General features: G+C 44.8%; 40 protein-coding genes and 1 pseudogene. 26 read left to right on the forward strand and 15 right to left on the reverse strand.

Annotated elements, in window-relative coordinates; translation table 11 throughout:
• A partial coding sequence (locus tag P8O70_08430) for a carbohydrate kinase family protein (GenBank protein MDG2196903.1) occupies window positions 1-619 on the forward strand: 619 nt, incomplete at its 5' end.
• 195 nt (window positions 620-814) lie between these two features.
• Here the strand turns inward: P8O70_08430 and P8O70_08435 are convergent.
• Window positions 815-1,606 (reverse strand): SDR family oxidoreductase, encoded by a 792-nt coding sequence (locus P8O70_08435; GenBank protein MDG2196904.1) that lies wholly within the window; start codon window positions 1,604-1,606, stop codon window positions 815-817.
• Window positions 1,607-1,869: 263 nt separating this feature from the next.
• Here P8O70_08435 and P8O70_08440 point away from each other — a divergent pair.
• The 4 genes and pseudogenes from P8O70_08440 (at window position 1,870) to P8O70_08455 (ending at window position 5,083) form a co-directional block, all read left to right on the forward strand.
• Window positions 1,870-2,269 (forward strand): annotated as a pseudogene (locus P8O70_08440) (carboxymuconolactone decarboxylase family protein).
• Between the two features lie 69 nt (window positions 2,270-2,338).
• Window positions 2,339-3,088: a hypothetical protein gene (locus P8O70_08445; protein MDG2196905.1), complete on the forward strand. Its 750-nt coding sequence runs from the start codon at window positions 2,339-2,341 to the stop codon at window positions 3,086-3,088.
• 158 nt (window positions 3,089-3,246) lie between these two features.
• Entirely contained in the window at window positions 3,247-4,611 is a 1,365-nt protein-coding gene (locus tag P8O70_08450) for an MFS transporter (protein ID MDG2196906.1), read from the forward strand.
• Between the two features lie 157 nt (window positions 4,612-4,768).
• The gene (locus P8O70_08455; GenBank protein MDG2196907.1) at window positions 4,769-5,083 is read left to right on the forward strand and encodes a GFA family protein; all 315 of its coding nucleotides are present in this window, start codon (window positions 4,769-4,771) and stop codon (window positions 5,081-5,083) included.
• Between the two features lie 57 nt (window positions 5,084-5,140).
• Here P8O70_08455 and P8O70_08460 read toward each other — a convergent pair whose 3' ends face one another.
• Complete coding sequence (locus P8O70_08460) at window positions 5,141-5,827, reverse strand: hypothetical protein (GenBank protein MDG2196908.1); 687 nt, start codon at window positions 5,825-5,827, stop codon at window positions 5,141-5,143.
• A gap of 173 nt (window positions 5,828-6,000) precedes the next feature.
• Window positions 6,001-6,729 (reverse strand): hypothetical protein, encoded by a 729-nt coding sequence (locus tag P8O70_08465; GenBank protein MDG2196909.1) that lies wholly within the window; start codon window positions 6,727-6,729, stop codon window positions 6,001-6,003.
• Between the two features lie 259 nt (window positions 6,730-6,988).
• Here P8O70_08465 and P8O70_08470 point away from each other — a divergent pair, with 259 nt between their 5' ends.
• A complete protein-coding gene (locus P8O70_08470) occupies window positions 6,989-7,927 on the forward strand; it encodes a nucleoside hydrolase (GenBank protein ID MDG2196910.1) in 939 nt (312 codons plus the stop codon).
• Window positions 7,928-7,938: 11 nt separating this feature from the next.
• Here P8O70_08470 and P8O70_08475 read toward each other — a convergent pair whose 3' ends face one another.
• Window positions 7,939-8,580: a DUF1028 domain-containing protein gene (locus P8O70_08475; GenBank protein ID MDG2196911.1), complete on the reverse strand. Its 642-nt coding sequence runs from the start codon at window positions 8,578-8,580 to the stop codon at window positions 7,939-7,941.
• Window positions 8,581-8,731: 151 nt separating this feature from the next.
• Here P8O70_08475 and P8O70_08480 point away from each other — a divergent pair, with 151 nt between their 5' ends.
• The 9 genes from P8O70_08480 to P8O70_08520 all read left to right on the forward strand — a co-directional run bounded on the left by P8O70_08480 (window position 8,732) and on the right by P8O70_08520 (window position 19,616).
• Complete coding sequence (locus P8O70_08480; protein ID MDG2196912.1) at window positions 8,732-10,273, forward strand: ABC transporter substrate-binding protein; 1,542 nt, start codon at window positions 8,732-8,734, stop codon at window positions 10,271-10,273.
• Between the two features lie 67 nt (window positions 10,274-10,340).
• On the forward strand, window positions 10,341-11,297 hold the full coding sequence (locus tag P8O70_08485; protein ID MDG2196913.1) for an ABC transporter permease: 957 nt from the start codon (window positions 10,341-10,343) through the stop codon (window positions 11,295-11,297).
• Window positions 11,290-13,215: a dipeptide/oligopeptide/nickel ABC transporter permease/ATP-binding protein gene (locus tag P8O70_08490; GenBank protein MDG2196914.1), complete on the forward strand. Its 1,926-nt coding sequence runs from the start codon at window positions 11,290-11,292 to the stop codon at window positions 13,213-13,215. Before P8O70_08485 ends, P8O70_08490 begins: the two co-directional genes overlap by 8 nt.
• On the forward strand, window positions 13,208-14,179 hold the full coding sequence (locus tag P8O70_08495; protein MDG2196915.1) for an ATP-binding cassette domain-containing protein: 972 nt from the start codon (window positions 13,208-13,210) through the stop codon (window positions 14,177-14,179). Before P8O70_08490 ends, P8O70_08495 begins: the two co-directional genes overlap by 8 nt.
• Complete coding sequence (locus tag P8O70_08500) at window positions 14,149-15,222, forward strand: osmoprotectant NAGGN system M42 family peptidase (GenBank protein MDG2196916.1); 1,074 nt, start codon at window positions 14,149-14,151, stop codon at window positions 15,220-15,222. Before P8O70_08495 ends, P8O70_08500 begins: the two co-directional genes overlap by 31 nt.
• Before the next feature lie 6 nt (window positions 15,223-15,228).
• Window positions 15,229-16,458: a M20 family metallo-hydrolase gene (locus tag P8O70_08505; protein ID MDG2196917.1), complete on the forward strand. Its 1,230-nt coding sequence runs from the start codon at window positions 15,229-15,231 to the stop codon at window positions 16,456-16,458.
• Window positions 16,455-17,195, forward strand: coding sequence for an FCD domain-containing protein (locus tag P8O70_08510; protein MDG2196918.1), 741 nt, complete (start codon window positions 16,455-16,457; stop codon window positions 17,193-17,195). Before P8O70_08505 ends, P8O70_08510 begins: the two co-directional genes overlap by 4 nt.
• Window positions 17,196-17,381: 186 nt before the next feature.
• Complete coding sequence (locus tag P8O70_08515) at window positions 17,382-18,584, forward strand: YjgN family protein (protein ID MDG2196919.1); 1,203 nt, start codon at window positions 17,382-17,384, stop codon at window positions 18,582-18,584.
• Between the two features lie 96 nt (window positions 18,585-18,680).
• A complete protein-coding gene (locus tag P8O70_08520) occupies window positions 18,681-19,616 on the forward strand; it encodes a M48 family metallopeptidase (GenBank protein MDG2196920.1) in 936 nt (311 codons plus the stop codon).
• A gap of 44 nt (window positions 19,617-19,660) precedes the next feature.
• On the opposite strand, the gene P8O70_08525 is transcribed toward P8O70_08520, so the two are convergent.
• From P8O70_08525 to P8O70_08565, 9 genes are all read right to left on the reverse strand, one after another.
• Window positions 19,661-20,479 carry a phytanoyl-CoA dioxygenase family protein gene (locus tag P8O70_08525; protein ID MDG2196921.1) on the reverse strand — a complete coding sequence of 273 codons (819 nt, stop codon included), beginning with the start codon at window positions 20,477-20,479 and terminating at the stop codon, window positions 19,661-19,663.
• A 151-nt stretch (window positions 20,480-20,630) separates the two neighbouring features.
• Window positions 20,631-22,526 (reverse strand): 3D-(3,5/4)-trihydroxycyclohexane-1,2-dione acylhydrolase (decyclizing), encoded by a 1,896-nt coding sequence (gene iolD / locus P8O70_08530; GenBank protein MDG2196922.1) that lies wholly within the window; start codon window positions 22,524-22,526, stop codon window positions 20,631-20,633.
• A gap of 103 nt (window positions 22,527-22,629) precedes the next feature.
• Window positions 22,630-24,426: a trehalase family glycosidase gene (locus P8O70_08535; protein ID MDG2196923.1), complete on the reverse strand. Its 1,797-nt coding sequence runs from the start codon at window positions 24,424-24,426 to the stop codon at window positions 22,630-22,632.
• Entirely contained in the window at window positions 24,423-25,040 is a 618-nt protein-coding gene (locus P8O70_08540; protein MDG2196924.1) for a cysteine hydrolase, read from the reverse strand. Before P8O70_08540 ends, P8O70_08535 begins: the two co-directional genes overlap by 4 nt.
• Window positions 25,033-26,088 carry an ABC transporter ATP-binding protein gene (locus P8O70_08545; protein ID MDG2196925.1) on the reverse strand — a complete coding sequence of 352 codons (1,056 nt, stop codon included), beginning with the start codon at window positions 26,086-26,088 and terminating at the stop codon, window positions 25,033-25,035. The genes P8O70_08540 and P8O70_08545 overlap by 8 nt, the downstream gene beginning before the upstream one ends.
• Complete coding sequence (locus tag P8O70_08550; GenBank protein MDG2196926.1) at window positions 26,088-26,867, reverse strand: ABC transporter permease; 780 nt, start codon at window positions 26,865-26,867, stop codon at window positions 26,088-26,090. The genes P8O70_08545 and P8O70_08550 overlap by 1 nt, the downstream gene beginning before the upstream one ends.
• On the reverse strand, window positions 26,864-27,706 hold the full coding sequence (locus P8O70_08555; GenBank protein MDG2196927.1) for an ABC transporter permease: 843 nt from the start codon (window positions 27,704-27,706) through the stop codon (window positions 26,864-26,866). Before P8O70_08555 ends, P8O70_08550 begins: the two co-directional genes overlap by 4 nt.
• A gap of 46 nt (window positions 27,707-27,752) precedes the next feature.
• Window positions 27,753-28,820: an extracellular solute-binding protein gene (locus tag P8O70_08560; protein MDG2196928.1), complete on the reverse strand. Its 1,068-nt coding sequence runs from the start codon at window positions 28,818-28,820 to the stop codon at window positions 27,753-27,755.
• Between the two features lie 393 nt (window positions 28,821-29,213).
• On the reverse strand, window positions 29,214-29,624 hold the full coding sequence (locus P8O70_08565; protein ID MDG2196929.1) for a PilZ domain-containing protein: 411 nt from the start codon (window positions 29,622-29,624) through the stop codon (window positions 29,214-29,216).
• Window positions 29,625-30,000: 376 nt separating this feature from the next.
• On the opposite strand from P8O70_08565, the gene P8O70_08570 reads away from it, so the two are divergent.
• Together P8O70_08570 and P8O70_08575 are read left to right on the forward strand one after the other, a co-directional pair.
• Window positions 30,001-32,073 (forward strand): molybdopterin-dependent oxidoreductase, encoded by a 2,073-nt coding sequence (locus P8O70_08570; GenBank protein MDG2196930.1) that lies wholly within the window; start codon window positions 30,001-30,003, stop codon window positions 32,071-32,073.
• Between the two features lie 101 nt (window positions 32,074-32,174).
• A complete protein-coding gene (locus P8O70_08575) occupies window positions 32,175-33,374 on the forward strand; it encodes an aldose 1-epimerase family protein (GenBank protein MDG2196931.1) in 1,200 nt (399 codons plus the stop codon).
• Between the two features lie 13 nt (window positions 33,375-33,387).
• Here the strand turns inward: P8O70_08575 and P8O70_08580 are convergent, their stop codons facing one another.
• Window positions 33,388-34,227 carry a DMT family transporter gene (locus P8O70_08580; GenBank protein ID MDG2196932.1) on the reverse strand — a complete coding sequence of 280 codons (840 nt, stop codon included), beginning with the start codon at window positions 34,225-34,227 and terminating at the stop codon, window positions 33,388-33,390.
• 238 nt (window positions 34,228-34,465) lie between these two features.
• Between P8O70_08580 and P8O70_08585 the strand changes: the two genes are divergently transcribed.
• Window positions 34,466-35,662: an AGE family epimerase/isomerase gene (locus P8O70_08585; GenBank protein MDG2196933.1), complete on the forward strand. Its 1,197-nt coding sequence runs from the start codon at window positions 34,466-34,468 to the stop codon at window positions 35,660-35,662.
• Between the two features lie 58 nt (window positions 35,663-35,720).
• Window positions 35,721-35,873 (forward strand): hypothetical protein, encoded by a 153-nt coding sequence (locus P8O70_08590; GenBank protein MDG2196934.1) that lies wholly within the window; start codon window positions 35,721-35,723, stop codon window positions 35,871-35,873.
• Window positions 35,874-35,934: 61 nt separating this feature from the next.
• Here the strand turns inward: P8O70_08590 and P8O70_08595 are convergent, their stop codons facing one another.
• Window positions 35,935-37,329 (reverse strand): amidase family protein, encoded by a 1,395-nt coding sequence (locus P8O70_08595; GenBank protein MDG2196935.1) that lies wholly within the window; start codon window positions 37,327-37,329, stop codon window positions 35,935-35,937.
• A 202-nt stretch (window positions 37,330-37,531) separates the two neighbouring features.
• On the opposite strand from P8O70_08595, the gene P8O70_08600 reads away from it, so the two are divergent.
• The 7 genes from P8O70_08600 to P8O70_08630 all read left to right on the forward strand — a co-directional run.
• Window positions 37,532-38,401 (forward strand): amidohydrolase family protein, encoded by an 870-nt coding sequence (locus tag P8O70_08600; GenBank protein ID MDG2196936.1) that lies wholly within the window; start codon window positions 37,532-37,534, stop codon window positions 38,399-38,401.
• Between the two features lie 181 nt (window positions 38,402-38,582).
• Window positions 38,583-39,905 carry an extracellular solute-binding protein gene (locus tag P8O70_08605; protein ID MDG2196937.1) on the forward strand — a complete coding sequence of 441 codons (1,323 nt, stop codon included), beginning with the start codon at window positions 38,583-38,585 and terminating at the stop codon, window positions 39,903-39,905.
• A gap of 93 nt (window positions 39,906-39,998) precedes the next feature.
• The gene (locus tag P8O70_08610) at window positions 39,999-40,919 is read left to right on the forward strand and encodes a sugar ABC transporter permease (protein MDG2196938.1); all 921 of its coding nucleotides are present in this window, start codon (window positions 39,999-40,001) and stop codon (window positions 40,917-40,919) included.
• 228 nt (window positions 40,920-41,147) lie between these two features.
• Entirely contained in the window at window positions 41,148-41,753 is a 606-nt protein-coding gene (locus tag P8O70_08615; protein ID MDG2196939.1) for a carbohydrate ABC transporter permease, read from the forward strand.
• 11 nt (window positions 41,754-41,764) lie between these two features.
• Window positions 41,765-42,847: an ABC transporter ATP-binding protein gene (locus P8O70_08620; protein MDG2196940.1), complete on the forward strand. Its 1,083-nt coding sequence runs from the start codon at window positions 41,765-41,767 to the stop codon at window positions 42,845-42,847.
• Window positions 42,848-43,903 carry a Gfo/Idh/MocA family oxidoreductase gene (locus tag P8O70_08625; GenBank protein MDG2196941.1) on the forward strand — a complete coding sequence of 352 codons (1,056 nt, stop codon included), beginning with the start codon at window positions 42,848-42,850 and terminating at the stop codon, window positions 43,901-43,903. It begins immediately after the preceding gene.
• On the forward strand, window positions 43,904-44,069 hold a 166-nt coding region (locus P8O70_08630; protein ID MDG2196942.1), incomplete at its 3' end, for an SDR family NAD(P)-dependent oxidoreductase.

Raw genomic sequence — 44,069 nt, forward strand, 5'->3', positions numbered from 1 at the left:
AAAAGGCCTTAGATCTCCTCATTGCATTATACAAGTAGAATCTGATGGACAGAGAACTATAATAAGTGAGAAGATTAATTTCAACTACTCAAAGATCATTCATTTTATTTCTCAAAATTCAAAGAAGACTAGCTTCATTTATCTGGATGGATATCGTTTTTTGGATTGTGATCTATTATTAGAAATTTCAAAAGAAACTGGAATCCCAGTCATCATTGATCTAGATGGATATGAAGGTCTTAATATTGATATGAAGAAACTAAGTTATTTCGATACAATTATATTTAATAAATCTCTCCTCAAACAATTAACAGGTAGTGCTAGTTTAGAAGAGAATGGAAACTATTTTAGAACCCTCTATTCAAGTAAGATTATCTGTACTTGTGGTGAGGATGGTGTTGAAACGTTGGTTAATGGCCACTTTACAAGAATTTCAGCACCAAATGTTGAGGTAGTTGACACGACAGGGGCTGGTGACACATTTGCTGGCGCTTACTTACACAGTCTGGAAAGTAATACACCTTTTCTTGAGAACGTTGAACATGCAGCTAGAATTGCAAGTAAATCAACAGCCTTTAATGGTTCACTTGGTCTACTAGTGGCGAATCAAAAAATGTAATCAAAATCATAAGTGCTTTCTAGCCATCCAAGAAAAAGTAGTACTAGGACTAACTTCTAAACCCCTTCCAAGGATCATAAGCATACGAATAATTTGATGCTGCTCCAAAACAAGGAGCATGCATCATATCCTTAGTTATTATAATATTAAGAATCTCTTCAGAGTCACAGGCTTAGTATTTCTCCACGTCAATTTTTACCAAACGGTTTTGATTGATCCCCCATCAACTGCGATGCTACTTCCTGTAACATAGGATGCAGCATCTGAGAGTAAAAAAGCTCCCATCTTACCGAAGTCTTCGATTGTGCCATATCTTTGAAGAGGGATGGTTGATTGGCTCTGGGCCTTACGTTCTTCCACAGAAATTCCAGCTGCTTTCGCCTGATTCTCATCGATGGAGCGCACACGATCGGTATCAATTCGTCCAGGCATGAGGTTGTTTACTCGAATATTTTTGGGAGCTAGCTGTAGCGATAAGCTCTTTACGAGGCTTGTTACCCCGGAGCGCATGACATTTGAAAGAATTAGAACATCAATTGGTTCCTTCACTGAAGATGAGGTCACTGTAAGAATGGAACCACCTCCACGAGATTCCATCGATGGTATAACCTCACGAATCATTCTAACTGCGCTCATCAGGTTCATATCAAAGGCCGCTTGCCAGTTCTCGTCTGTAAAATCCATAAATTTGCCCGGAGGAGGCCCTCCTGCGTTGACCACCAGCAGATCTACTCCTCCGAAGTGATCAGTTGTTCTTTTGGTCCAATCTTCGATACTTTGTTTGTTGGATGAATCCATAATTGAACTCAATACACCTGCCTGGGTTTCTTCTCGCAACTTACTAGCTGCTGTTTCAATTCCGTCTTTTGATCGACTGCCAATTGACAATTTTGCACCTTCACGAGCCAATTCCTGAGCAATTCCAAATCCGAGGCCTTTGCTTGATGCGGCAACCATCGCGACCTTGCCTTTTAAATTTAACTGCATTTTCTCTCCAGAATCTTTTGATTTAAGGTTAGTTATTTAAGTGACATTCAACAGACTGGAAGCTTTCCTAAGATGCAAGATGTTCAACCAAAAATTTATGATGAAAGTTATCAGCTTTTTAGCAAACATCGACTTTGATTTCCTTCCTGAGGACATCCTGATCTTCAACTAAGAATTATCATTGGGCGTTCATCTAGGTAGTAGATTGATCACTTAGTTCTAAGTTGATTAATGCTCAATTTTCATAATTTTAGGTAAAGAAAATGGCACATGTTGGTTTAATTCAATACGAACAGGCTTCTGAAGAAGTCAGAAAGGTCTTTGATGATATCAAGAATTTATGAAAAATTCCTGATGTGAATAATTTCTGGAAATGCCTAGCCAATCACCCACCAACACTCAAACGGACTTGGGAAAGCTTGAAAGATGTAATGGCTCCCGGGGCTCTGGCTTCACTGACCAAGGAAATGATCTATGTCGCAGTGAGTGCCAGCAATGGATGTGAGTACTGCATTCATTCACACACTGCAACAGCAAGAAAACAGGGAATGACGGATGAAATGTTTGGAGAGTTGATGGCGAGTGGGTATGGCCAATGAAACTAACCGCTTGGTTCACGGATATCAGGTGCCTCTGGATCCGCAATTTTGTATAGAAAATTAGGGCCAACTTTTTCATGGCAAATGAAAATATCGTCTCAGAAATTGAGAAGCAACAATCTGGAGGTAATCAATGAAAACTAAAGAAATGAAAAAAGGTGGATACGAATATATCCCTGGAGTCATTCAGTATTCTGGTGGCGTAACGGCTTTGCCAGGCTTCCGGATTGTCCGAGTAAGATTTATGCAGCCCGTTCCGATGGAGATTGGATTTCAGAGGATTGCAAATCATCTTCAACAAGCTGGCAGACCAAAAACCGCATTTTGCGCCTGTGAGCTGCGATCACCTGGACAGTTTACCCAGGCTGGTTTTGAAGAATTTAATCTCAACTATGCGAATACCCTCAGGGATTGGCAGATTATGCAAGGGAATGAGAATCCTGTCGCTCGTTCCAATGTCTGTCCAGCTGTCAATGCTCCGAATTCACCCTCCTTTCACGCTTTTTGTTTCACAGTGGAAGTAAACGCCAATGAACAGTCATTTGTCATCGCTGGCTCTGGAGAAGCACCCGAGGGCAAAGGAAACTATGCGGATGTTGCTGTCAGTTATGGGGACACCAGCGAGAGTGGAATCCGCTCAAAAGCAGAATTTGTTCTCGGAGAGATGGAACGCAGAATGTCTTTCTTTCAGAGTGATTGGGCCTCTACAACCGCTGTCCAGCTATATACCGTTTATGATGCCTATCATGTCATTGTCAAAGAGATGAGTGAGCGGAAAGTTCTTGAGCACGGTATCACCTGGCACAATTGCCGACCCCCTGTGATTGGCTTGGATTTTGAGATGGATTGTCGTCGGATTTTTGAAGAAAACGTTCTTCCATAAAATGAGATGTGAGTTCTCATTGAAAAGCAGTTGTTCACTCAACAAAGAAACTGATTGGAAGCATTGTTACTACCTCTCCAGATCCTTCAAAAAGGGTGATAGTTGCTAAAATGGAGTGGGAAACCTTATTACTTGGTTGAGTTGAACATACGAGTTGAATGAATTTATTTAAAAATGGGGGATTGAGTAGGTTTTTCAAGCCGAGTTTCCCTTTTGAACCAAAGAAATTCCCATTCTTTTATGGCTGGTGGATCCTAGTAGTTGCAACCTTCGGAATGCTTGCAAGTATACCGGGTCAAACAATTGGAGTTGGAGTATTCACAGAGCATTTGCTCGATGTGTCGAATTTGAGTCGCCTCGATCTGAGTATCGCTTACATGTTCGGTACTGCTGGGAGTAGCTTACTGATTCCATACGGAGGAAAATTATTGGATCATTGGGGATCAAGGATCATGATCATCTTTGCAGGATTGGGGTTGGCATTTGCTCTCTTTCTGCTGGAAAATACGGAGGGCCTGCTGGCTGTTCTGAATCAATTATCGTGGCTTTCTCCTTTCTTTGTCAGTTTTGCCATTCTTTCGTTGATCTTCTTGCTCTTGCGTCAGTTTGGACAGGGCTTGATGACCATGGTCAGTCGTTTTGCCTTGTCAAAGTGGTTTGACCGTAGACGTGGGTTAGTGACGGGAATCAACGGTGTCTTTGTCTCCTTTGGTTTCTCTTCAGCACCCCTTCTTTTGAACATGCTAATTCTAGAGCAAGGTTACCTTGGAAGTATGGTGATTTTAGCAATCATCTGTGGCTTAGGTACCGCTTTCCTCGGCTGGTTGTTTTTCAGAGATCAGCCTGAGGACTGTGGAATGGAAATGGACGGATGGTCCACTGATAAATTAGAGGATATTCATTCCAATCTTGGTTCACCCCAAAATACTACTGCGAAAGACCTCCCACTTGAAGAAGTTCGTAGGAGTTTTACCTTTTGGATCTTTACTCTGGGGATGGCGTCTTCCTCACTAATCATCACAGGATTCACCTTTCACATTGCTTCTATTGGAGAAATCGCGGGTCTGGACCGATCTGCCATCTATTCGATCTTCCTGCCGATTTCAATCATCAGTGTGATCACGAATTTTACTTCTGGTTGGTTGAGTGATCGTATTCCATTGAAATATCTGCTGATGGTACTTGTGTTGTCGCTCGGCCTAGGGAGTTTCGGAATGTTGTATTTACACGAAACAATTGGAAGAGTTTTGGTAATGATTGGCTATGGCATTCAGGGTGGAGTATGGGGGTGCCTTTCTGTGGTCACTTGGCCAAGATTTTATGGACGGAAACACCTCGGTGCCATTTCAGGGCTCTTTATGGGAGTCATCATTTTTGCTAGTGCCATCGGTCCAGCTTTTTATGGAATTTCTCAACAGGTCACAGGAAGTTACAATACTTCAGCTTGGGTTGCTGTGCTGATGAACCTGCTCATTTTTGTTGGAGCATTCAGAGCAAAGCGCATGTTGACAATATCTAAGTGAGCAATTGTGAAGGCTTTTTTTTGGGGATCTAGGACCAGATTAACAAGGAATGTAAAAGGAAGTTGCGCATGAAAATCAAAGGCAAGTGCCATTGTGGCAAAATATCAATCACTGCAGAGGTAGACCCAAATACAGCTACTGCCTGTCACTGCACTGATTGTCAGATGTTTGGGGAGGACCTTTTCGAACTGTTGTGGTAGCCAAGGGGGAAAGTACCAAAATTGATGGAAATCCTAAGGAATACATGAAGATTGCCGAAAGCTGGAATCCACGGATTCAGGCATTCTGTGGAGAATGTGGAACCAGCCTCTATGCAACTGACCCAAAAAAGACTATGTTCAATCTGCGAACCGGATTTCTGAAGCAGCGTGAAGAGCTGATTCCCAAAAAACACATCTTTGGAGATTCTTCAGCCAAGTGGCTAATGGACCTTGAGCAACACCAATGGTTTCCCAAGACGCGTCAAAAATGAACCATCCGAAGAGATTCGACTCTCTTCAGCATTTTCATAATTTGGGTTGTCTGTCTATCAATTCGAATATGAAATTTGCAGTGCTTTGGCTACCTTTTCCTGCATTGAAGGGAGCCATTGGCTCCCCTCTTCGCTCGTGATGGCCAACCAGAATAAGAAGGCGCATGCCGCAATTACAAATAATCCAATGCCAAATCCACCTTTTTCTTTTTCACTCTCACGGTGAATGGGTTCGTTCAGTCCTTGCTGAATCACTTCCATTTCTTGAGGTGTGACATGATCTGCAGGGGATGGTGTTGGAATGTCGGCATTGACCCTACTTGGTGCACTGTTGTGGAGGAGTAATCCCTCCACTTCCTTTCTAAGTGTCTGAATATCTGAGGAGAGGTTACCAATCATTTGCTCGGTACGCTGAGAGATCTGCTTCTCCAACTCCAGAGTCTTCAACAATTCCGACTTTTCCAAGGTCAGCCCTTCTATCTGCTTTTTCAAAGATAATAACTCTTCTTGCAAAGCGATGATTTGTTGAGTTGACTCTTGATCTGCTTTGCCTTTTCGGATTTTTGGAGTGGAAGTAGAATCTTCTTGGAAGGAAATTGCTTGCTGGATTTTTTGGAATTGTTCTTCGTCCAGAAGTCTTCGTCGACCATCTTGATGAGGATTGATCTCCAGTTCCTTCATCAGACGATACAGCTTGGACTTTCCAATCTGTAGATCTTGAGTGAGTTGGGTCAGTGTAATCATCTTTAACTCCAATGTTTGATGCATACCTGCAGTATTTTATTCACTATCCATTAGTGATGGTACTGACGTGACGCTATGATAATTGTTTCATCTTTTTTTCCCATTAATTTTTTCTTATGGGAAAAGAATTAGTGTTTCCTCCTTTGATGATGATTTCAAAAGGCTAGATTTAACTACCAATTTTTTCGAATGCTACTAACGATTGAGTTCAGCCGAGAGTCGCTGATCCCAAGTCCCTGCTCTGCAAGATGACTAGACAATTCATGCTTCACATTTGAAGGCAGCCGAGAGGGCATTCCCCAAGGGAAAGTTTTTCTCAGCAAATTCTCAATAATGGCTTGTGCACCATTCGTTCGTTGGGACTCCTGTTGTTCATTTAAAGGAAATCCGTTTAATTTTTCTCCCATATACAATTGACCGCTGGCCAACTCATCAGCATTTAACTCCGACATCGAGGCCGACATTAAATTATTAGAAATATTTTTTTTGTATTTTTCAATTTCTTGTCGGAGTTTGAGATTTTCACTCTGAAAGTTCATCATGAGATCTTGCCACTGACTGACTTGTTCGATTAACTCAATATTTTGGGCCCTCTCTGCTTCTACCTGAGACTTTAGGAAGTCAATCTGATCACGTAATTCACTAATCAATAAATCCGGTTTTCCAGGATCAATTGCCAATTGCAAGTCTTGAAGATTTTCCTCTTTCTCAAGTTTAGTCTCACTGGAAGAAATTACTTGGGTTTGTTTTTTTAATAAACCTTTTAAATGTTGATAGTCTTCTTTTTGAATCAGGTGCTCATTGCCATTGGAAATCAGCTTGATTCGATAATCCCTGACGATTCTCTCAAATTCATCGCTAGAAATTCCTAATTTTTTTGCGGCTTCAATCGCGGTTTTCATTGGTTTTTCAGAGTAATTTTGCTGCGGAAACCGTCAGTGCAATGAGCTTGAGCTAAAGTTAGAATGTTTGTAGACAGGAGAAGATTTTTACAGTTGATTTTTAAAAAATTTAGACTTGCAGTTTATTTGCCGATGGAGAGCGGGTTTACTTTTCTGAAGAAGAATACTTTCAAAAATTAAATGCTGATAGCATGTCAATTTTGGATTACTTAACTCTCAGTCAGTTCTATTCAAGAACGATTCTTCACAAAGGAATTTAATGAAACGTAAAATCATCATTGATACGGATCCTGGACAGGATGATGCGCTCGCTATCTTATTGGCGTTGGCAAGCCCCGAAGAATTAGATGTTTTGGGAATTGTGACGGTTGCTGGAAACGTCCCCCTGCCATTAACAACACGTAACGCCAGGGCACTTGTTGAGCTTGCGAATCAGCCAGAGGTTCCTGTTTTTGCTGGTTGTCCACGTCCCCTCATGCGGAATTTAGTCACAGCAGAGCATGTTCATGGTAAGACGGGGTTGGATGGATGGGACATGCCGGAACCCAATGTCGCATTGCAGAGGGAACACGGAGTTGACTGGCTGATTGAAACGCTAAGACAAGCTGAGGATGATTCCATCACCCTTTGTACATTGGCTCCGCTGACCAACGTGGGAATGGCTTTCGCCAAAGCGCCAGATATTCTACCAAAAATCAGAGAAATTATCATGATGGGAGGAGGTTATTTTGTGGGCGGTAATGTAACCCCTGCAGCAGAATTCAATGTCTATGTTGACCCACATGCTGCTCAAACTGTCTTTTCCTGTGGTCGTCCAATGACCGTCATGCCATTGGATGTCACCCACCAAGCATTGATGCCCAAAACCTGGATTCAGAGTCTAAGAGAACTCGGAACTCCGGTTGGGGATGCTACTTCAGGGATGCTGAGTTTTTTTGAAAGATATGATGTAAAAAAATATGGCTCAACAGGAGGGCCACTTCATGATCCGACAGTAATTGCCTATCTACTGAAGCCGGAATTGTTCGAGGGGAAATTTGTTAATTTAACCGTGGAGACGCAATCAGATCTGACAATGGGAATGACGGTTCTTGACTGGTGGGGAGTAACGAAACGCAAACCAAATGCTACTGTAATGAACAAAATTGATGCAGAGGCCTTCTTTGATTTGCTGCTGGAGAGACTTTCAAAATTGTAGGAAGAGTTTTTTTATTTGCTTGGAATCTCTCTTATAAATTCCTGGTAATATGATTCCTTAAACTCTTTAAATAATCGGGTCAACTCCATCAATGGGTCCGGGTGATCATCAACCCTGAGATTACACCAAGGAAAAGGTTGCTCTCGAGCGCTCAACAAGGCTGCTGATTGTCTGCCACGCTTATCACCGCCAGCTTCTTCTCCAGCAAAGAGAGCCTGCAGTAGTCTGGATTCCAATGATCGCTCGGTAGACAATTTCAACGATTCTACGCATGCGGCCAAAACAAAGGAGCCAGCAAGGTAATTCCCAGCGACACTGAAGTTCTCTCCCCTCACATGTCCTGCCCAGGGCTGGGCATCTGCTCCTGTCCAAGCCCATGAATTCCCATGACAATCAACTCCATGTACCTGTCTTTTTTGTGGTGTAGCATCTTGATCTAGGGCTTGTTCAAGTGCATCTTTCACAAGTTGTCCTTTGGCCAATGCTTCTAAACCCTGCAATCCAAGATGAGGATTTGTTGTAGATTGGGTAGCAATCGCTCCGATTCCTGCTGCCAGGTGAGGAACTAAAGCTCCCACAGCAAAGTGCTTGGTAGCAACTGCGATTCCGAAATGATTTTTCACCGGATCTCGAAGAACAATGGAATAAGTCATTTTGGGTCCTTTTTTCAATTTTTGAGAATTTATCATGATAAATTATTGACAGCATCAAATTTATCATTATAAATTCGTTGCTTTGCCATCTTCAGGCAACTTTTTCTTACTCTCTTTGGAGAAGAACATGCTGAAGAAACAGTTACGAGTGATGGTGCTGCTCAGTTTCCTTTTGCTAAGCTTTGGATTGACCATCCAGGCTGCTACACCAAAAGATGTGTTGGTGGTGGCTCAGATTGCGGAGCCGAAGTCAATGGATCCTGCAACAGTGACAGCGGTCAATGATTTCCGAATCCTGATGAATGTTTATGATGGTTTGGTCCGTTACCGAAGCGGAACACTTGAGGTCGAACCCGGCCTGGCTGAGTCCTGGACAATCAGTGATGATGGAAAAGCCTACACATTCTCACTGCGCCAAGGAATTAAATTTCATGATGGCAGCCCCTTCAACGCAGAAGCTGTCAAGTTCAACTTTGATCGTATGCTGGTCAAAGATCACCCCTACGCTGAGACCGGGCCTTTCCCCCTATCTTTCTTCTTCTCAGCGATCAAGGAAACAACTGTTGTAGATGAACACACGGTTCGTTTCCGTATGGACGATCCTTATGCTCCATTACTTTCGAATCTGGCCTACCCCACTGGGCTGATCATTTCCCCGGAAGCTGTCAAAAAACACGGGAAGGATGTAGGGCGGAATCCAGCTGGAACTGGGCCTTACCAATTTAGAGAATGGAAGAGTAATCAACACGTCATTTTGGATCAAAACGGTGGCTACTGGGATGGGCAGGCCGGATTGAGGTCTGTGGTGTTCAGGCCAATCACGGATGCAAACACCCGGGTGGCAGAGATGCTCTCAGGTGGTATTGATATGATGGTCGAGGTTCCACCTGATAACGTAGCGACTTTCTCTTCAAACAGCAGCTATGCTTTGCATGAGCAGGCTGGACCACATCTTTGGTTTCTGATTCTGAATTTGAAAGAGGGACCTCTACAAGACAAGCGAGTTCGACAAGCTTTGAACTATGCCATCAACAAGCAGGCACTAGTTGAGAATGTTCTTCAAAATACTGCCACGGTGGCAAGCGGCCCAACTCCTGCTGCGTTCTCCTGGGCTTATAATGATGCGCTGCAACCCTATCCTTACGACCCGGCTAAAGCACGCGAGTTGGTGAAAGCTGCTGGTGCAGAGGGTGCAACATTGACCTTCTACGTAACTGAGGGAGGCTCTGGAATGTTGGATCCTGTACCAATGGGAACTGCTATTCAGGCGGATCTCAAGGCGATTGGTTTGAACGTTAAAATTGAAACCTACGAGTGGAATACTTTCCTGGGCAAGGTCAATCCAGGTTTGGAAGGCAAGGCGGACATGGCTGAGATGGCCTGGATGACCAATGATCCAGACACCCTTCCGTTCTTAGCATTGCGCACTTCTGCTTGGCCTGATCAAGGTGGATTTAACTCAGGTTACTATTCCAATCCTCAGGTAGACGAACTTCTCGAGCAGGCCCGTGTCAGCACTAGCCAAACGGTTCGCGCCGCGCTCTACAAGGAGATGCAGCGTATCGTACACGATGATGCCCCATGGGTCTTCGTAGCGAACTGGAAGCAAAACGCTGTGACTGGGAGCAATGTGCAAAACTTCCGATTGGAGCCATCCTTCCTCTTGCTTCTGCACAAAGTTAGCAAGAATTAAAAGAATTTGGGGGTTGCTTCTCTTGCGGTGCGACCCCCACTTCTCTTTTCGAAGCTAATTCTCATTGATGTTGCGTTATACAATTCACCGACTGCTGTTGACCATCCCAGTACTAGTTGGGATTTCAGTGGTCGTTTTTCTGATCATGGCCCTAATTCCCGGAGATCCTGCAACAGCAATTCTCGGTGCATTTGCCACTCTAGAAAATGCTACGAAACTCAGAGCTGAATTGGGGTTGGATCGGCCATTGATTGAGCAATACTTCACTTGGGCTGGCAATCTTTTATCGGGTGATTTTGGGCGAAGCTATGCTCTGAATCGTCCAGTCTTAGATGAATTATTGGAACGTATGTGGCCTACCATCCTTTTGGCTGGGTCGGCGATGTGTGTCTGCGTTATACTTGGACTAATCTCTGGATTACTAGCTGCGGTCAAACAATATACATGGGTTGATCAGGGACTGACCCTTTTTACATTGATTGGGATTTCTGCACCCTCCTTCTGGTTAGGCCTAATGGCAGTTTCCCTGTTCACCGTTCAGTTGGGTTGGTTGCCTGCAAGCGGAATGTACACGCCCTATGGAGATGAGAGTCTGGGCGATTTACTGGTCCACCTGTTAATGCCCGCGATAACTCTTGGATTGGTTGCGTCGAGCGTAATTGCAAGATTGACCCGCACAAGCATGTTGGAACAGCTTCGTCAGGACTACGTTCGCACCGCGCGGGCAAAAGGAGAGCGAGAAACCGCAGTAGTGATTAAACATGCTTTTCGGAATGCGCTCGTTGGCTTGATTCCAGTTCTCGGTCTGCAAGCTGGATTCGTTTTAGGTGGCGCTGTCTACATAGAAACTGTCTTCCAGTGGCCAGGCATTGGCAGGATGCTGGTCAATGCAATCTCCACACGTGACATCCTCCTTGTTCAAGGGGGAGTAATGATGGTGGCTACAATCTACGTATTCTTCAACTTATTGGCTGATCTGATTCAGCATGCTTTGGATCCGCGAATCCAGCAGAGCCATGGTTGAAAAAACCACTCCAGCACAAGAATTCTGGCAGAGACTGAATCGTAATCGATTGAGTACAGTAGGGCTACTGATGCTAGGACTCATCTTTTTGCTTTGTCTAATTTCTCCCTGGCTCCCCCTGCCTGATCCAGATGTTACTGATCTCGCAAATCGTCTCAAAACTCCTTTAACTCCAAATCACTGGCTTGGAACAGATCAGCTAGGAAGAGATCTTCTTTCAAGGCTGCTTTGGGGAACTCGAGTGAGCCTGGTGGTTGGGTTTGTGGCGACGCTTGCTGCAGCATTGGTTGGCAGTTTGATTGGTCTGGTCTCCGGGTATTTTCAAGGCTGGATTGATAGCGGACTTATGAGAGGGGTGGATACTTTGATGGCATTCCCGTACATGTTGCTGGCGCTGGCGATTGTGGCTGCCTTTGGCCCTGGACTCCTGAATGCCCTTTTTGCCATTGCGATAGTAAATGTACCCTTCTTCGCAAGAACGGTTCGAGGAGCAACGATCTCGTTAGTACAACGTGAATTTGTTCTGTCAGCAAGACTTGGAGGGGCAAGCCACTTTGGTGTACTGGGGCGTGAACTGCTGCCCAACATTCTACCTGTGATTATAGTCACAATTTCAACTACGGCTGGATGGATGATTCTGGAAACTGCAGGATTGAGTTTCTTAGGCTTGGGTGCTCAGCCTCCGACTGCTGATCTTGGGTCCATGCTGGGTGAAGGAAGAAAACTTCTCTTTACAGCACCCCATGTTTCTACACTTCCTGGGCTAGTAATCCTGATCTTAGTTATCTCCCTAAACCTGCTTGGAGATGGGGTCAGGGATGTACTGGATCCGCGCTTGCGGGGAGGAGCTTTACGCAGTCCACAACCAAGGACAGATGTCCTGAGTACTGAGCCGATCTCAACTCAGGTTAGATCTACGGGGAAAATGTTTGTGCATAACCTAACAACAGAATTATTTCAGGAAGGACAAGCCCAGCCCCTGGTGAGAAATGTCAATTTTGAATTAAGGCCTGGAGAGTGTTTGGGGCTTGTTGGTGAGTCAGGTAGTGGGAAGTCTGTGACCGCATTATCTCTTGCTGCCCTGGCTGCGTCCCCTCCTCTACGAATTACTTCAGGAACTGTAGAGTTGGATGGAGAGGATATTCTGCGCCTTCCTCTTAGACTACTTCAGGATATCAGAGGCAAACGAGTCTCCTATATCTTTCAGGATCCTCTCGCAACTCTAAATCCAGTGTTGACGATTGGTGAACAACTGATTCAGGTGATACGCAGACATCAGTCACTTTCTTCAAAAGCAAGTTATGCGGAAGCTTTGTGCCTGTTGTCCAAAGTAAGAATTCCTTCTCCTGAGACTAGGATGAAGGCTTATCCTCATCAGCTTTCTGGAGGAATGCGTCAACGAGTTTGCATTGCAATTGCCTTGGCTAATCATCCCGAAGTTTTGATTGCAGATGAGCCAACTACAGCTTTGGATGTAACGATTCAGGCTGAAGTCCTGTCATTACTTAATGATTTGAGACAGACCACTCTTGAAGATAGCCAAACAGTACAAAGAACAGGTTTATCAGTCCTTTTCATTACTCATGATCTGGGGGTTGTCTCGACAATATGTGAAAAAGTTGCAGTGATGTACGCTGGTCAAATCGTTGAGTTTGGGGAAACAAAATCAATTTTAGAATCTCCTGAGCATCCATATACACAAGCCTTGCTAGCATGTACACCACGACTTGGGGCTAAGCATAAGGTGCTGGGGGGCATACCAGGAACACCTCCCCCTCCGGGTGCGTACCCTTCAGGATGTGGTTTTATTACCAGATGTAATTCAGCGAAATCTATCTGCCAAGAGCCTGTCAATTTGATTCAACTACCCTCAGGCAGGCAAGTACGTTGTGTTCTCAAGCAGGATGCAAATGCCTGAGCATCTTTTGCAATTTGATCGCGTTACGAAAGAGTTTGACCTACGTAAGAACTGGTTTGGCAAAACGTCGAAGAGATTTCGGGCGGTTAATGAGGTGACGTGGCAGGTCGAGCCAGGAACAGCTCTGGGAATCGTGGGAGAGTCAGGTTGTGGTAAGTCAACAATGGCACGCATGGCAGTTGGACTTGAGTTGCCCACTTCTGGAGAGATCCGCTTCGCAGGAAAAACGTTGGGCAAGTGGTTGAAGGAAGAAGCCATGATGCTACGACGATCTGTGCAGATGGTTTTTCAGGATCCTTCAGCGTCCCTGAATCCAAGGCAACGCATCCGAGAAATTCTGGAACTGCAACTTAAACGGTTGACAGATTTCAGGGCAGAGCAGCGAATGCAGCGAATGGAAGAGGTTTTGGAACAGGTACAACTTCTCTTGGCAACGCTTGAACGATATCCTCATGAATTTTCTGGGGGACAGGCCCAAAGAATCAGCATTGCTCGTGCGCTGATTTCAAAGCCAAAACTCTTGTTGCTTGATGAACCAGTTTCTGCGTTGGATGTTTCTGTCCAAGCACAAATTCTCTTGTTGCTGGAAGAGATGCGAAAGGAGTTGGGGGTTACCTACGTTTTCATCAGTCATGATCTGGCCGTCGTCGAACAGCTTTGTCCAAGTGTATTGGTCATGTACGCCGGTTCGATTGTTGAAAGTGGCCCAACCAACCAGCTTTTTCAGCAACGTAGACACCCCTACACGGATTTGCTGATCAGAAGTGTTCCCATGCCTGGAAAATCTCTGGAATTGAAAAGCGAGGAGATGGCGGATTTGAAAAATCCTCAAGGCTGTGCTTTCCGTAATCGCTGCCCAAAAGCTAATCACCAATGTTCACAGGATCCAATATTGAAAGAAGTTTCGGGCTCCATTGGAGGACATGAGTGTGCTTGCCACTATCCATTAAGTGTTGTGGCTTGAAGAATTCAAATACTTTCCTCGTTGAGACCCTGAGAAGTCTGACCAGTATCCCAAGCCCTAGCGGACGAACAGAGCAAATTGCTGGCTGGACGCTGAAACTACTTCAATCATGGGGCTTTTCACCCGAACAAACACGTCGTGGAACAATCAAGCTTAAGCTACCGGGTAAAGACACTAGTCAAGCACGAGCTTTAACAGCTCACCTGGATACACTTGGAGCGATGGTGCAGCATCTCAAAGACAATGGCCGATGTGCACTGGCGCCTGTTGGAACTTGGTCCAGCCACTTCGCAGAGGGCGCCAGAGTGACCCTCCACACCGATGAACATGAATATCGAGGGACGATCTTACCACTCTTGGCTTCAGGCCATGCCTTTAATGAAAAAGTGGATCAGCAACCTGTCAACTGGGAACAAGTAGAGCTACGAATCGATGAGTACTGCAATAGTTTTCAGGAATTGGAAAATCTAGGTGTTCAACCAGGTGATTTTGTCTCTATTGATACAGGCACCGAGGTTTTAGAAAATGGGTACATCTTCTCAAGGCATTTGGATGACAAAGCCGGAGTGGCGGCTCTACTGAACGCTCTAAGACTGATTCACGAGGAGGGTCATCAACTTCCTTGTACATCGTATCTGATTTTGACAGTGCGCGAAGAAATTGGAGATGGAGGATCCGCTGTTCTTTCTCCGGACGTCTGGGAACTGGTAACAATTGACAATGGAGTTCAGGCTGGCACTCAGCATTCCAGAGAGTTTGGAGTAACCTTAGCGATGGGGGACAAGACGGGGCCATTTGATCGAAGACTTGTCTTACATCTCGACCGACTTTGCAAAGAGAACCAACTGTCTCATCAGCGAGATTTATTCAAACACTATCGTTCTGACCTAGCAGCAGTAGTAGAAGCAGGTTTTGACGTTCGAACTGTTCTGATTGTGATCGGATTGGATGGAAGTCATGGTCATGAACGGACTCATCTTGATGCAATTCGTACTGCTTCTGAACTCGCTAATCTTTATTTACGTTCCCCACTTCTGGACTAGAATAGAATGCTCAAAATCAATGGAGCCCGACTCTGGGATAGCTTGATGGAAATGGCAAAAATTGGGGTGACTCCAGAGGGAGGAGTCACCAGGGTGGCGGTCAGTGAAGAGGATCGGCTTGGTCGGGATTTGCTCAGAAAGTGGGCAACTCCACTTGTCGAAGATTTCCACTTTGATGAAGTAGGTAACATGTTTTTCGTTCGTCATGGGCTGCAACCAGAATCTCCAATGATCCTGACAGGGAGCCATCTAGACACACAAATACATGGCGGTCGATTTGACGGTGCTTTTGGTGTGATGGCTGGCTTGGAAGTCCTAAGAACTCTATCTGAAGAGGATATCCGATTGCCATATGGAATTGGCTTAGTAGCCTGGACAAATGAGGAGGAAGCTCGTTACTGCCCCGCCATGGGCTCAGCAGTTTTTGTTGGCAAGCAAGACCTGCAATCAGCATTGGATTGTGTTGGACTCAACGGGAAGGTCTTTGGTGAGGAACTGAAGAAAATTGGTTATCTTGGCAGAGCACTAGAATTAAATATTTCAGCTTACTTGGAGGCCCATATTGAGCAAGGGCCAGTACTTGAGAATGAAAAGATCCAAATTGGCGTAGTCTCTAGCGCACAGGGTCAAATCGCTATGAATGCTGAAATTATTGGAGAGGCTGGCCACTCGGGAACTGTTCCTATGAGATTACGCAAAGACGCCTTGGTTTGTGCGATTGCTGTGATCAATTCCTGTCGAAATCTTGTCGTCGAGGAGGGGAATGGGGTCTTTACTGTTGGAGCCTTCAAACTTGAGCCGAATTCAAGGACCACAATTCCAGATAAAATTTCTTTTGGGATTGATTTGCGTCACCCAGACGCAGATTCACTCAAAAATTTGCAGAATTTAATAAAGAATAAAATTAAAGAGAAGGTGGCAGAACATTGCTGTCAGGAAAGAATTGAAGATCTTTTTCACAAAGAACCGGTTGTCTTTACCGATTCATGTGTCGAAAGTGTTCAATCTGCGAGTGATCAACTGGGATATAGCTCTCTTGCGATGCCATCAGGTGCGTTCCATGATGCATGTCTACTGGCTAGCCAGGTCCCCACTGGAATGATTTTTGTGCCAAGTCAAAAAGGAGTAAGCCATAATCCCACGGAGTATTCCTCTCCTGAACAGCTAGAAAAAGGCGCGAATGTGTTGCTTCACGCTTTGCTGAATTTGGCTGAAAAGGGAGTTCCTTTGTCATGACAGCAGAGGTGCCAAAGAGTATCCGTAAGAGATCCGATTTGGTTGCTGACCAAATCAAGGAGGCTATCATTAGTAAAAAGTTACCTCCTGGTGAAAGGCTCTCTGATGAAAAAGATTTTCTGAAGACTTATCGAGTCAGCAAGGGGACAATGCGGGAAGCCCTGAAATCACTGGAGGTGCAAGGACTCGTCAACATCAAAACTGGTCCAGGGGGCGGAGCCTCTGTTGCGAGAGTCAGTGCTGAAAAAACGAATGAGCTATTGTGGAATTACTTTTTTTCAAGAAACGTGTCCCTAGAAAATATCTATGCTGTCCGCAAACTCGTAGAACCTGAACTAGCAGCAAGTGTAGCAGAGCATCTGGATGAAGAAGACCTGCAACTGCTCGAGCAATCGGTTGGCCACTGTTCTCTCCAGGGATTTGAAGGTAATGATCGAGCACAGCGTATTCAGGAATTAGATTTCCATTTGGTGATGGCAGATTCCTGTCCAAATCCTGTGTTGGCTTTTTTTACAAAATTCATTCTCAGTCTACTGGCACGCATCATTATTCATGAGGAACTAACCCCCGATCCACACACCAGCGCTCAACACAGCCAACAAGGCCTTGACTACCATCAAGCTTTGCTACTGGCTTTTAGAGAACGTAACCCTCAGAAAGCTCGACAAGTGATGATCGAGCATATGGATTCAGCAGAATCCTTCATGTTGAATATCAGCCGTCCAAAGACTTCCTAGCCTATCCACTCTCACCACTAAAATTTACTTCTTCAGCTATTTCAGCTGAATTATCCCTGCTGATACTAATTTTAATTCCTTCAAAATCTAAGATCTTCGATTGAAAACCAGCAATATTGCCATACAACTGCTACCCTTGATGGACCAGTTGATAGGATAAAATATCTTAATCCCTCTGGAGAGATAATGGCTGAGGAAACTGGAAAGTTTAATCAAGAAACTACTGAAAATGATCCAACAAAATCTGAGATAGCAGAAGGCTCTGACCCACTAACTCAAAGATTGAACTCTAATGATGATGTGGGTGTTTCTTCTGAAGTTTTGGAAGACCCAACAACACTGAAAATTTGGGATGCTTCCCCTATTCCATTCGAGTTCACAGGGAAAGCCAAAGAATTTTTTGGCATCTGGCTCTCAAATCTTTTGCTGAGTATTCTCACGCTTGGGATCTACTCAGCCTGGGCTAAAGTTCGTAGACGTAGATTTTTCTTGGGTCATACCCTTATTGGAGGTCATCGCTTTGATTATCACGCTGATCCAAAAGTAATTTTAAAAGGTAGAGCTGTCGTGGTATCGGTGCTGGTTGTGTTGAGTCTTGTTTCCAAATTGAGCCCCGTTTTGAGTGGAACTTCTTTAGTTTTACTGATGCTTGCTCTTCCCTGGTTGGCTAACCGAAGCCTTCGATTCAACGCTAGGATGACGAGCTTTCGTAATGTTCGCTTTGATTTCAGCGGGGCTTACGGAAAATCTCTGTTGGCTTTCGTGCTCCTCCCACTGCTTGGTTTACTCAGCCTCGGTCTCCTGCAGCCTTTTGCAACAAGGTATTCTGGACGTTACCTAGCTGTGAATTACTCCTACGGGGAAGCAAAACTAGAGTCAGATCCTCAGTTGAAGAGGTTGTACAAAGGATTCTTTCAGGCTTTTTCGATAATTTTGCTGCCCGTTGTTGTCCTGTTGGGCATCATGGCCCAGCTCGATTGGGAACTTGAACGCCTGATATTGATCCCAGATGATGGGGCAACAGGTTGGTTGATTGACTTGAGCCCATTTGCTTTGATCATCACTTTCTATCTGGCATTTTTTCATTATCGAGCTGTTGTTCGTAACTCAATCCTAGGAAGTCTTTTAATATCCAGTATCCATCAACTTAAATCTGAAATTTCAGGATTTCGTTTAGCCTGGATTGTCTTGAGCAATACGTTTCTTACTTTGATTTCACTCGGTTTACTTCAGCCTTGGGGGGCTGTTCGCCGATGGCGCTATGAAACTGAGAGTTTACAGCTGATTCCTGGGGGATCACTGGATGAGTTCATTGGGAAAATCCAGCCTGCCGAAGGTGTAATTGGATCAGAATATACAGATCTTCAAGACATTGATGTAGGCGTATAAAGTCGTTAGCCAATGGAAATATCAGGAAAGCTCTACTTGTCAGGTCAGTCCAAATCCATATCAGCCGTTTTACTGTGGTGTAATGGAGGCTTCCAGTTGAGGTCAAATTCTACGGAGATCAACCTGGAAGCGCGCAGAGATGAAATGGTTATTCAAGCTCCTGTGGGAAGTCTCCCCTATAAGATCCTCTTTGCTAACGGACACCTCTTTGAAGCACAGAACAACCAAGAAGCGAAGGAGTTTTTGGAGTTTTGCAAGAAGCCGAATGCTGAAAGCTGGCTCAGCTATCTAGAACAAAGAAAGACAGTCATTTTTGTCGGAATCATGATTCTGGCTGGCTTGGTGATTATGGTTCCAAGAAACGGCTTACCCTGGATAGGTGATCAGGTAGCGAATTGGATTCCCCACAGCTGGTTGATGATGGCAGGTGATGAGACCCTAGAAATTCTTGACGAAAGCTTCTTTTCTCCCTCTGAACTGGCGCTTCAGGATCAGGATAAACTCACAAAAGAATTTAACCGCATGGCTAGCCTGGTTCTGAAAGATCAAACTGCGAAACTAATTTTTCGCCATAGTGAAGAGATTGGTCCAAATGCTTTTGCTCTACCAGGTGGTGTGGTAGTTTTGACGGATGAGCTAGTGGAAATCGCAGAGGATCAGGAGGGAGTAATCGGCGTATTGGCTCATGAATTAGGTCATGTTCAATTGAAACATCCAGCGCGAAGATTGGTTCGCTCGTTGATGGCTTTAGCCGTGGTTAGTTTGATTTTTGACGATGCAGCAACCTTTGCTGAGGAATTAGCAGCAATCTCAGGATCTCTAATCAGTCTTGCCTATACCCGTGAGTTTGAGGAAGAGGCAGACCGAGCCGGTAAAGAAATCTTGATCAGAGCCGATTTGTCCCCAATCCCGCTCGCCAATCTCCTGCAAAAGTTAAGTGATGGCTGCAAAGAAAATTGCAGCCAATTACCCGAGTGGCTCACAACACATCCATCAGTGCCCTCCAGGATTGAATTTCTGTTGAGTGAGTAACTCCAAAAAAATCATTAACTGGGCCACTGTAAGAGGACTTTGATCTAATGAAATGGGGGATGAGGAGGGGTGGAAGGCCAGGGATACTTCATCCCCAGAAGTTGTTGCATCTCAGGTGTAGTGCTTTTCAGATAATTCTCATCTAAATCCGTCATCAAGTCTTCAATTGGTGTGACAAACTTTGGCAAGAACTCCACTAGAATTCCAATACGCCCTGCTTCACTCTGATTAGGCATGGCACAATGCCAAGCAGCTCCAAAGAACAAAACTACGTCTCCGGGTTTCCCTGTTAAACGGATGCATTTTCCAAAAAAATCATCACTCTTTTCTGGATAACGCAAATCTTTCTGAGAACCTGGCGCCAGAGCAGTTGCGCCATTTTCTTCGGTAAATTCATCAATCAAGATGATTGCCTGCGCGTTCAGTGGAAAAGAGGAGTTGGTGCGGGTCGGGAAGGTTTCGTTACGATAAAAATCCCAGTATGGGTAATCGATATGTGGCTCCTGTCCTCGGTAGCCAGGCATGATTCTGGATGCACACATGCTTCCCATCACAAATTCCTTGCCTAGAAAATCCTGTATAGACTGAAAAATCATCGGTTCTTCTACCAAACTTGCGATCTCAGGATCCAACTCAACAAGCCGAGTAAACCAGACTCTACGTTGGAGCAGAGGATCCTGATCATTCTGGTTGAAGTGGGAACCGGTATCAATCGCTTCATCAGTTTCTACTTCAAGCGTTTGGGCGATTCGCTTTATGCGTTCCTGAGAGAAAACATCTTTCAGCATGATCGCCCCAGCACCATCCATTAATTCTTCCACAACGATCGATGTTTTGAATTCATCCCGAGTAATGGTCTTCATAACTTTCTATTACCAGTATTTAGAAAGGCAAAAAAGAATGTTCATATTGGGTTCTATCACAGCGATTTGCTACAGTTCTGAATTGTAGAGCAATCACTCAACAAAACATGATCCCAAATTGATTTTTTGCAAGGGTGTGGTGTTCCTGAAATCAATAATAGAATCGTTGTTTGATTCGGCCTGCTTCCCTTGCTTCTACAAGCGCCTTGGTCTTAGGATCGTTCGTCACTTCGGCTCCAACGACCTCCCACCATACTTCCGGACCAGGGGGTGAGCGATACTTTTCCGTTGGCACCACAATTAAGCAAGAATTCTTCTGATGTTTTGCTGCTTGGAGTGCTGAGCGTATTTCCTGCTCAGTGTTGGCAACCCAGGTTTTTAACCCCACACTCTCAGCATTCTTTGCATAATCGACTTCGATAAACTGACCTTCATCCAAAAGCCCACTCGCTTGATCACGAATCTTGAACTCATTACCAAGTGAATGGCCAACGAGGGCTTTTTGATGCCCATGGATCGATTGATAACCATAATTCACGTTTAATAGGATCGTGATTTTTGTCCTTTCTTGCATAGCAGTGACCAGTTCCATGGGATGCATTTGGTAATTGCCGTCTCCCATCAGCACATACACTTCTTTTTCAGCACCAGCCAATCTGACCCCAATCGCTGCTGGAATATCATAACCCATGCAGGAATTTCCAAACTCTAAGTGCAACACCTTGCCGCCTTTCACATCAAAGAGTTTCGTTAGATCTGCTGGAATTGTCCCAGCTGCAGCCACGAGCACATCACCCTTATCCATTTCATCATTGAGGATTCCAATAAGGTGCCCTTGGCTTATCATCTCTTCAGCATGTTGAATGAAAACCTCTGTGCGTTTGATGTTTTCCCAAGAATTTTTTTCGAACCTGACTTTATTTACCCAGTCTTTTTGAGGCTGAATTCCAACTTCAATTCCAGCTTCGAGCAAGGCACTTAGTGCTAATTTGGCGTCTGCCACAATAGGGAGTGCTCCAAGCTTATACGCATCACGGTCATTGACATTGACACTGATGAACTTCACATCTGGATTCTGGAAGGCAGAATTTGAGCCCGTAACAAAATCATGCAGTCTAGTACCTACACAGAGAACAACATCAGCTTCTTCTGCAATACGTCCAGCACCCGGGGTTCCAAGGTGTCCAGTACCTCCCAAAAGTAGTTCAGAATCAGATTGTATCGCCCCACGTCCCGCATGTGTTTCACCAACTGGAATTCCAAATTTTTCCGCCAATGAAGCCAATTCATTCCATGCCTCTGAATAGTGAATACCACCACCAGCGATGATGTAGGGTTTTTTGGCGCACTTGAGCAATTCAGTAGCTTCCACGATTCGCGCAGGATTCGGAAAGCTTCGTTCAATTCGCCAAATCCGTTTCTCAAAGAAGCGAGTTGGATAGTCGTAGGCATAGCCTTGGATATCTTGTGGTAATGAGATCGTTACCGCACCGGTCTCAGCGGGATTGGTCATGATGCGCATGGCTTCTGGAAGCGAGATTAGGATTTGCTCAGGGCGAGTGATTCGATCAAAAAAACGGCTGACGACTCTAAATGTGTCTGTAACAGACATGTCCTCGGAGCTGAGATGATCAATATCCTGAAGAACAGTCCCACCATAACGAGAAGCGTAGTAGTCTGAGGGAAGCAAAAGTACTGGGATACGACAGATGGTAGCTGTCGCCGCTCCAGTGATCATGTTGGTTGCTCCGGGACCAATTGAGGTGGTACAAGCCATCGTGGCTTTGCGTCTCTTCGCTCTTGTAAAGCCGGTCGACGCATGAACCATAGACTGCTCATTACACGGTTTGTGATAGGGCAATTCCTGACCATACTCAACGAGTGCCTGGCTCAGCCCGGAAACATTGCCGTGTCCAAAGATTCCCCAGATTCCCTGAATAAAACGCTGCTCCACCCCATCATATTCTGAGTATTGTGCCTGCAAGTATTTCACAATGGCTTGTGAAAGAGTCAGCCGTTCTTTCCGTTCAGAGGGGTAAAAGTTCATGCTTCATTCTCCTGATTGAAATAACCTAAATCTAATGTCTAAATTACTACGAAAGAGTTTATTTCCCATGTGGTGCCTGAAAGTAAAGTTTTGACCTACAAAGTCAATTTTCTAGCGCCTTCATCATAGCCAGCAAGGCTCCCCAAGAGTAAAAGCCATCCGTATCAGGCTGATCAAGTACCTCGCCAGTTTCAGCGTTAAAATTTTCTCCACAAAGTCGCTGCTCCCAATTCATTTTGAAGAGCCTCCAACTTTGTTCTGCTAACTGTGCAGCCTCATTGAAAAAACCTTTACGCTTAAGTCCTTGCCAGACCCAAAAGTTGAGAGGAGCCCATATTCTACCACGCCAGTAGACGTTGTCCGAATACGCTGGATCGTCCCTTGTCACGGAGGGCAGACCGAACTCCCCACCAAATTTTGAAGGATTATTTAAATAGCCATGAACTATCCTTTGGGCCTGATCCATGGAACCAATACCTACGGCCATTGGAAAGAAAGAGGTGGGTGCGAGGGTGCTAACAAAGTCGCCGTTGATCATGCGGTTTGCGAAAACTCCTCGGCTTTCATCCCAGAGCCACTCTGCGATTCTTTGCTTGTGAGTAACTGTGCGCTCCCTCAATTGCTCAGCAACATCTAATTCACCAAGTTCGTTAAAGATTCCTTCCAGCAATTCACCATCCAGTGCGGCCATAGAATTGACACCAACGTCTGCAGCTAACAACAGTCCGCTCACTTCATCAAAGGGGACAGGATCGTGGAGAGGCGAGTTGTCCATCGTGGATTCATCCTTTGCAGCGAGCTTGGTCCCTTTATACAAACCATCACCTGCCTCCAGGCTTGTACCAAAGCAGAGCAAGCCGGTGTCTCCCAGTTGTCTTTTGGACCACCACCAGTCCAAGTTCCGCAGAAGACCCGTAGCATACCTCTCGAGGATGTCTTTGCGCCCTGTTTTTTCATAGAGTGACCAGACCACGAAGGCAGCAATTGGGGGTTGGGTACGATCCAGCCAAGCGTCGTTCCCTGTAACTAGGCAGGGAAAGTTTCCGGCCTCTGTCTGATGAGCGAAGACGGCATCCACATTTTCTAAAGAGCGTTCAACATCAAAAAATCCCCACATCCAAGCATTGTAAAGAATGTCATTGAGCCAGACACCAAATCCGCCAAATTTCTTCTTGTTCCAAAACCGGCTCAAAGCCGTATAGGGTCTCTGGTTGACTGCATCCCAAACATGATTCCAGGCAATGACATCATGTACCGCCTCCCAGGCTTGCTCCCTCGGTTCAGTTTCAGGCTTTGGAAATTCCTGAGGTACTAGCTTCATTGGATCATTTCCAATAGACCCACGTATGGTCATGGTGGGAGTTTCTTCGAGATTGAAGCGTAAGGCTAGGAAGGAACCACTCTCGGCCCTAGATGCCAGGTAGAAATAGCCGAATTCTTCATATTCCTGGTTGAGCCCCCCGAGATCAGGATGCTGTGTCACTAACAAAGGTTTTTTTTCAGAAGTTAATGAAAAGCTCCGATCAGTTGCTGCTCCAGATATCTGACCTGTTTGCCGATCATAAACAAAATTCAAATCCCTAGTCCCAGTCAGGCATAGATTTACCCAAAATCGCAAACCCCACTCACCATATTGAAGTACCTGCCACTGGATTATGCAATCACCATCTCGTAATTCGTAATGCCACTGCAGGATAGTTCCGGCAACTTCCGTGGTGAACTGAATCAATTCATCTCCAATAGGACGGCGACTAAAAGTAACCTCAGGCCCTGGATTCAAAAGAGAAATTCGTTCTTTTGAGGCAGCATAAAGAACAGGAGTGATTTGCAGACCAGTGGCGAGGTTGATCAATTCTGCAGGGCGTTCTGAGTTCCAGGTCCACCATCGATTGGGGGTCATAATTCACCTCGGGCTGAGAGAATTTCAGCAACTGTTGCGATTTCAATTTGCTGGGAATAGCGGGGAAAGAGGAATTCGAAGCAGGCGTTGTGTGAATTGAGATCCGAACTGGTTACTGCGTCTTTTGCGATGATGGTGCGAAAACCAAGATCTACAGCCGTCAAAACTGTCGTGAGGACACAAACATCTTTTTCGATTCCACTAAAAACCAATGCAGAGGGCTTGGCACTTTCAATATTTGATCTGAATGAAACCGAAGCAAAGGCATCGTAAGTTGTCTTATCGAAGGTGTTTTCAGAATTGGCAAATTTCTGAAGAGTTGGGTGCAGTGCAAGCAATTCCTCTCCAGCTTCTTCTTTGGTCACCTGATGCCAAAATTCATAGTAAGTCTGCCATCGGCCACTGGCTTCCATTGCTGTACTTGGGGTAATGAACCTAGTAAAAAAGGTTGGGAGATTTCGAGCATGAACTAGTTGATCAATCATAGGTAGGAGATCCCGCCCGGCTTCAGCAAACCAGGGGCCTGGTTCCAGGAAAATCCGCTGCATGTCTATGCAGATGTGTAACGCTTGATCATCCAGTAATCCGAAGACCAGCGGGTGAGTTTCAGGCATCTGGAAAAACTAAGGTGTCTTCTGGTCGAAATCTGAGATGAACTTGGGTATTTGGTGAAATGAGCTCCCCCGAAAGATTTTGCACAAAGACTCTGACAACTTGATCTCCACATTGGACTAGGTAGTTCAGACTCGTCCCATTAAAGATATGCTCGTTGACTTGACCAGCTATATGATTGCTGCTGGAAGGGGGTATATCTTGTTCTTTATGGATTGAAATTTTTTCAGGACGGATGGAGCAGATTACTTGAGGGGAAGCGGGTTTGCTACGAGTTTGAACAGTCCCACCAACATTTAAATTTACTCTTGAACCATCAGCTTGCCCCTTCAATAAGTTGGCTTCGCCCAGGAAACGAGCTACAAAGACGCTCTGGGGATTTTCATAGATGTCTACTGGGCTGCCATGCTGCACAAGCTGACCTTCGTTAAGAATTCCAATTTGATCAGACATGGTTAATGCTTCTTCTTGATCGTGGGTAACAAAAATCGTGGTGATTCTTACATCACGCTGAATGCGTTTCAACTCAATCTCCATTTCCAACCGCAGATTCCGGTCTAGTGCGCTCAAGGGTTCGTCAAGCAGCAGCACACGAGGTTTTGTTACGATTGCCCGAGCCAGTGCAACTCGTTGCCGCTGCCCTCCGGATAGTTGATCGGGTCTACGGTTATCAAATCCCGACAGCCGCACCAGTTCCAGCGCCTCACCAACAAGAAGTCTCATTTCTGATGTAGAAATCCCTCGTACCCGCAGTCCAAATCCCACATTAGCCTGAACATCCATGTTTGGAAAAAGCGCATAATTCTGGAAGACCATGCCAATGTCTCGCCTTTCCACAGGGATGTGATCCACAACCTTCCCATCGATCTGAATTGAGCCTCGATCAGGACTCTCAAAGCCTGCAATCATCCGTAACAACGTGGTTTTGCCACTTCCAGAGGGGCCCAATAGCGCAAAGAATTTTCCATCCTCAAAATCATATGAGACTCTATCCAGCGCAACCGTAATACCGAAATTTTTGCTAAGGTTCTGAACATTTACACTGGCCATCAGTCCCGCCCCCCAAAGCGATACAATCGAGAGACCCCAACAAGCAATAGCATCGAAAGGAGTATGACGAGTGTGGAAATGGCATTGATCTCTGGCGTAAAACCTTTGCGAATTGCAGTGTAAATTTCCACGGGCAGTGTCGTGACTCCAGGTGCGGCCAGAAAGTAAGAAATGACGAATTGATCCAATGAAACAGCGAATGCAAACAAGGCTGCTGCAATGATTCCCGGCATCAACCAGGGCACTGTAACCCAAAGGGTAGTTTGCCAGTAACTGGCACCAAGAGATCTAGCGGCATCCTCGAGAGTGGAGTCAAAAGATTTCAACCTCGCCGAAACGACAATGACGACATAGGGCAACGAAAGAGCCACATGTCCCAGTACCATCGCATGAAGTCCACGTCCTATCCCCACCCAGAAGAAAAAGACGAGCATCGCCGTCCCGATGATTAACCAGGGAATTGTGATCGGTGGGAAAATCAGGATTTGCAGCAAACGCTTCCCTCTAAAATCATACCTATAGAAAGCAAGGGCAACCGCAGTCCCCATCAAGGTCGATAGGCACGTACTCAGAAAAGCGACCGCTAAGCTGTTTACAGTCGCTGAATGAAGTTTACTGTTATTTGCTAGCGCTTCGTACCATCTAATACTCCATTCAATCGGAAGTCGATACAGCTGGGATTCGTTGAATGATAAGGCAACCATCACCAAAATTGGGACATACAAAAAGAGCACAATGCAAATCAGGTATGTCCTACCGATCCATTTGAGAAAGTTCATTTGAAGTGACGCACTAGAGGCGAGAAACCCAAAAGGATCAGCAGCACGAGTCCCATCATGATGAAGGACAAGGCTGCGCCGAGGGGCCAATTGAAAACTGCAGTGAACTGATCCTCGATAATAGTTCCAATGAAGGTCCCGTTTCGCCCACCCAGTAGTCGAGGTTCCATGAATGAACCGATCACAGGAATGAAAATCAAAACCGAACCTGCAACGATACCTGGCAACGCTAGAGGAACGATCAGCCGAAAGAATATGGTCAATTTCCCTGCACCCAGTGATCGAGCTGCTTCCAGCAGCTGGTTGTCGATGGCATCAATCGAAATGTAGCAGGTGAGAATCATGTAAGGCAGGTAGGAATGAACCAGACCCAGAAGAATTGCTGGATAGGTAAACATCAGACCAAGTGGGCCTGTCCCAGGCAAGAACCAATTGATGGAGTACTCCAAAATTCCGTTCCCTCGAAGAACCATCGTCCATGAGAAGATGCGGACCAGGGCGTTTGACCAGAAAGGTAAGATGATTAGCAGGAAAAGTGCTTCTTTGGTCCGTCCTCGAATGGATTTAGCAAGAGCCAAAGCGCAGGGGAAACCGAGCAGCAGGCAAAAGGCGGTGACCTCCGCTCCAAGTTTGAAAGAGCGGAGCATCAATTCGCTGTAGAAAGCTTTCTCAAAAAATGTTCCGTAGTTTTCTAGTGTCCACGATACTTCTCGATTGCCGATTGGCACATCACTGAGAAAGCTGTAGTAAAGCATCGCCGAGAGTGGTAACAGAATGGTCAGCGTCAGCCAGAGGTAGGCCGGGCTGATTAGACTGAGAACTGCTTCTCGTTGCTTCATCAGTTCAGTAGGAATTCAACTTAATTCTAGCTTTGAAAACAGGAATTTAATTTTGAAAATAAGCTTTTGTTTCCTGCCAAAGTTCTACAATTTCTTCCCGCAGGGCGTCTTCCATTGGGCCCATGAACTGAACCTTGGCAACTTTCTTTGAATCACTAAAGGCTGTTCGGTTGAAGGCTTCTGCTGGAAGCATCGAAACCGCTTTGGCATTGGCTGAAGTTGGCGCTCCCACTTCTGTATCCCACCTTACGTAAAAGTCGGGATCAATCATGAAGTTGATGAAGGCCTTTGCCTCATTACGGTTCGGGGCATTCGTTGGAATGGATAGTCCGTCCAACCAACCAATCGCTCCCTCTTTGGGGAGAACAAATTCGACAGGAAGGCCGAAGGTGTTCTTGGAACGTGAGGCAGAGCCTGACCAGTAAGTGGCCAAGTCGAATTCATTGGCAGAGAAGAACTGATTCCACTCATCTTCTGAGGACCAAAAGGTCCGAATTTGAGGTTTCAACGCCCGTAGCTTTTCGCGGATGGCATTCAGATCACTCGGATTGTTGATGTCTTGACCCAAAGCGACAGCTGCCAGTTGCACAGCTTCCACCGCATCGTCCCGCCAGCCTACTCTTCCAGCGTTTTTTGGATCCCACAGGACTTCTATTGAATCCGGTGTCTGCTGAAAATCACCAGTATCTATTGCAAAAGAAGTTACCCCCCAAACCCAGGCAACTCCATAGTTCATACCATCAGCGACAAGCTTTGGGTCGTTGCGCATGCCTGGCGAAAGATCATCTACATTTGCCATTCCTGTTGCATCAATCGCTTCAATCAAACCTTCTTTGGCGGCTTGCCCCGTGTAGGCACTATTGATCAAAACCACATCATACACTCCGGGGTTGGTTCTGAGCTTCGTCAGCATTTCCTGTTCGGAGTTGAAGTAATCATGAACTACATCAATGCCAGTGCGCTCCTTAAACATTTCGAGGGCCCAGGCTTCATCAGTCCCATATCCCTGCCAGTTGAGGACGCGAATCTCTGCTGCACCTATCACTGAACTACCAAGGATCAGAACAATCAAACATTGGAAGGCGATCAATTTCAAAAGAACACGAAAACTCATTGGTTTTTCTCGCAGGAGTTGATCGAAAAATTCTGTTTTAGAGCCATACGGCCAACTAATTTCCAGAGAATACTCTCAATTACTGGGAGGCTCAATTGAAATCAATTGGAAAATAAACTTGTGGGATTTTTCGAAGAAAATTGGGAGGTCGTTTTTCTGATCGAAGTGAACAGCTATTCAGATCAGCAGATTCGGTTTCTTTGATGTCTGCAGAATAGGGAACTTGTTGGAATCGAAGTTTGATTTGTGAATGCTTTGAGGATTCTTAATACCGAAGAATAATCGAGTTGGACAAGTTGCTGAGATGATTTGATGCTGACTCAACAACTTGCCAGGACGTAGGAAAAATTAGGCAGGGAATCTGAGAAAGTCTCCAAAATTGGGGCAGAAAGTTCAGGCTACCCAACGCATGGCTGGTCTGTAGCGCTCAGTATTCTGCTGAATCTCTCGAATAATTTTAGGGATCCCGTGGGATTCCATGGGACCGCTCAGAAATTGAATCCCGTATTGTTTGATGCCCCCTAACTGCCATTGAGAGCAGAAGGCGATCTTCCCAGAAATCATTCCACACTTCATCAGACCTTTGGATTTGCGGTTATTCTGAATAAGTTTGGGGATGTAGAGTTCAAGATGAACAATCTTATCTAGTGGCAACGACCCCTCACTGGAAATGCGGCAACCCCCTCGGGAGAGATCATGAACCCGCACAAGCTCTGAGAACTCAAAACTGGTAACCTGTGCGGGTACCGCTACATCAAATCGTTTGGTTTTTCTGTTTTCCTTAATGTTTTGCAAAATTGCCATTAGTTTGCTCCAGAGTCAGTGAAAGTGTTAAGAAACATAATGTTTCATTGTATACAAATTAGTCACTATTATGCAACATTAAAATTTAAGAATTAGATTTGATTTAAATGATAATTCTTTATAAACAATTAATTTTTTTATAAAATTAAGTCTTAAAATTTATAATCATTTTTGAATTTGTAATAAATATTAATTTTTATGAAATGATACCAATCAACTCAATTGGATCAGCTAGAATACTAAAAATACATTCAAGAATTCATCACAGATTCTTCCAATCCATCTTTCATTTTGGAAAGGCTTGATCGGCTTTCGGGTGGTGTGTAGATTTGTCATTTTTCAGGCTCAATTGTTTTTAGATTTTGCTAAGGAATTCATGAGTTTTTCTGAATCAAAGTGGTTGAACAGTACTTGTCCTCATGATTGCCCGAGTACCTGTGCTCTAGAGGTCGAGAGCGATGAACAGAACCAGATCAAGCGGCTTCGAGGTCGGAAAAAGCATCCTTACACAGATGGAGTGATCTGTGGCAAGGTAGCCAATTATGCAAAGCGACATCATCATCCAGATCGGTTGACCCATCCCTTGAAGAGAGTTGGCCCCAAGGGAAGAGGGATTGGTGCGTTTGAGAAGATTTCTTGGGCAGAAGCGCTGGATCTGACGGTTACAGCACTCAAGGAAAGTGGTGAAGCAAATGGGCTGGAAAGTGTCTGGCCATATTTTTACGCCGGCACGATGGGTTGGGCTCAACGAGATGGAATTGAGCGACTTCGGTATGTGATGGGTTATTCCAGGCAACACTCAACGATCTGTGTGGGGCTGTCTGATGCAGGTTGGCTGGTGGGAGCTGGGGAGAAGCGTGGTGTTGATGCAAGGGAGATCAGTGAAACAGATCTGCTGGTTGTCTGGGGTGGAAATCCAGTCAATACCCAGATCAATGTCATCCATCGATTCCAGCAAGCCTGCAGACAACGTGGGACCAAGCTGGTGGTGATTGATCCTTACACGACAGATACTGCAAAGCGAGCAGATTTGCACCTTCGTTTGCAACCTGGAACGGACGGAGCATTGGCTTGTGCGGTCATGCACATCTTGTTTCGTGATGGTCTCGCGGATTGGGTCTATCTGAAAAAATACTCAGATGATCCTCAAGGATTGGCAGAGCATTTACAAATGCGAACTCCAGCATGGGCCGCTTCCATCACAGGATTATCTGTCGACGAGATTGAACAGTTTGCGGAGCTTTATGGGAGTAATCCCAGAAGTTTTTTACGCTTGGGCTACGGATTTACACGCTCCAGAAATGGTGCCCCCAACATGCATGCGGTCAGCTGTTTGCCAATAGTTACGGGTGCCTGGCAATATCCTGGTGGGGGGGCTCTTTACAGCAATTCAGGTATATGCCCCTTCGATGTATCCGAGATCAAAGGCTTGGATCGACTAGATCTGTCCAAAAGGGTTTTGGATCAGTCTCGAATTGGGCCAATCCTATGTGGTCATCCTCAAGATTTACAAGGAGGGCCTCCGATCAAGGCCCTCTTTATTCAAAATACAAATCCGATGGTTGTAGCACCAGAAACTGACTTGGTTCGACAAGGTTTTTCCAGAGATGATCTGTTCATTTGTGTTCATGAACAATTCATGACAGAAACTGCTGAAATGGCGGATGTGGTGCTGCCTGCAACGACCTTTTTAGAACACGATGATTGCTATTCAGCAGGAGGCCACACGTTTTTCCAGATCGCCAAGGCTGTGGTTCCACCTCTCGGAGAATGTCGATCTAACCACTGGGTGATTCAGGAACTTGCGATACGGCTTGAAGCCGAGCACCAGGGATTTCTGAAGAGTGAATGGGAATTGATTACGGACATGCTGAAGAAATCCGGATACCAAGAAAAGATTCCACTCAAAGAAAAAAGTTTTGAAATTGATTTAGATCTTGGTTTTGAAAAAATGCACTTTTTGGATGGCTTTGGTCACGAAGATCGGAAGTTCCATTTTAGAGCAGATTGGACGTATTGGGGTCAGGCAAACCAAGAGATGCCCATGTTCCCAGATCATTGGGAAGTGCGAGATCGCCTATCCAATGAAAAGCCGTATCGAATGATCACGCCTCCTGCAAGGTGGTTTCTGAACTCTACCTTTAACGAGATGTCGCTTTCTCAGGATCGCTTGCTGTCCCCAAAAGCCTGGATGCATCCGAGTGATCTGAAACAGGAGGGTTTAGAAAACGCTGAGCAAATTAAATTAGGCAATGAGCGAGGTGAGATCGAAATCTCCTTGGAAGCCAATGAGGAGGTGCAGCCAGGCCTGGTCGTGATTGAAGGACTGTGGGCAAACCGAGCTTTTCCAGCTGTCAAAGGTGTCAACACGCTAACTTCGGCTGATGCGGCCTTGCCAAATGGAGGGGCCGTTTTTCATGATACGACCGTCTGGGTGAGAGCTTCTTGATTATATGTATTCTCTTTCATTAAGGGTGTTCTAAACTAGAGAAGATTTGAGATCCTTTTTGGAAAAATTCCTCTTTTAGTAACAATTATTTGAGTTTTTTCATGTCTTCAACATTTCACCAAGTAATTACCGATGTGGATCAGCATCTTTGGATTGATTCACTAGAATTGAATGAACAGAACTTATCCACAAACTCCTCATCAAATTGGGGAATTAAGAAGTCCACCTTGCAGGGAAGCCTTCAGCAGGGGATTGATTTGATCGAGGTAGATAATGGGATTTTTTCTTTTGCTATTGTCCCAACTCGTGGGATGGGGCTTTGGAGAGGTTCCTATTCGGGTAAGACTTTGGGTTGGGACTCGCCTGTAAAGGACCTAGTGCATCCAGCCTTTATCGAATTGAACGATCGTGGTGGCCTAGGGTGGTTGAAAGGTTTCAATGAGTGGATTGTACGCTGTGGCCTGAGTAGTAATGGCGCTCCAGGAAATGATGTGATTGTCGATAACAATGGAAACAAAGCGGAGGTGTTTCTTCCACTCCATGGAAAGATTGCCAATATTCCAGCGCGATTTGTTGAGGTTCAAGTGGAAGTCGGCACACCAACGATTCTGAGGATTCGAGGGATTGTTGAGGAAACCATGCTTTTTGGTCCAGCACTTCGACTAACAACTGAAATTTCAACAGAGCTCGGTTCAAACAAGCTGACCATTGTTGATGAAGTGACCAACTTGAATACGACACCTGAAGAAATCGAAATGCTGTATCACTGCAATTATGGACCTCCTTTTTTAGAGGAAGGTTCCAAGTTGGTTGCACCAGTAAAGAGAGCAGCTCCAAGAGATCAGCGAGCTCGGGAGGATCTAAAAACGTTATCAGACTTTCGAGGCCCTACGAACGGTTATGTAGAGCAAGTATATTTTTATGAACTGTTGGGAGATTCTTCCGGCAAATCTAAGGTAATGTTGCGTAACAAGGCAGGAGATCTTGGGACTTCGATGAGTTTTTCTTTAGAACAAATGCCCTGTTTTTCACTTTGGAAGAATACAGCATCCATGAAGAATGGATATGTGACAGGGCTGGAACCAGGATCAAATTTCCCAAACCCGAAGTGTTTCGAACGTGAAAATGGTCGAGTGGTCCTCCTAGATCCGCTGATGAGCAGAAAATTTGGGCTTTCTTTGGAGGTTCATGTGGGTGGTGAAGCCGTGAATGAAGTTGAGAAGGAGATCAATAAGCTGCAAGGTTCAACATCTACAGAGATTTTAGAGTTTGCTCCAAAAAATCTTTCGGCAGCTACCTAAGATCTGCTTTATTCTAGATTTTGAGGAGGACAATCCCAAGTGTTACCAGCACCGCCGCCAGGACTTTTAGAAGGTCTTTGCTTTCCTTGAGGATCAGGATTCCAAGCACTGAAGCCATCACCACACTTGTTTCTCGAAGTGCTGCAACAAGCATGATGGGAGCCGATTCCATGGCCCAAAGCACAGATCCATAGGCATAGGCTGCTAGCAAACCAGCCCCGACACCACTCCATCCGAGCTCGATCAAGCGGGGGATTGTTTCGCTCTTGTAATGATAAAAGGCGTAGGCTTGCACCATCAACATTTCCAGAAAGAAAAGCCAGCAGATATAACCAAGTACATTCCCAGAGTTTCTTACCCCAACTCCGTCGATCAAACTGTAAATACCAATGAGAACTCCGGTGCCAAGCGCATAAAAAATTGTTGAAGGCTGTTGTTTAAAATAACTGAAGGAACGCAGACTGAGACTCAAGATTCCTCCAGCAATCAAAAAGAAAGCAAATAACTGGAGCCCAGAGACGGGTTCATTCAAGAATATCAAGGAAGCTAAAAAGACCACAATTGGTCCTGTGCCTCTCAAGATGGGATAAGCTTGACCAAGTTCTACGTTTCGATACGAAAAGGTCAAAAAAACATAGTAACCGCCATGAACGACAGTAGACATCAGGAGCATGGCCCAAGCGGCTTCCGCAACAGGACCAATAAACGGAATGAACACCAACCCCAGCAAGCCCGTGACCGTGTGCATCGACATCATCATAATGAGTCTACTCTCAGTTTGCTTTAGGAGCAAATTCCAGAGGGCATGAGAAAGTGCAGCCCCCAGTACAAGGGTGATGACGATGCCATTCATATAGTGGCTACGCTGAGGCTAGAGATCGAGAGGTTCATTTGGTTTCGCAGCCATTGATCAGGAAGCTCTGTAAAAAATTCTCAACTCGATACAGAGTTCCCAAGTCGTAGTCAATCTTCATTTTTTGAGAGGCTTACCATATTCGTGAACAATCGATCTCATATTCAAGTGAGGTCTTTTGCTCAACCTTACTATCCATAATTGAATTTTCCCTCTTAACATGATTGAGATGAATCCAATGACGTCAGCTTCCTTTTCCTACCCTGACTTTGAAAATGCAGAATTTCTAAAGGATCATGTACAGAAGGTGCTGAATTTTTACAGGGGACGAGCCCTCGATCCAAGTGGTGGATTCTTTCACGGATTTGAAGATGATGGGGCACTTTTTGATAAAGATTTCAGACATCTAGTGAGTTCTTGTCGTTTCATTTTTAACTTTGCAGGTGCATACTGCCGAGAGGAAAATCCTGAGGACTTTGCGCTGGCGGAACATGGGCTCCAATTCCTGACTTCCGCCCATCAGATGCCAGATGGTTTTTATGCTTGGGAATTAACAGCTGGTCAGGTCAGTGATGGGAGAGCAATGGCCTACGGGCATGCTTTTGTTCTATTTGCTGCTGCTCATGCGCTGCAGACTGGGCTTGCCTCCGCTCAGTCTGTCCTTGATGACGTGTGGTCTCTGCTGGAACAACATTTTTGGGAGCCAACTCATGGAGCCTACCTTGATGAATTGAGTTGGTCACAGAGAGAGCCCGATGGCTATCGTGGACAGAATGCCAATATGCACATGTGTGAGGCTTGTCTAGCCGCTTGGAAAGCAACGAGTGATGAAAAATTCTTGGACAGAGCTGAGCAACTAGCTCAGAAATTTGCTCTAGAATTGGCAGATTTGAATGATGGGCTCGTCTGGGAACACTACACACAAGATTGGCTTCCGGATATGGAGTATCACAAGGATCAGCCAGATGACCTCTTCAAGCCTTGGGGATTTCAACCTGGTCACCAGGTTGAGTGGGCCCGTCTCCTGTTGAGTCTTTTGGAAATTCGTCCACAATCCTGGTATCTAGATCGTGCTGAGACGCTTTATAGAAATGGAATGAAAGATGGAAGAGATGCAGATTATGGGGGGATTTTTTATGGATTTGGACCAGATGGAGAGACTTGTGCGTCTACTAAATATTTTTGGGTTCAGGCGGAGTTCATTGCAACAGCTTGGCGTCTTTTTTGGTTGACAGAAAAGCCTATCTATCGAGATGATTATTTGGAATTCTGGCGTTACGCCTGGGATCATTTTGTGGATCACCAACATGGCGCCTGGTTTAGGATTCTCTCTCGAGAGAGCCAAAAAATCGATAGGCTCAAGTCTCCCCCTGGCAAAACAGACTATCATGTCCTGACCGTGTGCTGGGATATTCTGGATCACCAGCCGGAATGATCCCTCCAACCTTTGTTATCTTGGGCCTACATCAACTTTCAAAAAGGAAGGTTATCCTATGGAAAGAAAGACCTACGGTTATCAATTCCAAATGGTTCAGTTGATTGTTCGAAAAACGCAAAAGGTGGAGGCTGCAAAAGAGGAAAAGCAATCCATGAACGAACTACAGACTGAGAAGGGTTCCTTCATGATTCAACGGAACCCTGCTTAACTGAGCTCAGAAATATTTTTCAGACTGGCATGCTTTTCTTCATCGAGTACTCCTAGGCCAATTACGGTTCTGCAATTTCAATCTTGGGGCTGCGGGCCTCAATCTCTTTGGCAGCAGAAATAAGAATATCCTCTCGGAAGCGTGCCCCCACCAGTTGAGCGCCCATTGGTATCTTTCCATCAGGACTATCATTGTATCCCGTGAAGATGGAGAGACCCGGAATGCCCATCAAAGGAAGCCCTACCTGGGTGAGTTGAGCCTTAATCACTCTTGGAAAATCCTCCAGATCCAGCAAATCTGGAAAGGGAGGTTCGCTCGAAGTAGGGCAGATCAAGACAGGATATTTCTCCAAGAAGAGTTGCCAATCCCGAAGAAATCCCAACCGCGCCTGTAAAGCATCCAATACATCATTTATCGTTGGCACAGGCGAAAGTTTGGTCATCTCCCCAAAGACGTGGATGGCATCTGGATCTCCCTCTTTGTCTAGAATGCCTGTCCCTACACGATGTGTTTCAGCAAGCCAGAGAATAGCCTGCAATCTAGCCGGTTCCTGAAACGGTGGGCTCTCTACTTCCGTTACCTCCCAACCCGCATCTTTGAGCCTTTCAGCAGCTTGCCGAACTGCTTTTTCAACGGACTCCTCTGTTTGCATGCCATCTGGATTCACACAGAGCGCAGCCCTCCGAGGAAAATCACCCATCTGATACGGGAGAGGAACATGCCAGGGGTCTCTTAGATCTGCACCAGCCATCACTTTGGTGGCTAACTCCAGATCAGCGATCGTCCTGGTAAGTGGTCCTGAAACTGCCATTAACTGAGCACCAATATGCCGGTCTTTACCAGAAGGATTCCAGGCAGGAAAGCGTCCCTGAGTTGGGCGAAGCCCTTGGAGTCCACAGGCATAGGCTGGATATCTGACTGAACCCCCGATGTCTGTGCCGTGCCCGATCGCGCCAATACCTGACGCTGTTGCTGAAGCAGCACCGCCTGAGGAACCACCTGGAGTAATCCTGGAGTTATGAGGATTGATTGTATGGCCATGCAATTGGTTCCGAGTGAACCAGCGGAGGGAGAATGCTGGCGTGTTCGTGCGACCAATGATGATCGCTCCTGCTTTGCGAAAGTTGGTTACGACTGGGCTGTCCTGGTTTGCAATCAGATTCTCCTGTAACTTCAGACCATTAGTATTTGCGTATCCTGCTTGATCAATGTTGACTTTAACTGTAACAGTCACACCAGCCAATTCGCCTGGATCTTCACCCCGATCAATTGCTTGGTCTACCAACTCAGCAGAGCGTAGGGCGTCCTCAGGTGTTTCAATGACAACCGCATTTAGCTTCCCATTGACTGCTTGCAAACGATCAAACGCAGATTGGGCAACTTCAACAGCAGACACTTGGCGTGATTTTACTAATCCCACGATTTCAGCTGCACTCCTTTTCCATAATCCTTCCATCATTATCTCCTGAAATGTTTGCCAAAAATTCTTTGGAGGGATCTTCTTCACGGTCACGAATTTTTCTGATTTCAGTGCCCACCCTCTAAAAGTCCTGAAAAAAAATCAATTTTTCATTGACAGGTTCATGATTCATTAAGATAAAAAGGGCCAAACTTCCATTGTTTTGATCAATCATTATTCGCTAATTCTTGAGGAAAACATGAGCGTCATTGATGCACACTTACACGTATTTCAAAAATATTCAGAAGAGTATCCTAGACCAATTCATGCTGGATTAGCAGAAGCAGATCGGGAAGTGCTTGCTGAAGATTTAATCAAGGAAATGGATAAGGCAGGAGTTGACAAAGCGATCCTGGTTCCTCTCGGCCCTGAGGATCACTACGTAGCCGAAGTTCAACGGGAACATCCAGGTAAATTCGCGGCTGTTGGGATTTTTGATGTGACTGCAAATGACCAGGAAGAAAATCTGGACTCCCGCATTGCTCAGAGCAGGATCCAGGGGATTCGGGTGGGGTTTGTTGATCAAAGAGAGAATCCTGGAGAGGACCCAAGGACTTTTGAGATGTTTCCACTCTTTAAGGCAATGGCTGAACGTAAATTGAAAGTTTGGTTTTATGCCGAACCACCGCAAGTAAGATTGTTTGATAAAGTCTTAAAAGAACTTCCAGAACTGGTTACGGTTTTCAATCATTGTGGATTTATGGTTTCTTTGGCAAATTTAGCGATTGATGAGCACAATCGGCCACATTTTTCAGTAGATTTACCCCCTGAAACCCTTGATCTTTTGGAGATGGTGGCAGTTAACCCAAATACTTACGTACACTTTTCTGGACAATATGCCTTTACGCATGACCCCTACCCTCACAATGACATGAAACCGATCGCTCAAAGACTTCTAAAAATCTTTGGTCCAAGCCGCATGCTTTGGGCCTCAGATTTTCCATGGATCAGTGAGAAACCCGGTTACAAAGAACAACTGGCTTTAGTGGACTACTTACTTCCAAAATTGAACACTAAAGATCGCACAATGATATGTGGAGGGAATGCCGATAAATTATTTGTTTTTTAATTCGGAACTGAATAAAAACATTACAAATTTCAATAAATAGAAAAATTTATTATTTATATTCAAATAAATATAGATACAAAATATCAGTTCGAAAAAAACGGATTTAACTTGACTAGCTGAAGTTCATTTATAAAATCCGCTTTTTTTAACCTCACTAGTAAGGATAGTTATGGTGTTGAAAATGTTCAAAAAAGTTCGATTCACTAGTTACCAAAAATTCAGTGTCCTCACAACTTCTGTTTTAGCTTTTGGTACAATTGCACAAGCAGCTCCTATTGAATTGACAATGCAGCACATGGAGCAGCCACCAAGTCGTGTAGAAGCAATGCAGGTGGTTGTTGATAAGTTCAATGAGAAATATCCTGAATATCGGATGAAACAGAATGTGGTAGGTTGGGGAGAAGCCTTCACAAGGGTTCCAGCTCAGATTGAAGCAGGGGTGTCTGTTGATTTGCAACAGGCCATTCCAGGTTTTTTCGTTTATGTCAGAGAGATGGGTGCTAAGGGAGTAAAGCCAGCGACAAGCGTCTATGAGCAGGTAGCGAAAGAGGTGAAATTTATTGATGCATACGTGGATCAATACCGTGCTGAAGGTGAAATTTGGGCTATCCCAGCTTTTGGAATGCTAGAACTTCTGATGTATAACAAAAAGCATTTTGAAGAGGCAGGAATTCCACATCCTCCCAAAACTACCGAAGATGTTTTGGCAGCAGCCAAAAAGTTGACTGATCCTGATAACGATAGATACGGATTTGCTCTTCCAGCTAGTGATACATTAGCTGGAACTCAATCAATTTATACCTGGATGGGGGCATTTGGTGGCAAGAAGATTTTTGATGATTCATGCAATCCTATTGTGAATAATCCTCAAAACAAGCGCGCTTATTCTTTTTTGAAAGAACTGGCTTCTTACAGTCCTCCAGACATTGGTTCTTATGCTTGGGCTGAGGTGGAAGGCTCATTGGTGTCAGGTCGGGCTTCCATGATCACTTTTAAGAATGCTTTCATGAATTCCTGGATCAATGATTCAGGTCTAGGACCAAATGACCTTGGGGCGGCTCCTATCCCTGTTCCAAAGGATGGAAGTGGAGAAAGATTCTCCCTAGCCTATTCAAATGCATTCATGGTAATGACTGATGATCCAAAAAAACAAGAAGGTCTGGCAAAGTTCATGTCCTTTTGGTTGAGTCCTGAAATCTACGGCGAGTGGCTGGGAACATCTGAGCCGGGCTTGTTTCTTCCTGTGACAGATGATTCTAAAACCAATGAGATCATGTTCTCTGCCCCGGTCTTAAGCCAATTCAAAGACCAGCACCAAACTTCGCTGGATGAAGCCCCTTACACAGGAATGTATGGATTCATGCAGAACAATTACTGCCCTCAGGTTGGACAGTTTGAAGGCCAGAATTTCACAGCTAAAGCTATGGAAAAAATGGTAGTGGAGGATATCTCTCCAGATGAAGCGGTTGGATATCTCGAAGAGTTGATGCTCAACGTTAAGTGATCATCAAGCGGCAGGCCATATCTGAAATATGGCCTGTCAAGCCCTCCAATATTTCCAAAGCCTATTACTTTGGAACTTCCTTCAATCTTTCTCATGACTAAGCAGGATTTTCGCAGCCGTGACGCTAGACTTGGGTTCCTCCTTGTTTTACCTGCTGTAGTTCTTGTCATTCTTGTTGTGATTTTGCCAATCATATCTGGGATTCAAATCAGTTTTACCTCTCAAAGAGTAGTTGGAAGTGAATACGAATTTATTTGGCTAAAAAATTATTTTGAACTTTTTGAGGACAAACAATTTATCGCTTCTCTTGGCAAAAGCGCGATCTGGGTGTTGGCAAATGGTTTTTTCCAAACTTTAGCAGCATTGTTAATCGCATTATTGATCAATCAACCATTCAGGGGGCAAAATTTTGTTCGGACTTGGATCATCCTTCCATGGGCTGTACCTGCAGCGGTGACAGCAATTCTTTGGCGCTGGATGTTTGATGCCTCTTCAGGAATTTTGAACACAACGATGAAGGGAATGGATTTGGTGCAAAAACCCGTGCTTTTTCTGGCTAATCCCGACATTGCTGGAATGAGTCTGACCTTTGTCAATTCTTGGAGATACATACCATTCTTGACGATTATTTTCCTTGCTTCCTTAGCAAGTGTCCCTGAGGAAGAGTACGAAGCAGCCAAAGTTGATGGAGCATCTCCCTGGTTACAATTCAAATCGATTACCTTCCCTAATCTTTTGCCAACACTGACCGTTCTGGGTTTGGTTGGAACCCTTTGGGCTTCAAATGTGTTTGATATTATTTGGATGATGACACGTGGTGGACCAGGGGACGCAACGACGACGGTTCCTGTCTTGATGTATGATATGGCATTTTATGGCTATAACATTTCAAAGGCTACAGCGGGAGCGATCATCTTCTTATTTATCCTTATTATTTTCACCTTTGTTTTCATCTTTGCCAATCGGAAACAGTTCGTTGTTGCGAGTGAAACTTTCCAAGATTTATCAAAATAGATCATGAAGTTAAATTTTTCGATTTTTTCGCTTCTACGACTCTTCGTGATCATAATGATCTTGTTTATATTGCTGGCGCCTTTCTTATGGATTTTATTGGCTTCATTCCGTCCAAACATGGAGCTTGTTCGGAATCAGTCTTTAATACCCAATTCATTGACAATTGAAAACTATGTTTCCTTGTTTTCGAAATCTGGATATTGGCAATGGATTATCAACAGTCTCATTGTGGCTATTTATACAGTTTTGATATCAATTCCTTTAATTGTTGCAGGTGCCTATAGTGTTTATCGAACCTATTTCTGGGGTCGAAATGCTTTAAGTCTCTTTCTGTTGAGTGTGTACATCTTTCCGACAGCGCTATTAGTCGTTCCAATCTTTCGGATCTTCAATGACTTGAAACTGGTTGACAGCCACTTGGGCTGTGCACTTATGAATACCGCTTTTGCCGTACCTTTTGGTATTTGGTTGTTGCAGGCATTTCTCAAAAGTTTACCCCCAGAATTAGAAGAAGCAGCGGCAGTAGATGGTATAGGTCGAATGCGAACATTAATTCAGATAATCATTCCACAGGTTGCTCCTGGCATTATCGCGATTGCAATGTTTGCATTCATTGTTTCCTGGACAGAATACTTGTTTGCGATGACGCTTTTGCTCAGTAATGATTTGCACACGCTTCCAATTGGGTTAACTGGAATAGTTTTTGGTCAGTATAGAGTCAATTGGGGATTTGCTGCAGCTGGAGCCGTAGGTTCAGCTATTCCGGTCTTTTTGTTGTTTTTAATTGTTGGGCGATGGTTTATCCGCGGGATCTCTGCGGGAGCAATCAAGTAAACTGGTGAACTATGGCTTCAGTTGCTCTGAAAAATCTTTATAAAAATTTCGGTCAAACAACCGTAGTTAGAGATGTAAATGTAGAGATTGATGATGGAGAATTTCTAGTTTTCGTAGGGCCCTCTGGTTGTGGAAAAACAACGACACTTCGCATGGTTGTAGGATTAGAATCTCTAAGCCAAGGCGAGATACATATTGGAAACTGCCTTGTTAATGATCTACCTCCAGGTGATCGGGATGTTGCCATGGTTTTTCAAAATTATGCTCTCTATTCCCACATGACCGTGAGCAGAAATTTAGGATTTGCATTGAAGGCTAGAGGAATAGCTGACCAAGAAATTGCTAAAAGGGTTCAGCGAGTTGCTAAAATGCTGGATTTGGAGGGATTGCTTGAACGAAAACCAAAGCAGTTATCCGGGGGACAACGCCAGCGAGTTGCCTTAGGGAGAGCAGTCGTGCGGAATCCCCAAGTTTTTTTAATGGATGAACCGTTATCCAATCTCGATGCTTTATTGCGACTAAAGACTAGAAAAGAATTGATCGAGCTTACAACAGAATTAAATAGTACTGTAATCTATGTCACTCATGATCAGGTTGAGGCTATGACCATGGGGCATCGATTAGCTGTGATGAACAAAGGAGAAGTTGTTCAATTGGACCCACCAGAAAAGGTTTTTAATGAACCATCCAACCGTTTTGTTGCAGAATTTATTGGAAGCCCCCCGATGAATTTTCTGGATGTTAAGGTGGTAGAAGAAAACTTCCAAAAAATCTTGAAAAGTGATGCCTTTGATCTAGTTTTACCGAAGTACTGGGATTCAATCTCCGAGTCCGAAGCCATCTTGGGTTTTCGTCCTCACGACGCACAACTGGTTTCGGAGGGAGGAGTTGCTGGTAGGGTAACGGTGGTTGAAACGTTAGGAGCTGAGAAATTAGTCTATCTCAAGATCGGTAAAAATAGTTTATCAATTCTGGTTCCTGCTTCTGAAAAAATACGCTCTGGGGATCATTTACGGTTTGATCTCAATAAAAATGCGCTTCATTTATTTAATCGTGTAGATGAGAAGAGAATTATGCTTTTCAAGCAAAGCTAAATGCTTTCACCCTCAAAAAGAATTTCTTTCGCATTGATTGGCTTTGGTCGTTTCGGCAAGCACCATGCGAACATCCTGAAGCACCATCCCAATGTGATAGTAGACTCGATTTGTGAAATCGATCCGGTCGCTGTCCAGCAAGCCAGTAAGGAATTCCCAGATGCAAAGATCTACACAGAACCCTTCAACATGTTTCAGGAGATTGATGTTGATGCCGTAACGGTAGTTTCTCCTGAAGACACACATGCTGAAATTGTTCAGGCAGCTTTAGAAAGTGGATCGCATGTCTTTTGTGAGAAACCATTGGCAACTAAACTCTCTGAGGCCAGGAAATTGGCAAAGATATCTCTGGAGAGAGAACTAAAGCTGAGAGTGGGCTACATCCTCAGATATGAACCTCGACACCGAGTGCTTAAACAACAAATAGAAGCTGGAAAGTTAGGAGAAATTGGGAAAATTAGGGCAAAAAGAGATATTTCCCGTTCATGGTTTGAAGCCTATGGATATCGAGTTCACTCTGCTTACGAGACTTTGATACATGATGTGGATCTAGTTCTTTGGTTCAGTCAGCAGCGATGCAAATCAGTCAGTGCCTGGGGTGGTTATCTATTAGGCTACAATGTACCAGAAACTCTGGTTATGGTGCTTGAGATGGAATCAGGAACCATTTGTATTCTTGAGTCTTCATGGTTAGTACCCAGCGGTGCTCCAGCCAATATTATTGGGTGGGATGATGCAAGCGATGTAGGAAAAGGCGTTGTCGAAGCTTCCTTGGAGGTGATTGGTACAAAAGGGTCCAGTTATTTGAAGACCTATGAGCCATCCTTGACAATCAATGATGATACTGGGAGCTATTGTCCAGATTTAGCTTTTTGGCCCCAAATTGAGGGTCGAACGGTTGGGGCATTACGTGAAGAAATTTGGGATTTCATTGAGGAATTACTTGGTGAAAATCATGCGAAGGTGGATTCTTTGGAAGATGCCGTTTACGTTCAGGAAATTTGTGAGGCAGCTATTGAATCAGAAAAATCTGGGAAGAAAATCTTTATCAGTTAAATGTCTAAAATTTTTCAACAAGTCGCGCTAGTCACAGGGGCTGCCAGAGGGATAGGTGAAGCAACTGTTGAGAGGTTTATCAAAGAGGGAATAAACGTAGTTGCAACCGATATTTTGCCGGAAATTAAACATTTAAATCAAACCAATGTCATTTCCCTTATGCATG

Source organism: SAR324 cluster bacterium (assembly GCA_029245725.1).
In the GTDB taxonomy this organism is placed as follows: Bacteria; SAR324; SAR324; order SAR324; family NAC60-12; genus JCVI-SCAAA005.

Excerpts from the sequence above, each read along its gene's own strand:
- P8O70_08610 (MDG2196938.1), top strand. The coding sequence starts at position 39,999 with ATGACTAAGCAGGATTTTCGCAGCCGTGACGCTAGACTTGGGTTCCTC.
- P8O70_08555 (MDG2196927.1), bottom strand. The coding sequence starts at position 27,706 with ATGAAGCAACGAGAAGCAGTTCTCAGTCTAATCAGCCCGGCCTACCTC.
- P8O70_08510 (MDG2196918.1), top strand. The coding sequence starts at position 16,455 with ATGACAGCAGAGGTGCCAAAGAGTATCCGTAAGAGATCCGATTTGGTT.
- P8O70_08605 (MDG2196937.1), top strand. The coding sequence starts at position 38,583 with ATGTTCAAAAAAGTTCGATTCACTAGTTACCAAAAATTCAGTGTCCTC.
- P8O70_08560 (MDG2196928.1), bottom strand. The coding sequence starts at position 28,820 with ATGAGTTTTCGTGTTCTTTTGAAATTGATCGCCTTCCAATGTTTGATT.
- P8O70_08590 (MDG2196934.1), top strand. The coding sequence starts at position 35,721 with ATGGAAAGAAAGACCTACGGTTATCAATTCCAAATGGTTCAGTTGATT.
- P8O70_08545 (MDG2196925.1), bottom strand. The coding sequence starts at position 26,088 with ATGGCCAGTGTAAATGTTCAGAACCTTAGCAAAAATTTCGGTATTACG.
- P8O70_08460 (MDG2196908.1), bottom strand. The coding sequence starts at position 5,827 with ATGATTACACTGACCCAACTCACTCAAGATCTACAGATTGGAAAGTCC.
- iolD (MDG2196922.1), bottom strand. The coding sequence starts at position 22,526 with ATGAACTTTTACCCCTCTGAACGGAAAGAACGGCTGACTCTTTCACAA.
- P8O70_08450 (MDG2196906.1), top strand. The coding sequence starts at position 3,247 with ATGAATTTATTTAAAAATGGGGGATTGAGTAGGTTTTTCAAGCCGAGT.
- P8O70_08485 (MDG2196913.1), top strand. The coding sequence starts at position 10,341 with ATGTTGCGTTATACAATTCACCGACTGCTGTTGACCATCCCAGTACTA.
- P8O70_08525 (MDG2196921.1), bottom strand. The coding sequence starts at position 20,479 with ATGAAGACCATTACTCGGGATGAATTCAAAACATCGATCGTTGTGGAA.
- P8O70_08625 (MDG2196941.1), top strand. The coding sequence starts at position 42,848 with ATGCTTTCACCCTCAAAAAGAATTTCTTTCGCATTGATTGGCTTTGGT.
- P8O70_08565 (MDG2196929.1), bottom strand. The coding sequence starts at position 29,624 with ATGGCAATTTTGCAAAACATTAAGGAAAACAGAAAAACCAAACGATTT.
- P8O70_08490 (MDG2196914.1), top strand. The coding sequence starts at position 11,290 with ATGGTTGAAAAAACCACTCCAGCACAAGAATTCTGGCAGAGACTGAAT.
- P8O70_08505 (MDG2196917.1), top strand. The coding sequence starts at position 15,229 with ATGCTCAAAATCAATGGAGCCCGACTCTGGGATAGCTTGATGGAAATG.
- P8O70_08435 (MDG2196904.1), bottom strand. The coding sequence starts at position 1,606 with ATGCAGTTAAATTTAAAAGGCAAGGTCGCGATGGTTGCCGCATCAAGC.
- P8O70_08515 (MDG2196919.1), top strand. The coding sequence starts at position 17,382 with ATGGCTGAGGAAACTGGAAAGTTTAATCAAGAAACTACTGAAAATGAT.
- P8O70_08465 (MDG2196909.1), bottom strand. The coding sequence starts at position 6,729 with ATGAAAACCGCGATTGAAGCCGCAAAAAAATTAGGAATTTCTAGCGAT.
- P8O70_08535 (MDG2196923.1), bottom strand. The coding sequence starts at position 24,426 with ATGACCCCCAATCGATGGTGGACCTGGAACTCAGAACGCCCTGCAGAA.
- P8O70_08445 (MDG2196905.1), top strand. The coding sequence starts at position 2,339 with ATGAAAACTAAAGAAATGAAAAAAGGTGGATACGAATATATCCCTGGA.
- P8O70_08540 (MDG2196924.1), bottom strand. The coding sequence starts at position 25,040 with ATGCCTGAAACTCACCCGCTGGTCTTCGGATTACTGGATGATCAAGCG.
- P8O70_08580 (MDG2196932.1), bottom strand. The coding sequence starts at position 34,227 with ATGAATGGCATCGTCATCACCCTTGTACTGGGGGCTGCACTTTCTCAT.
- P8O70_08470 (MDG2196910.1), top strand. The coding sequence starts at position 6,989 with ATGAAACGTAAAATCATCATTGATACGGATCCTGGACAGGATGATGCG.
- P8O70_08595 (MDG2196935.1), bottom strand. The coding sequence starts at position 37,329 with ATGGAAGGATTATGGAAAAGGAGTGCAGCTGAAATCGTGGGATTAGTA.
- P8O70_08570 (MDG2196930.1), top strand. The coding sequence starts at position 30,001 with ATGAGTTTTTCTGAATCAAAGTGGTTGAACAGTACTTGTCCTCATGAT.
- P8O70_08575 (MDG2196931.1), top strand. The coding sequence starts at position 32,175 with ATGTCTTCAACATTTCACCAAGTAATTACCGATGTGGATCAGCATCTT.
- P8O70_08585 (MDG2196933.1), top strand. The coding sequence starts at position 34,466 with ATGACGTCAGCTTCCTTTTCCTACCCTGACTTTGAAAATGCAGAATTT.
- P8O70_08550 (MDG2196926.1), bottom strand. The coding sequence starts at position 26,867 with ATGAACTTTCTCAAATGGATCGGTAGGACATACCTGATTTGCATTGTG.
- P8O70_08495 (MDG2196915.1), top strand. The coding sequence starts at position 13,208 with ATGCCTGAGCATCTTTTGCAATTTGATCGCGTTACGAAAGAGTTTGAC.
- P8O70_08620 (MDG2196940.1), top strand. The coding sequence starts at position 41,765 with ATGGCTTCAGTTGCTCTGAAAAATCTTTATAAAAATTTCGGTCAAACA.
- P8O70_08600 (MDG2196936.1), top strand. The coding sequence starts at position 37,532 with ATGAGCGTCATTGATGCACACTTACACGTATTTCAAAAATATTCAGAA.
- P8O70_08480 (MDG2196912.1), top strand. The coding sequence starts at position 8,732 with ATGGTGCTGCTCAGTTTCCTTTTGCTAAGCTTTGGATTGACCATCCAG.
- P8O70_08475 (MDG2196911.1), bottom strand. The coding sequence starts at position 8,580 with ATGACTTATTCCATTGTTCTTCGAGATCCGGTGAAAAATCATTTCGGA.